We start from the raw sequence: 57671 nt of genomic DNA, 5'->3' as shown, positions 1-57671 counted from the left end.
GCCGAGTCGGTCAACACCATCTACGTGCAGCTCAACGAGGAGATCGGTCCGGAGCGCACGGTGGAGGCCGCGATCGACCTGGGGATCCCCGAGGACACCCCGGGCCTGGGCGCCGACCTCACCAACGTGCTGGGCACCGCCTCGCCGACCCTGGTGGAGATGACGAACGCCTACGCGACCCTCGCCGCGGAGGGCGAGCGCGCGCAGCCCTACCTGGTCGCCCGGGTCGTGGACCGCACCGGGGCCACCACCTTCGAGGCGGAACCCACGACCGAGGAGGGCGTCGACCGGGACGTCGCCGTCGACGTCACCGACGCGATGACCTACGTGATGACCCAGGGCTCGGGCGTGACCTCCGGCGACATCGGCCGGCCCAGCGCCGGAAAGTCGGGCACGAGCGAGAACAACGTCTCGGCGTGGTTCGACGGCTTCGTGCCGCAGCTCGCGGCCGGGGTGGTCATGTACAAGGGCGACGGCACCGTGCCGATGCAGGACGTCGCCGGCCTGGACCAGGTCACCGGCGGCACGTTCCCGGCGGAGATCTGGGGCGAGTTCATGCGGCTCGCGATGGAGGGCGAGGAGGTCCTCCCGTTCCCCGAGCGCGTCGGCGTGGGCGAGGTGCTGAACACCACCGAGGCGCCGACCGAGGTCGAGCCGACCACCCAGGAGCCCGCACCGACGACCACGGACGAGCCGACCGAGACGACCACGTCGGAGGAGCCCACGGAGACCACGACGGACGCGCCGACGCAGACCACGACCGAGCCGGTGCCGACGACGCCCGAGCCGACGACACCCGCGCCGACCACCCCGGAACCCACGACGCCCGCCCCGACCACGCCGGTGCCGCCGCCACCGCCGCCGACCACCGAACCGCCCGGTGAGGGTGGGGGCGCGCCGCCCGGTCAGGGTGGGGGCGGACCGCCCGGGGACGGCGCCGGGGGCGGTCAGCCGGGCGACGGCTGACGCAGCACCTACCCTGACCGCATGACGCCGCCGCCCCCCGAGCGCACCCGCGGCGACGTCCCGTACGTCGTGCCGTCCTGGGTCGACCCGGTCGTCGAGCGCGCCACCGCGGTGGTCGGCGGACCGGCGGGCAGGTATGCCGTGGTCGGCGCCCGCGGTCTCGTGGGCGCCGCGGTGAGCCTCGTCCTGATGGGCACCGCGGTGCTCGCCCTCGGCGTGTGGCAGAAGGGCCACTGCCTGATGAAGGGCTGGAGCACGCCCGACCAGTTCTGGCGGGCCTGCTACTCCGACCTGCCGGTCGTCCACGTCAGCTCGCCGCTGGCGCAGCGGGAGCTGCCGTGGGTGGGCGACGTCCCCTCCAACCAACCGCCCCTGTCCGGGATCGCCATGTGGCTGGCGGCGCAGATCTCGCCCGAGGGAGGGCAGGGCCTGGCGGCGCAGCAGTGGGTCTTCTCGCTGTGGGCGCTGGCCGCCGTGCTGCTCCTCTCCGCGGCGGTGACGGCGACCGTGGGGCTGCAGCCGGGCCGCCCGTGGCAGGCCGCCCACCTGGCCGTCAGCCCGGTGCTGGTCACCCTCGCCCTCGTCTCGACCGACCTCCTCGGGGTCGCGCTGACCATGCTGGGTCTGTTCGCGTGGCGACGGGACCGCGGCTGGGTCGCCGGCCTGCTGCTCGGGCTGGCGACGCTCGTGCGTCCCTTCCCGCTGGTCTTCGTGGCCGCCATCGTGCTCGTCGCCTGGCGGCGTCGGGACCTGCTGCCGGCCGGACGGCTCGTCGTCGGGGCGGTGCTGGGGGCGCTCGGGGTCGTGCTTCCGCTCGTGCTGGTCGAGCCGCAGGCCCTCGCCGGCGCGCAGCAGTGGTGGAGCCAGGGGGCCGGGTTCGGCGCGCTGCAGATGGTCCCCGCCCTGCACGGCCTGTCCGTGCCCGCCGAGCTGACCGTGACGGTGGCCGTCGCGGGCTGGGTCGGGGGGCTCGGACTGGCGGCCTGGGTGGTCAGCCGACCGTGGCGACGCGTGCTCGCGGTCCACCAGGTGGCCGCCCTGATCATGCTCGTGGTCGTGCTGACCGCGCCGTCCTTGTCGGTGCAGTCCGGCCTGTGGCTGCTGCCGTTCCTGGCCCTGTCGTCCCGGCCGTGGTGGGAGCACCTCGTCTGGGCGTTCCTCGAGACCCTCCACTTCGTCATGACGTGGCTGCACATCGCCTACTCCAGCGACCCGGGCCGCGGCCTCCCGGCGTCGACGTACTCCCTCGTCGTCGTGCTGCGCGTCGCCGCCTGGGCGTGGGTGCTGTGGCGGGTGGCGCACGAACGACCGCCCCGGAGGTCAGCCGTCCCGGCGCGTGCCCCGGTCCTCTCCGCGCCGGGCGGCTGACGTCCAGGACCGCGCGTGCCCCGGTCCCTGACGTCGGATCCGGTCAGCCCGAGCCGAGGGCCGCTCCGCCGAGCAGGCCGCCCGGCGCCGCGGGCAGGCTGACCTGGGACAGGGCCACGAGCGGGAGGAGCCGCTGCTCGACGAGGTCGCGCAGCGAGCGCACGTAGGTGGCCGAGAGGTGGTTGCTGTCCCGCCACACGACGACGCCGCCCACCACGGGCGAGCACGTCTCGGCCGGGCAGATCGCCTCGGTGAGGTCGACGAACGGCATCCCCGGCCGGATCCGCGCGAGCTCCTCGTGCCCGGTGCCGGAGCGGGCGAGGGCGTCGGCCCGGTCGAACGCGCAGGCGCTGGCGCGGTCGGGGTTCTCCACCAGGCACTCCGGGAGGTCGAACGGCGGGCGGGGCACGTCGCGGACGAGCACCGGCAGCACGTCGCGGGCGGCGAGCTGGTCGACCCGCCGGGCGAGGGCCTCCGCGACCGCCTCCGCCGGGGCGTCGTAGGAGGCCGAGGAGATGAGCACGACGTCCGGCTGCTCCGCGAGCAGCCGCTCGAGCACGTCCTGCTGGTAGGCGGTGCACTGCTCGTAGCCCTGGGGTGCCGCACCGCGGGCGAACTCGAGCCCGGCGGTCGGCGGGCAGGACGACTTGGCGAGCGTCACGACGCGCCAGCCGCGCTCCCGGCCGATCTCGTCGAGGGCGGTGACCCACATCCCGGCGTGGCTGTCCCCGAAGAGCGCGACCGTGACCGGACCGTCCGGGTCACCGGCCTCGCACACGCCGACCTGGCTCTCGGTCAGGCCCGGGAAGCACCCCTCGGGCACCATCAGCGGCCGGTCGGCCGGGACCTGCTCCACGGGCACGGCCAGCTGGCCCAGCACGTCCGGCACCGGCTCGGGCGTCGGCTCCGGCTCCGGGGGCGCGGCCACCGGTTCCTCGGTCGCCGCGGCGCCGTCCGCCGTCGACGACGACCCGTCGGGCCCGGCCGTCCCCGCCCCGCCGTCGGCCCCGACCCCGTCCCCGCCGGACCCCGCCCCGTCGTCCTCCCCCGCCCCACCGTCACCGGACGCCGGCGGCGCCACCGCGCCCCCCGCACCCAGCGTCCCCGCACCCACCGGCGCACGCAGCTCGTCGACGACCGCCGGGGTGCGCCAGGCGACCTGCTCCCCCGAGACCGTCGGCGGCGCGGCGACCATCAGCGTCAGGCCCAGCAGCACCCCGGCGAGGCTGCAGTTGACCCCCAGCCGCAGCGTCCGCCAGGTCGCCACGCCGGGACCCACCCGACGCTGGAGGAGGCGACCGTGGACGCGGACCGGCTCCTCGACATACCGGAAGGAGAGCCAGGCGGGGACCACCGAGACGAGCACCGCGACCAGGCCCCACTGCACCGGGAGCGAGACCGGGCCCCCCGCGCCGACGCCGACGATCGAGGCTGCGGCGGCGACGAAGGGCCAGTGCCACAGGTAGAGGCTGTAGCTGATCCGGCCCACCCACTGCATCCACCGCGCCCGCAGCGCGAGCTCCGGACCCCACGACCCGGCCCGGAAGCCGGAGACGAGCACCAGCGCGGCGCCGACGGTCGGCAGGAGCGCGGCGGTCCCGGGGAAGGGGGTGTGCTGGTCGATGACGAACAGCGAGGCCACCACCATCGCCAGCCCCAGCCACCCGAGCACGGCGGAGAGGAACCGCGGGATCGTCGGCCAGGCCAGCGCACCGAGCGCCACCACCGCACCGAGCATGAGCTCGTAGACCCGGGTCGGGGTGACGAAGTAGGCCTGCGCGGAGTAGCTCTGCGTCCACCACCAGGAGATCCCCAGCGAGCCCGCGAGCAGCAGCGCGGTGATCGTCCAGGACCCGGCGCGGAAGACGCCGGCCCGCCCGCGCGCGACGAGGAGGATCGCGAGCAGCAGCAGCGGCCAGAGGACGTAGAACTGCTCCTCGACCGCCAGCGACCAGTAGTGCTGGACCGGGCTCGGCGCGCGCGAGACGTCGAGGTAGTCGGTGGCGCCCGAGGCCATCCGCCAGTTGACGAGGTAGGCGGCGGCCGAGAGCACGTCGACCCCGGTGTCCCACCAGCGGGTCCGCGGCAGGAACAGCACGGTGAGCAGGGCGGTGCCCAGCAGCGCCGTGAGAGCGGCCGGCAGCAGGCGTCTGGCGCGGCGCGCGTAGAAGCGTCCGACGTCGATCCGGCCGCGCGCCCGGGCCTCCTCGAGCAGCAGCGCGGTCATGAGGAACCCGCTGACGACGAAGAAGACGTCGACCCCGACGAAGCCGCCCGGGACGAGGGGCACACCCGCGTGCCACAGCAGCACGCCGATCACCGCGATCGCGCGCATCCCCTCGATGTCGCGCCGGAAGTCCCGCGGGACCGGTGGCACCTTCAGCGCGTGCCGCGCCGCCCGCAGGGCGCGGAGCCCGGCGCGCGAGACCGGCACCTCGGGGGTGGTCGGGGTCACCAGGCACCCTCCGCGGGGGGCCGGGCCGGGGTATGCCGCAGCTCCCACCGTCCGTGGGCGCGCTCCACGAGCAGCGCCAGGGCGAGCGCGGTCAGACCGGCGGCCGCCCACCAGGGTGAGGGCGACCGTTCGGGCGCGGACGGGACGGTCGCGGGCGCGGAGAGCGTGAGGTGGTCCTGGCGCTCCGAGACGACGAGGGCGGCAGCCGTGTCCGCGGCCAGGGCGGCGAGGCGCGGGTCGTCGGCCCGGGCGGTCACGAGGAGCTCGGGCCGGCCGGGCGGGTGGTCGACCGCCAGCCGCACGGACGGCTCGCGCCCCATCTCGATCGCCTCCCGCACCCGGGGCAGGAGGTCCGCACGGGTGAGCTCCACGGCGCCGGCGGAGGCGGCGCGGTCGCTCGAGGCGCTGACGGTGGCGGTCGCGGCATAGCTGTCGGCGCGCAGCACGGACGCCCCGACCGTGACCACGAGCAGGAGGAGGACGAAGGTCAGCCACGGCAGGGCGGCCAGGCGGCCGCGTCGGACGGCGGTGCCCTGGCGGGAGGCGCGGCGGGAGGTGTGCTGGGGAGCGGGCGGTCGGCTGCTGCGGGTCGCCCACGCCGCCACCGGTCGGGTCAGCCGCGCGACGGACGACTCACCGGGGACGCGGTGCCTAGCCATCGCCGGACTCCGGCTGCTCTCCCCACCACCGGAGGAGCTCGGCGCGGATGGCGTCGTCGCCGACCCTGCCCTCGTCGAGACGGAAGGCGAGGAGGTGCTTGTAGGCGCGGCCCAGCAGCGGGCCGGGGGCGATGCCGAGGACCTCGGCGATCTGGTTGCCGTCGAGCTCGGGGCGGACCGCCTGCAGCTCCTCCTGGGCGCGCAGGGCGTCGACGCGTCGCTCGAGGTCGTCGTAGCTGGCGGCCAGCCGCGCGGCCTTGCGACGGTTGCGCGTCGTCGAGTCGGACCGGGTCAGCTTGTGCAGCCGGCCGAGGAGGGGCCCGGCGTCGGTGACGTAGCGGCGCACCGCCGAGTCGGTCCACTCCCCGGTGCCGTAGCCGTGGAAGCGGAGGTGCAGCTCGACCAGGCGGGAGACCGCCTTGACCGTGTCCTTGTCGAAGCGCAGCTCCCGCAGCCGGGTGCGGGTCATCCGGGCCCCCACCAGCTCGTGGTGGTGGAAGCTCACGCCGCCGCCCGGCTCGAAGCGCCGGGTGGCCGGCTTGCCGATGTCGTGCAGGAGCGCCGCGAGGCGGAGCACGAGGTCGGGACCGGGCACCTCGTCCTCACCGGTGGCCTCCGGCGGGTCCTCCAGCGCGATCGCCTGCTCCAGCACCGTGAGGCTGTGCTCGTAGACGTCCTTGTGCCGGTGGTGCTCGTCGACCTCCAGGCGCAGGGCGGGCAGCTCGGGCAGCACCACGTCGGCCAGACCGGTCTCGACCATCACCTCCAGGCCCGTCCGCGGGTCGTCGGAGAGGAGGATCTTGACCAGCTCCTCGCGCACCCGCTCGGCGGAGACGATCGAGAGGCGCGACGCCATACCGGACATGGCGGTGAGGACCTCCGGCGCCGGCACGAGGCGCAGCTGCGCCGCGAACCGCGCGGCGCGCATCATCCGCAGGGGGTCGTCGCTGAAGGAGACCTCGGGGGCGTGCGGGGTCCGCAGCTCGCGCTCGTGCAGGTCGCGCAGCCCGCCGTGGGGGTCGACGAAGACCAGGTCGGGCAGCCGCAGCGCCATCGCGTTGACGGTGAAGTCGCGGCGGACCAGGTCGTCCTCCAGGTTGTCGCCGAAGGCGACCACCGGCTTGCGCGACTCGGGGTCGTAGGCGTCGGCCCGGTAGGTCGTGACCTCCACCGTGAGGTCGTCCCGCCGGCCACCGATGGTCCCGAACGCCCGCCCGACGTCCCACGTGGTGTCGGCCCAGCCCTCGAGCACCGTCTCGATCTGCTCCGGCGACGCCGACGTGGTGAAGTCGAGGTCCGGGGAGGGCCGTCCCAGGAAGGCGTCCCGGACGGGTCCGCCGACGAGGGCCAGCTCGTGCCCGGACGCGCCGAAGCGCTCCCCCAGCTCGGTGAGCAGCGGGAGGGTCGGGGTCAGGTGTCGCAGGGCCTGGAGCAGGAGGGTGCCGTCGGGGGCGGTGGGAGTGGGCATCGGGTTCTAGGGTAGGGGACGCCGCTGGGGGCGGACGGCCTCCTCCGGGCCCGCCGGAGGAGCTCCTGTGCAGGTCACGGAACTCTGGTTACAGTGGGGCGATGACCGCCACCTCCCGACCCGCGTCGTCCTCGCGACGACTGCCGTCGGTGAGCGAGACGTCCGCGGGGGGAGTGGTCATCGACGTCCACGAGGGGCGGGCGAGGATCGCGATCATCGCCCGCCGCAACCGTTCCGGCAAGGTCGAGTGGTGCCTGCCCAAGGGCCACGTCGAGCCCGGGGAGACGCTCGTGCAGACCGCGGAGCGCGAGGTCGCCGAGGAGACGGGCATCGAGGGACGGGTGCTGATCACCCTGGGCACGATCGAGTACTGGTTCACCACGCCCTCCCACCGCATCCACAAGATGGTCCACCACTACCTCCTCGAGGCGACCGGTGGCCGGCTGACGATCGACAACGACCCGGACCAGGAGGCGATCGACGCCATCTGGGTCCCGCTGGACGAGGTGCACCGCAAGCTGACCTTCCCGAACGAGCGACGCATCGCCCGTGAGGCGTGGTCGCGCCTGACCCGGAGCGCCTGACCGCACCGTGCGCACCCCTGCCCGCCGACCTGCGTGGGCGGCCCGGACCCGGGCCGCGGCGTGCGCCGTCCTCGCCGCCGCTCTCGTCCTCGCGCCCGCCGCGGCGGGCGGGGCGGTCACCTCCGCCCCGCGGTATGCCGCGCACCCGCCGGTCCCCGGGCTGCGGGTCGTCCTCGACGACGTCGAGCCGACCGTGCCGCGGATCGGCGAGGAGGTCGTGCTGCGGGGCCGCGTCGTCAACGGGACGGGGACGCAGCAACGCGTCGGCCACGTCAGTGTCGAGGCGTCGTGGAGCCTGCTCACCACGCGCGGCGGGCTCGCCGAGTGGTTCACCGCGGAGGTCGGGTCGGGCACCGAGTGGCTGCTGGGGGTGGACGCCGTGGGCCCGGTGGTGGCGGCGGGCTCGGAGGTGCCGTTCACGGTGCGGGTGCCCGGGTCGACCCTCGGGGGCCTGACCGAGGACCGTGCCGTCCTGGGGCTGGAGATCCACGCCCACGACCAGGAGGACGGGCTCCCCGGCCTGGTCACGGCGGCGGCCTCGACCCTGCGGACCGTGCTCGCCGTCGACCGAGGCGAGGAGGTGGCGACGCCGCTGGGCGCGTCCTGGCTGGTCCCGCTGACCCTGCCGCCCGACCCCGACCTGACGGCCGACGACGACGAGCTGTGGCGGGCGGCCTGGGAGCGGGCCACGGGCGAGGGGTCGCCCGCGCGCACCTGGCTCGAGGCGTTCACGAGCCCGGGCGCGACCTGGGTGGTGGACCCCGCACTCCTGACCCCCGTCCGCCCCGACGCGCTCACGGCCGTGGGTCCGGAGGAGGGGGGGCCGACGGAGGGGGACGAGCCGGACGACGGACCGACGGAGGGGCAGCCCACCGAGGGGCAGCCCACCGAGGGGCAGCCGACCGAGGGGCAGCCGACCGAGGGTGAGCCGGCGGAGGGGACCACCGGCGACGAGGAGCCGGGCGGGGGGAGCACGGACGGGTCGAGGCAGACGTCAGCTCCCGACGGGGCCGCCGTGACCGGTGCGGGTGCCGCCCCCACCGTGGCACCGCCCCCGGAGGATGCCGACGGCGACGGCAGCACGAGCACCGCCTCCCCCACCACCCCCGGGCCCGGGTCGCCCCCGGAGGACCCGGCCTCCCCCACCGCGGAGCCGACCCCGCCCCTGCCCGTGCCCGTGTCCGCCGAGCAGGCCGTCCGGGACGGCGTGGGTGAGCTGACCGACCGCCTGCTGGGTCTCGACGAGGCGCAGCTGTGGTGGCTGCCCCCCACGGACCCCGACCTCGCGGCGCTGCTGTCCAGGACCGAGGACGACGGGACGCTGCGCGAGCTCCTGGGGACCACGCCGGGCGACCCGGGCCCTGCGACGGGGTCCGGCGCGCCGGACGAGCCCGGTGGGGACGGGGCGACGGACCTGGCCGAGGGGGTGGCGGAGCTGCTCGACCGCGGCCGGACCGACGTCGCCTGGCCGCTCCTGACCGGTGCTTCCGCCGGTGACCTGGAGCGGCTGCGCTCCGTCTGGGCGACCACCGGTTCGCCCCTGTCGGCCGTGGTGCTGCCGCGCGAGTCGGTCACCGGGTCCTCCCTGCCACCGGTCTCGAGCGCGGTCGTCCCGCTCGCGACGCCCTCGGGCCTGGACGTCGTCGCGACCGACTCCCGCGCCTCCGCGCTGCTCGCCGCCTCGGCGGAGGAGGGGGCGGCCCACGGCACCGGGGCCGCCGTGCAGCACCTGCTCGCGGACACGCTCACCGCCTATCAGCAGGACCCCGACCTCCCCCGGTCCCTCGTCATCGCGCCGCCGCGCGGGACGGTGCTCACCCCAGCGGTGCTCGAGGAGCTCGACGACGGGGTCCGCGACGCCCCCTGGCTCTCCCCCGCCCCCGTGGCCGCGGGGGGCGGGACCGGCGCAGGCGCCACGCCGCCCTCCACCCTCACTGGCGCGGGACCGGACGGGGGGCAGCTCGGTGAGTCCGCGGCATACCTGGACCCGGGCGTGAGCCCGCTCGACGATGCGGCGCTGCGCTCGCTCGCCACCCTGCGCGGACACCTGGACGGGCTTCGGGAGGTGCTGGTGGGGACGACGGCCGTCGACTCGTGGGACCGGGCGCTGACCCAGGCGTGGTCCACCCGCTGGCGCGGGGAGCCGGACGCCTGGGGCGAGTCCTGGCGCCCGGTGCGGGCCGCGAGCTCGCAGGCGCGGGCCGCCCTGCACGTGAACCCCGGGACCGTGAACTTCCTCGCCGACCAGGGCCTGATGCGCGTGACGATCGTCAACACGCTCCCCGTGGCCGTCCAGGACGTGCGTGTGCGGCTGGTGTCGAGCTCGAGCATCCTGCAGATCGTCGACCAGCCCGATCCGCTCACCATCGGGGGGGACAGCCGCGCCACCGTGACCTTCTCCGCCCGGGCCGTGACGCGCGGTGAGACGACGGTGACCGCCCAGCTCACCGCCCCGAACGGCACGTCCCTCGGTGACAACGCGCCGGTCGAGGTCCGGGTGCAGCCGACCGGCGTGTGGATCTACTGGGTCCTGGGCGGCGTCGCCGGGGTCGTCCTCGCGCTCGGCCTCGCCCGGTCCCTGCGCTCCACCCCCCGGGCCGTGCTGGCCGGCACGCACCGCCCGGGCGGGACGACCTCCGCGACGAGCACCTCGACGGGACCGGCATGAGCGGCGACGCCTCCTCCGCACGCTCCCTGGCCCGCTCCAGCCTGGTCATGGCCGGCGGCACCTTCACCTCACGCATCCTCGGCGTGGTCCGGATGGCCCTGCTCGCCTGGGTCCTGGGCACCCGCACCCCCGCGGCCAACGTCTGGCAGACGTCCAACACGCTGCCCAACACGATCTACCTGCTGCTCGCCGCCGGCGTGCTCAACGTCCTGCTGCTGCCGCAGCTGACCCGCGCGATGACGCGGGGCAAGGAGGGGAAGGAGTACAGCGACCGGCTCCTGACGCTCTCGGTCGTCGTCCTCACCGGCGGCACCGTCCTCTTCGTCCTCGCCGCCCCCCTGGTCACCAAGCTGGTCATGCTGGACTACCCGCGCGGGGACCCGATGCTGGAGCTGGCGATCCTCTTCGCCTACCTGTGCATCCCCCAGATGCTGTTCTACGGCCTGCACACGCTCCTCGGGCAGATCCTCGCGGCCCACCACCGCTTCGCCGCCTTCGCGTGGTCCCCCGCCCTCGCCAACATCGTCACCATCGCCGGCCTCCTGCTCTTCGCCCGGCTCTACCCCGACGTGCGGGGGCTGCCGGTCCAGGACTGGACCGGCGGCATGATCGCCGTCCTCGCCGGTTCGGCCACGCTCGGCATCGTCCTGCAGGCGCTCGTGCTCTTCCCGGCGGTGCGGGCGACCGGCTTCACCTGGCGCTTCCGCTGGGGCTTCCGCGGCGTCGGTCTGGGTACCGCGTCGGTGATGGCCGGCTGGGCGCTCGCCGACGTCGCGGTGTCCCAGACCGGCGTCATCACCGCCACCAACCTGCTCAACAGCGCGGTCCGCGACGTCCCGGACGCCCCCGGAAAGGCGTCCTACGACTACGCCTTCTCGATCTTCATCCTCCCCCACTCCCTCATCGCCCTGTCCCTGCTCACCGCGATCTACCCGGTCCTGTCCAGGGCCGCGGCGGTGCAGGACCTGCGGGCGATGGCTGCCGACGTGGCCCGGGGGCTGCGGCTGCTGGGGACCGCGATGGTCCCGATCAGCCTGGGCATGCTGCTGCTGGCGCCGCTGCTAGCCAGGGTCCTCTACCCCGGCACCACCCTGTCGGAGAGCCGCGCGATCGCCGCCATCCTCGTGGCGCTGGTCCTGGGGCTGGTGCCCTACGGCGTCTACCTCCTCTGCGCGCGCGTCTTCTACTCCTTCGAGGACGCACGCACGCCGTTCCTGTTCCAGGTCTCGATCACGACCACCCTGCTCGTCGTCGCGGTGCTGTGCCTCACCCAGCCCCCCGGCCGGGTCGCCGTCCTCCTGGCGCTCGGCCAGGCCCTGGGCCAGGGGGTCGCGGCCGGGCTCGGGCTGCGCACGGTGCGTCGCCGGCTCCCCGGCCTCGCCCTGCGCCCGGTCGCCGGCACCTTCCTCCGGGCGGCCGCTGCCGCCGCCGTCGCGCTGCTGCCCGCCTGGCTGCTGGTCCGCGTCCTCGACCGCCCCGGCTTCCTCGGCGCGGCCCTCACCCTCCTCCTGGCGGGGACCGTCTACCTCGCCCTGTATGCCGTGGTCGCCCACCTCCTCGGGGTCGAGGAGGTCGCCGCCGTGACCGGCCCGGTGCTGAGGCGCGTGCCGGGCCTGAGCCGTCTCGCCCCCGCCACCGGCCCGGTCCCCCCGCCCGCCCGGACTGACGGCCACGACGCACGGGAGGCCGTGGTCACCGGGATGCACGAGGCGGACGCACTAGGCTGGGACAACCCTCCGACGGGGGAAGACCGGAAGGACACGGACATGGAACGGCTCGAGGTGGGCACCCTCCTGGGGGAGCGCTATGCCCTCGACGAGCTGCTGGCACGCCGAGACGGGGGCACGCTCGACTACTGGGTGGCGCACGACACCACCCTGGGCCGGCTGGTGGCGGTCACGGTGCTGCCGGCGACCGGTCCGCACGAGCCGGTCGCCCAGGCCGTCGTCGACGGGGCCCGCCGGGTCGCCTCGGTCGACGACCCGCGCCTGGTGCGGGTGCTCGACGTCGGGACCGAGGACGGCCTGTGCTGGATCGTCGAGGAGGGCCTCAGCGAGGCCGAGTCGCTGGCCTCCCTGGTGTCCGACCAGCCGCTCCCCGCCGAGGAGGTCCGCCGCATCATCGGCGAGACGTCCGCCGGCCTTGAGTCCGCGCGCCGCCGCGGGCTGCACCACCTCTACCTCAACCCCCACTCCATCCTGCGCACCAGCGACGGCACCGTGAAGGTCTCCGGTGTCGGGATGGCCTCGGCCCTGGAGGGCACCGACGACGTCACCGCGGTCGAGGCGTCCCTCATCGACACGGCCGACCTGGTCTCTCTCCTCTACGCGGGCCTCACCGGGGAGTGGCCGGGTGAGGAGATGCCCGGCATCCGCCCCGCCCGGCGGCTCGCCGACGGTTCCGTGGCCGCCCCGTCCGAGGCCGTGGGAGGCGTGCCGGGTGACCTCGACGCCCTCTGCCGTCTCGTCCTGGGCCCCGACGCCGACCTCTCGCGCGCCCCGCACACACCGGGTGAGCTGGCCAGACAGCTCTCGCCGTGGGCCTCCGAGATGGTCCGTGCCGCTCGCCCGGGGTCCCTGCACCACGCTCGGCAGGGCGAACCCGGCGAGGCCACCACCGCGGCGATCAGCCGTGCCGCCGGCGCGGCGGCCGCGGCGACGGCCGCGCACCCCACGCGGGCCGACGAGTCCGACGTGACGTCCCTAGTGCCCAAGCCGTTCTACCGCTCGGGCGACGAGCCCGCGCGGGAGGGGTCGACGGCATACCGGCCTGCGGACCGCCACGCCGCGCAGGACGCGCGCCGCGGCACCGACCCGACCGGTCCCGGGGCGGGGATCCTCGCGGGTGCCGGGACGGTGGAGGCACCCCTGGACCCGGGCGCCCCGACCGAGGCGACCCGTCGGCCCTCGACCGCGGAGCTGCTCGGCGTGCGCAGCACCGGTGACCCCGTGGCCCCGTCCCGGGGCCCACGCCCGGCAGGTGCGCGGCCCGCCGGTGCGCCGATCAGACCGGGGGACCAGGACGAGCGCGGTCTGCGCGAGGAGCGGGGGACCGGGGGGCAGACGTTCGTCGTGCTGCTCGTCGTCCTCGGGATCCTGGGCCTGGCCGTCGTGCTCGGGTGGAGCGTGCTCCGCGGGCTCGGGGGCGACGAGGCGCAGACGCCCGCGGCGCCGACGGCGACCGCCCCGACGACCGACGCGGCAGGTCAGACGGCCCCCGTCGCGCAGGACCCCGCGGCGACCACCGCTGCTCCGGAGGACGAGGAGGCGGCGCCCGCCGCGCCCGCTCCCGCGGAGGGTGGGCTGCCCGTCCTGGGCATCACCTCCTTCGACCCGCAGGGCGACGGCGACGAGCGCAACGACCTCACCCCGCTGGCGGTGGACGGGGACCCCGAGACGCTGTGGACCTCCCACACCTACCTCTCCCCCGGGTGGGGCGGCCTGAAGTCGGGGACCGGGCTCATCCTCGACCTGGGCGAGGGGGCGCAGGTCAGCGGCGTCGACGTCACCCTCGGCGAGGGCGACATGGGAGCCCGATTGCTGCTCGCTGAGCGGCCCTCCCTCGACGGCGCCGTCGAGCTCGGCTCGGGCGACCCTGTCAGCGAGACCTGGACCGTCACGCCAGAGGCGCCGCAGACCGGTCGATACCTCATCCTGTGGTTCGACCGTGCCTACACCTCCCCCGCCGGCGAGATCGTCGGCGTGCGGGAGATCACGGTGCGCTGACCGGTGGTGGCGGGGGTGGACGCGCTCACCGACCTGGACGACGCCACGCTGCTGAGCAGGCACGCCGCCGGGGACCCCGACGCCTTCGGCGAGCTGTTCCGCCGCCACCGGGACCGGATGTGGGCGCTCGCGCTCCGCACCACCCGGGACCCCGAGATCGCGTCCGACGCGGTCCAGGACGCCTTCCTCAACGCCTTCCGCCGGGCCGGTTCCTTCCGGGGGGACTCCCAGGTCACCACCTGGCTGCACCGGATCACCGTCAATGCCAGCCTGGACCGGCTGCGCCGGGTGCGTCCCACCTCCGACCTCGCCGACCACGACCCCGTGGAGCCCCGGGACCGGCACCACAGCGTCGACGTGCGGCTCGACGTCCAGGCAGCGCTGGCGCAGATCCCCGAGGGTCAGCGCCTGGCCCTGACGCTCGTCGACATGCACGGCCTCAGCGTCGCGGAGGCTGCCTCGGTGCTGGGGGTCGCCGAGGGCACCGTCAAGTCGCGCTGCTCCCGCGGGCGGGAGGCGATGGCCGCGATCCTCGTCTCCCCCCACGGTCACGACGCCGAGGACCCACGATGAGCGTCGCGACAGGGGTCGCGTCTGCTGCGGGAACCCGCACGGGCTCCCGAGCGTCGTACCCGAGTGAGCCTGACCCGGCTCGCGACGTCCGGCACCGCGGTCCGGCCGGACCCCGCCACCATCCACAGTGCGAGCACCGTGAGGAGGTCACCCTGTGACGCCCAGCGACGACGGGCACCGATCCGCCCCCAGCCCGGGGACGGACGACGTCGACCCCACCGGCATCCGTGACCTCCTCCGCTCCCTGCCCGAGCCCGGCCCCATGCCGGAGGACCTGGTCCGCCGTATCGAGACCCGACTGGCGGTCGAGCTCGCCCACCGCCGGCCCGAGGCCCCCTTCGGGGACGAGCGCGGGACCCCGCACGGGGGCCGGGTCGTGGACCTGGGGGCCGAGCGCACCCGACGGCGCCCCGGCCGGACCGTCATCATCCTCGGCGCGGCGGCCGCCGGCCTGCTGGTGACCGCTGTCACCGTGAGCGACCTGCTGGGGTCCGGGGTCGTGGGCGGGGCGGATACCGCCGCCTTCGCCCCCGCCTCAGGATCCGCCGACGAGGAGGGATCGGACGCCGGTGGTGGGGCTGCCGACGAGGAGCAGGCGGACGCGCAGGAGGAACGTGCGGAGGCTGCTGGTGACGACTCCTCCGGGGGTGCCGGCGGTGCCGCGGACGAGGGTGGTGCCGGCGTCGCTGCTGACGGGGCCGTACCGGCCGACCCGCTCATCCTGCCCTCCCTGGGCCCGCTGGACGCCGACCAGCTGGCGCAGCGCGTGGACGACGCGATGACCGCCCCCGCGTCACCTGCTGAGTCCTCCGGTCTGACTGCGGCACAGGCGAAGTCGTGCTGGTCCGCCGTCGCCGACCAGGACGGGTGGGAGGAGTGGTATGCCGCTCCGGCCACCCTGGGCGAGCAGCCCGCGGTCGTGCTCTGGGCGCGGCAGGGCGACGGGGACGGTCACGCCTGGCTGATGCCCGGGGAGTGCGCGGTCAACCCCTCGGTCCAGCCTCTCGCGGACGCGGTCCTTCCCCGCTGACCACGGGTCCGGCAGGGAACACCACGGCCCTAGGATCGGTTGAGCGTAGGAACCACGCCACACCGCCCGGGTCTCCCCGTGCCCCGAGGAAGGACACAATGACCATCCAGCTCCCGTCGCAGACCGGCAGCCCCTCCCCGGACGCGGAGGGTGCGGTCCACGAGATCATCGTCGTCGGCTCCGGGCCGGCGGGGTACACGGCAGCCGTGTACGCCGCCCGTGCCAACCTCGCCCCCCTCGTCTTCGAGGGGTCGGTGACCGCAGGCGGTGCGTTGATGAACACCACCGAGGTGGAGAACTTCCCTGGGTTCGCCGAGGGCATCATGGGCCCCGAGCTGATGATGAACATGCGCGAGCAGGCCGAGCGCTTCGGCGCCACCCTCGTGCGCGACGACGTCGTGGCCATGGATCTCGCCGGCACCGTCAAGACGGTCACGGACGCGGAGGGCACCACCCACCGCGCGCGGGCGGTCATCCTCGCGATGGGCTCCGCCTACCGCGAGCTCGGTCTTCCCGAGGAGAAGGAGCTCAGCGGTCACGGCGTCTCCTGGTGCGCGACCTGCGACGGCGCCTTCTTCCGCGACCAGGACATCGTGGTCGTCGGCGGGGGCGACTCCGCGATGGAGGAGGCGACCTTCCTGAGCCGCTTCGGGAGCTCGGTGACGGTCATCCACCGCCGGGGCGAGCTGCGTGCGAGCAAGATCATGGCCGAGCGGGCGATGAACGACCCGAAGATCCGCTTCGTCTGGAACACCGAGGTCACCGCCCTGAACGGCCGGCCCAAGCTGGCCTCCATCACCCTGCGCGACACGCTCACCGGTGAGACCCGTGAGCACCCCACCACCGGCCTGTTCATCGCGATCGGCCATGACCCCCGCAACGAGCTCGTCCAGGGGCAGGTCGCGCTGGACCCGGAGGGCTACGTCCTCGTCCAGGGCCGCAGCACCGCGACCGACGTCCCCGGCGTCTTCGCCTGCGGTGACCTCGTGGACCACACCTACCGGCAGGCCATCACCGCCGCCGGCAGCGGCTGCGCCGCCGCGCTGGACGCCGAGCGCTACCTGTCGGCGCTGGACGACGAGCTGCCCACCGAGGTCGCCGTCGCCCTGTCGGCCCACTGACCTACCCTCGACCCAGATCCCGCGAACGGAAGGAACCACCCCCATGGCCATCACGCAGACCACCGACGCCACCTTCACCGAGGACGTGCTGCAGCACGACGGGCCGGTGCTCGTCGACTTCTGGGCGCCCTGGTGCGGACCCTGCAAGATGATCGCCCCCATCCTCGAGGAGCTGTCCGAGGAGTGGGGCGACAAGCTCAAGGTCGTCAAGCTCAACACCGATGACAACCCCGAGGTCACCCGCCAGTACGGCATCACCGGCATCCCGACCATGAACGTCTACTCCGGCGGCGAGGTCGTCAAGACCGTCGTCGGCGCGCTCCCCAAGAAGAAGCTGGCCTCCGAGATGGAGCAGTTCACCGCCTGAGACCGGCAGATCAGGGGCGCCGTGCCCCGCGTTATCCACAGCCGTCCACCGGGGTTGTCCACAACCCTGTGGACGGCTGTGGCGCGTCCTGGCCTCCGCTGTGACCTGGTTCCGTCGTGAGAGGATGTGGACCTCATGACTACCCCTCCACATCGCGCCCTGGGCTGGCCGGAGCACGGTGGGCTGCGTGTCGCCTCCGACGAGGATCTTCTCGAGGACCACGGCGGGCTGGGCTGGCCGGGCGCTCACCGTCCCCCGCTCTCCGTTCCCCGTGAAACATCCGTCCCGGGCAAGGGCGCTCGCGACGGCAAGGTTTCCCGTGAAACCTCCACCCCTGCCCCGGAATCCCGGGAGACGGCCCCTGTTCCACGTGAAACGCCCCTCCCCGCACCATCCGTCGGCTGGTCCGGGACCCGCGTCCTGACGGTCGCCAACCAGAAGGGGGGTGTCGGCAAGACGACCACGGCGGTCAACATCGCCGCAAGCATGGCCCGCGCCGGTCTGCGTGTCCTGGTCATCGACATGGACCCCCAGGGCAACGCCAGCACGGCGCTGAGCATCCCGCACCTCAGCGGGACCGCCGGCATCTACGACGTCCTCATCGACGGCGTGCCGATGTCCGACGTCGTGCGGGAGACGCCGCAGGTCCCCGGGCTGTGGTGCGTGCCGGCCACGATCGACCTGGCCGGTGCCGAGATCGAGCTCGTGCCCCTCGTCGCCCGGGAGAACAGGCTCCGACGCGCGCTGACCGCCTTCCTCGACTCCCGTGCCCCCGACGAGCAGTTCGACATGGTGCTCATCGACTGCCCACCCAGCCTCGGGCTGCTGACGGTCAACGCCTTCGTGGCCGCCCGCGAGGTCCTCATCCCGATCCAGTGCGAGTACTACGCGCTCGAGGGACTGAGCCAGCTGCTGAAGAACGTGGAGCTCATCCAGCAGCACCTCAACAGCGACCTGGAGGTGAGCACCATCCTGCTCACCATGTTCGACGCTCGTACCCGCCTCGCCTCGGACGTGGCCGACCAGGTCCGTGAGCACTTCGGCGAGAAGGTGCTGAGGGTGGTCATCCCGCGCTCGGTCCGGATCAGTGAGGCGCCCAGCCACGGGGAGACCGTCATCACCTACGACCCGGCCAGCTCCGGTGCCCTGTCCTACATGGAAGCGGCCGCGCAGATGCGGCAGCAGGAGGTTCTCGTATGAGCAGCGACCGGCGACGCGGTCTCGGCAAGGGGCTCGGTGCCCTCATCCCCTCGACACAGACGGGAGACCGACCCAGCGATGTCTTCTTCCCCCGGTCCAACGGTGACGGTTTCACGGGAAACGTCGTCGTGCAGGACCCTTCGCTGCCGGCCGCCCACGGCCCTGGCGACGCCGACCGACCCGAGCTCGCGCCCGTCCCCGGCGCCCGGTTCGGCGAGCTGGACATCGACTCGATCCGCCCCAACCCGCGGCAGCCGCGCCAGGTGTTCGACGAGGACGAGCTCGCCGAGCTGGTGACGAGCATCCGCGAGCTCGGGGTCCTCCAGCCCATCGTGGTCCGACCGGTACCACCGGAGGACGGCGGGGACGGCGATGCGCTCTACGAGCTGGTCATGGGCGAGAGACGGCTTCGAGCCTCGCGTGAGGCAGGCAGGGACACCATCCCGGCCATCGTCCGGCTCACCGAGGACGAGCACCTCCTGCGGGACGCCCTGCTGGAGAACCTCCACCGGGCCCAGCTCAACGCCTTGGAGGAGGCGGCGGCATACCAGCAGCTGCTCGAGGACTTCGGCTGCACCCACGAGGTCCTGGCGGCCCGGATCGGGCGGTCCCGACCCCAGATCTCCAACACTCTGCGCCTGCTCAAGCTCCCCCCGCTCGTCCAGCGACGGGTGGCCTCCGGCGTGCTCTCCGCGGGTCACGCGCGCGCCCTGCTCGGCCTCGAGGACGGTGCCGCCATGGAGCGGCTGGCGCAGCGCATCGTCGCCGAGGGGCTCTCCGTCCGGTCGGTGGAGGAGATCGTCGTGCTCGGAGGCGACTCCGAGCCCAGGGCCCGCCGCGGACGCAGCCGGAACGAACCCGCCCCCGAGCTGCAGCGCGTCGCCTCGGACCTCTCCCAGCGGCTGGACACCCGGGTGCAGGTGGTCATGGGCCGCCACAAGGGACGCCTGACCGTGGAGTTCGCCGACCAGGACGACCTGGACCGCATCGTCGCGGCGCTGACGACCGACTGACCCGCGAGCCGCCCCCCGCGCCCTCAGGACCCGCGTCTCGCCCCGCGGCCGCCAGGCCGCCGCGGGGTGCCGTTCCCGGTCCCGGGCCGTCGGCCCTTTCGGCCACCTCCGCGCGGCGGGTCCGCCGGCCGGACGATCTCCACGACCCGCACCGGCTCGCTCACCCGGCCCTCGCCCACCACGTGCACCGTCGCGGCGGTGACCCCCAGGTCCCGCAGCAGGGGCCAGGCCTCGTCGAGCTCACGCTGGGCGGCCTCGCCCTTGAGGGCGAGCAGCCGCCCACCCGGCTCCAGCAGCGGGAAGGACCAGCGCACCAGCCTGTCCAGGGAGGCCACCGCCCGGGCGGTGACGACGGGCGCCGTCAGCGAGACCTCGTCCGCCCGACCCCGGTGGACGCTCACCCGGTCGCCCAGGCCGAGCGTGTCCACCGCTCCCTCCAGCCACGTCGTCCGGCGGAGGAGCGGCTCGACGAGACGGACCCTCAGGTCGGGTCGGGCCACCGCGAGCGCTAGCCCGGGAAGCCCTGCGCCAGAACCGATGTCGATGAGGCTCGACCCGACCGGGAGGAGGCTCTCCATCACGGTGCAGTTCACCAGGTGGCGCTCCCACAGGCGGGGTGCCTCCCGGGGGCCGACGAGCCCGTGGGAGATGCCCGTGGTGGCGAGGAGATCGGCATACCTGCGGGCCAGCGGGAGCTGGTCGCCGAAGACGTCGGCGGCCTCCGCCGGCGGCGGAGGGGCGGCGGTGACCGGCTCGGGGATCTCGCTCATGCCCGCGCGCCTCGCCCCCCGCAGGTCAGGCCGAGGGCAGGATGACGACGTAGCGCGACGGCTCCGCGCCCTCGGACTCCGAGTGCAGCCCGGCGGCCAGGACCTCGTCGTGCACGACCTTGCGCTCGAACGCGGTCATCGGCTCGAGCTCGCGACGCTGCCCGGACTTCTTCACCTCGGCGATCGCGTGGCGGGCGCTGGTCACCAGCGTCGAGCGCCGGTCAGCGCGGTAGCCGGCGACGTCGAGCATCAGGCGGGTGCGCTCGCCGGTCTCCGCCTGGACGGCGAGTCGGGTGAGCTCCTGGAGGGCGTCCAGCACCTGGCCACCCGGCCCGACGAGCCGGCGCGGGGCGGCCCCGTCCTCGGAGTCGACGATCGCGATGGCCGCGCGGTCGCCCTCGATGTCCACCTCGAGATCCCCGGACAGGTCGGCGATGTCGAGCAGGGCCTCCAGGAAGTCGGCCGCGATCTCACCCTCGCGCACGAGCTGCTCGGTGCGTGCCGGGGCCTTGCCACCCCCCGGCGCCTCGGTCCCGGCGACGGCCTCCTCAGCCTCCGGGGCGTCCTCGTCCGGGTCGCCGGCGTCGCCACCCACGACGGCCTCGTCGTCAGGGTCGGCGTCGACTGCCGTGGTGGCGTCCCCCTCAAGGTCGAGGTCGGGGGCACCGGCGCCAACCGGCTCGGGGGCGTCGTCGCCCACGGCCTCCTCCGGGTCCTGGGGCTCGTGGGCGCTCGGCGGGGTCGTCTCCGACAGGTCGTCGACGCTCAGGTCCGTGGTCTCTGCGACGGTATCGACGTCGGTGCCGGCGTCGCTCTCGACGTCGGTGCCGGCGTCGCTCTCGATGTCGGTGGCGGTCTCGGTCCGGGTCTCGGGCGTGGTGCTCATGTGCGTGGTCTCCTCGGGGTCAGCGCTTCTTGGCGCGCTTCTTGCTCTTGGGCTGGACACGCTGGCCGCTCTGGCGGACCGTGTCGGTGTCCACGGCGTTGCGCTCGGCGATGAGGTTCGGGTTCTTCAGCTGGATCCCGACCGCCTCGCGACCCTTGCGGGCCATCCGGTCGCGGTACTTCTGCTCGGCCGGGGAGCCCGGCGCTGGCATGTTGCGGATGACGAAGAACTGCTGCCCCATCGTCCAGAAGTTGCTCACCGTCCAGTAGATCAGCAGCGCCACCGGGAAGTTCACCCCGGTGACCGCGAAGACGATCGGCAGGATGTAGATGAGGATCTGCTGCTGCCGCGCCATCGGGCTGTTCAACGCCTCGGGCGACATGTTCTGCCGCATCAGCTGGTGGCTGGTGATGAACTGGGTGATCGACATCACGATGATGAGGACCAACGACAGGATCTTGGCCGAGATGTCCTGGTCGTGCAGGAACGTCGAGGTCAGCCCCGCCCCGAAGATGTCGGAGCCGGCCATCTTGGCGGCCAGCTCCTGGGTGAACAGACCCAGTGGCTCCATCCGCGACTCGGCCACCGTCTCGGCCGTGTTGAGCAGCCGGAAGAGCGCGAAGAAGAAGGGCATCTGGATGAGGATCGGCAGGCACGCGCCGAACGGGTTGGCCCCGGCCTCCCGGTAGAGGCCGAACGTCTCCTCCTGGAACGCCTTCTGCGACGCCTGGTCCTTCTTCCCCTTGTACTTGGCCTGGATCTTGACCAGCTCCGGCTGCACCATCTGCAGGCGGCGCTGGCTCTTGATCTGGCGGATCATCAGCGGCGTCAGCAGCGCGCGCAGCGTGACGACCAGGCCGACGATGGCCAGCACCCAGGTCCACCCGCTCGTGTCCGGCAGGCCGGCACGGGTGAGCAGCCACTCGAACCCGACGAGGATCGCGGAGTCGAACCAGATGAAGGGGAAGAGGATCGCGTCGAAGAATCCCATGGGGTCCTCAGTGTCGGTGGTGAGGGTCGCTCACCGGGGTGGGGGCCGTCGCGACCGCAGGTCGCGGGAGGCCGGAGGTATGGCGTGGCTCGCCGACGGCGCGGGAGCACCGGGGCGGCACGTGGTCGACGCCGCCGCGGGCGAACGGGTTGCAGCGCAGGAGCCGGCGTGCGGTGAGCCAGCTGCCCCGAACGGGTCCGAACCGCTCCAGCGCGGTGACGGAGTACGCCGAGCACGAGGGGTAGTAGCGGCAGACCGGCCCGAGCAGCGGGGAGACGGTGCGCTGGTAGAGCTGGACGAGCCAGACGAGGGGCAGCGCGAGCACGGCGCGCCGCTCACCGGTGGGGACACCCCCACGGTGCACGTCCCGCATCTGGCCCTCGGCGGACCCGGTGGTCATCGGGCCGCCCCCACGCCGGCCCGGGCGAGGGCCAGCTCGAGCGCGGCGTCGAGCTGCGCGGAGGAGGCCTGCGCCGAGGACGGCTGGGCGCGTACGACGACGTCGGCCCCCGACGGCAGGGCCGCGAGACGGGACCTCAGCAGGTGCCGCAGCCGTCGCTGGACCCGGTGACGCACAACCGATCCGCCGACCGCCTTGGACACCACGAGACCCACGCGCGGCGGGCGCGTGGGTCGGTGGTCGTCAGGGGCGTCATCCGGGTGGATGCCGGTGGGCATCGCCACGTGGACGACGAGGAGGTCGGTCCCCGCACGGCGGCGTCGCCGCCCGTCCCCGCCGCGCAGCACGGCGCGGTAGTCGGCAGGTCGGGTCAGACGGTGCTGGCGCGGGAGCATCGAGAGGCGCCGGACGGCCCTCGGTCCGCTCAGGCGGACAGCTCGGAGCGGCCCTTGCGGCGACGCGCCGCCAGGATGGCGCGACCGGCACGCGTGCGCATGCGCAGGCGGAAGCCGTGCTTCTTGGCGCGGCGACGGTTGTTGGGCTGGAACGTGCGCTTGCTCATGGCTGGTGCTCCGGGGAACGGGGACGTCCGAGGACGTCCGTGGACAGGACGACGCCGCGTGCTGCGGTGCCGGCCCGGTGGTCTGGGGCGGTCGGTCCGGCCGCCAACGAAAGCCCACCGCGCGGACACGCGCGCCCGTGGGCAGGCGAAAGCGGCCGGTAGATCGGCCGAGTCCACGGTACGGGAGGGGGTCCGCACCGGTCAAACCCGCGACGTGGAGGCGCCGCCCGAGGGTCAACCTGACATGGTCGACCCGCGCCGCGCCGCCCGTTGCCGCGACACGCCGAGGATGCCAGAAATGATGACCGAGCCACTTGCGGACCGGGCGCAGGCCTTGTTAGCGTCACGCCTTCGGCTCCGCTGTCCACCCTCCGTCCACACCTGTGGACAACCTTGTGGACGGGTCGGACGTGCAGGGCATACTGGACCGACCCGAAGGATGGAACCTCCCGATGACGCAGCAGTCCCCGGTCGACCCGACCGCCGTGTGGCAGCGCGTCATCTCCTCCCTCCAGTCCGGGGACCTGCCCCCGCGCGACCGCGCCTTCCTTGCCCTGACCCGGTTCGTGGGCCTCCTGGACGGCACCGCGCTCCTCGCTGTGCCCTATCCCCACACCAAGGAGACCCTGGAGACGAGCCTGCGTCAGCCGATCGTGGACGCGCTCTCGGCCGAGCTCGGGCAGGAGGTGCGGCTGGCCATCACGGTCGACGAGGACCTGCGCCGCCAGGTCGAGGCCCAGGACGACCAGAGCAGCGCGCCCGCGGAGTCCGGCACGGCATACCCGCAGGAGATCGAGCACGCCCGGCCACCGGGCAGCCGGGGCTCCACGGTCCAGACGAGCGTCGAGGACGCCCGGCTCAACCCGAAGTACACCTTCGAGACCTTCGTCGCCGGCAGCTCCAACCGCTTCGCCCACGCCGCCTCGCTCGCGGTCGCCGAGTCGCCGGCCCGCGCCTACAACCCGCTCTTCATCTACGGCGAGTCCGGCCTGGGCAAGACCCACCTGCTGCACGCCATCGGCCACTACGCCCGCAACATGTACCCCGGCGTGCGGGTGCGCTACGTGAACTCCGAGGAGTTCACCAACGACTTCATCAACTCCATCCGCGAGGAGAAGGCCGGCGCCTTCCAGCAGCGCTACCGCAGCGTCGACTTCCTCCTCGTCGACGACATCCAGTTCCTGCAGGGCAAGGAACAGACGATCGAGGAGTTCTTCCACACCTTCAACACGCTGCACAACAGCGAGAAGCAGGTGGTCATCACCTCCGACCAGCCGCCGAAGAAGCTCTCGGGCTTCGCCGAGCGGCTGCGCAGCAGGTTCGAGTGGGGACTGCTCACCGACGTCCAGCCGCCCGACCTGGAGACCCGGATCGCGATCCTGCAGCGCAAGGCCGCCCAGGAGCGGATGCAGCTGCCCGACGACGTACTGGAGCTCATCGCCTCCAAGATCTCCTCCAACATCCGCGAGCTCGAGGGGGCGCTGATCCGGGTGACGGCCTTCGCGTCGTTGTCGAGCCGGCCCGCCGACGTCGCGCTGGCGGCGCACGTGCTCAAGGACATCATCCCGACCACCGAGTCGGCGGCGATCGGGGCGGCGACGATCATGGCCGAGGTGTCCACCTACTTCCAGATCTCCCTCGAGGAGCTCTGCGGGACCTCGCGCTCGCGGATGCTGGTCAACGCCCGCCAGGTGGCGATGTACCTGTGCCGCGAGCTCACCGACCTCTCGCTGCCCCAGATCGGTCGCGAGTTCGGCGGGCGCGACCACACCACGGTGATGCACGCCGAGCGCAAGATCCGCCAGCAGATGGGCGAGCGCCGTCAGCTCTACGACCAGATCACCGAGCTGACCGGCATCATCCGCAGGTCCAGCTCGCGCTGAGGTGCGCGGCGTCGGGGGACGACGCCCCGGTCCAGGGTTGTCCACACCTGTGGATAACCCTGTGAGTTGTTGCTCACCGTTCACCGTCGTCACATCTGCCCCGACCTCCCCCGACCGAGGCGCCCCCGCGGCCTGGTCGACGCCTGTGCACCACCCTGTGGACAGCTCCGGATCAACGCCGGTCAGCCTGGGGACGACGACGACGGACCGGGGTATGCCGTGTGGACGGGCCCCGTCCGTCCACAGCGGACAGCGGGCGTCCCCAGGCCGGCCCACCGCGTGTACACAGGGTGAACTCGCACCCGGCAGGGCCGCGGACCTGCGAGGACGACCCGCTCCGGGCCGCTCGTCCACACTGTCCACAGGCCCTACGACGACGACGAATCCCTTGACCAGGAGAATCTCGTCCCACGTCCCTGGGGTCGGACGGGCGCCGGGCCGGAGGAGGACACCGAACCGCCCGGACGCTGCGGCGCTATGCTGCACTTCCCGCGCGCTTCGTCAGGTGGACGTGTCGCGGCCGACAATCTGTCCCGGTGAGCCGAAAGGCCTTGTGTCGTGAAGTTCCGAGTCGAGCGCGATGTCCTCTCCGAGGCCGTGGCCTGGGTCGTCCGTGGTCTCAGCAGCCGTCCTCCCGTCCCGGTCCTGGCCGGCGTCCTCCTCACCGCTGACGAGCAGGGCACCCTCACCCTGTCCGCCTACGACTACGAGGTCTCGGCCACCGTGACCGTCGAGGCGGACGTCACCGAGGGGGGCCAGGTGCTCGTGCTCGGCCGGCTGCTGTCCGACATCGCCCGCAACCTGCCCTCCAAGCCGGTCGAGGTCTCGACCGAGGGCGCCAAGGTCCAGCTGACCTGCGGCTCCAGCCGGTTCTCGCTGATCCAGATGCCGGTCAGCGACTACCCGCAGCTGCCGACCCAGGCCGAGGCGAGCGGCAGCGTCGCCGGGGACGTCTTCACCCAGGCCGTGCACCAGGTCTCGGTGGCCGCGGACCGCGGCGACACCCTGCCCATCCTCACCGGGGTGCGGGTCGAGATCGACGGCGAGAAGGTCACCATGCTCGCCACGGACCGCTACCGGCTCGCGATGCGCGAGCTCACCTGGAGCCCGAACACCTCCGACGCGAGCCAGGTCAGCCTGATCCCGGCCCGGACGCTGTCCGAGACGGCGAAGGCCCTGGGTGCGTCGGCGTCGGTCAACGTCAGCTTCGGGGACGGGTCGCGCTCGGACGGCCTCGTCGGCTTCGAGGCAGGTCAGCGTCGCACCACCACCCGCCTGCTCGACGGCGAGTACCCCAAGGTGACCTCGATCTTCCCGAGCTCGGTCGACAGCGTCTCGGTCGTCGAGACCCAGGCCCTCGTCGAGGCCGTCCGTCGCGTGGCGCTGGTCGCCGAGCGCAACACCCCTGTCCGGCTGCGCTTCACCGACGGCCAGGTCGCCATCGAGGCGGGCACCGGTGACGACGCCCAGGGCAGCGAGGCCGTGGAGGCCACGCTCACCGGCCCGGAGATCGAGATCGCCTTCAACCCCCAGTTCCTGCTGGACGGTCTCGGCGTCCTCGGCGCCCCCTACGCCCGGATGGCCTTCACCCAGCCCTCCCGCCCCGCGGTCCTCTCCGGACAGGCTGAGGTCGACGGCGAGTCCGACGAGTCCTACCGTTACGTCCTGATGCCGGTGCGCTTCGCCGGCTGACCGGTGCCGGCCGCAGCTGCGCGGCACACCCCCTGGCACGGCACCCGAGACTCCCGAGGAGACGCGACAGCAATGAAGATCGGCATGATCGGCCTGGGCAAGATGGGCGGCAACATGCGCGCGCGGCTGCGCGCGGCGGGGCACGAGGTGGTCGGCTTCGACCTCGACGAGTCCCTGCGTGACGTCTCCTCCCTGGAGGAGCTGGTGGGCGCGCTGGAGGCTCCGCGGGTCGTCTGGGTGATGGTCCCGCACGGCAGGCCGACGCGCGCCACGGTCGAGCAGCTCGGCGACCTGCTCGAGGAGGGGGACCTCGTCATCGAGGGGGGCAACAGCAAGTTCACCGAGGACGTCGAGCTCGACGCGATCCTGAGCCCCAGGGGCATCGGGTATGTCGACTGCGGCGTCTCGGGCGGGATCTGGGGCCGGGAGAACGGCTACGGCCTGATGTGCGGCGGTCGGGCCGAGCACGTGGAGCTCGCGATGCCGATCTTCGACGCCCTCCGCCCGGAGGGGCCGCGGGAGGAAGGCTTCGTGCACGCCGGGGAGGTCGGCGCCGGCCACTACGCCAAGATGGTCCACAACGGCATCGAGTACGGCCTCATGCACGCCTACGCCGAGGGCTACGAGCTGCTCACCGCCAAGGACATCGTCACCGACGTCAAGGGCTGCTTCCAGGCGTGGAGCCGCGGCACCGTCGTCCGCTCCTGGCTGCTGGACCTCCTCGTCAAGGCGCTGGACGAGCGGCCGGGCCTGGAGAACGTCAGCGGTTACACGTCCGACTCCGGCGAGGGTCGCTGGACCGTCGAGGAGGCCATCGAGATGGCCGTGCCGATGCCGGTCATCAGCGCCGCCCTCTTCTCCCGCTTCGCCTCCCGCCAGGAGAACTCCCCCGCCATGCAGGCCGTCGCCGCGCTCCGCGGGCAGTTCGGGGGGCACGCCGTCAAGCTGCTCGACGACGCTGCCAGCAAGGACGAGGGCCAGGTCGAGGTGCACCGCGGGGCCGAGCCCAAGCACGACGACGGCGAGCGTCCCGGCGCGGACGAGACCGAGGCTGCGCCCGACGCCGCCGATGCCGACCAGGCCGGACCCAGCTCGGGCAGCGGTTCGACGGGCGGGCAGGCCGGTCCGACCTCGGGCTCCGGCGAGACCGGGGAGCACGCCGAGCGGTCCGGCACCGACGCCTGAGTCGGGGTCCCGCCGCGACGTCGTGCACCTGCGTCAGCTCTCGCTCACCGACTTCCGCAGCTACCCCTCCGCGGAGGTGGACCTCCTCCCGGGGGTGACCGTCCTGCTGGGCCGCAACGGCCAGGGCAAGACCAACCTCGTCGAGGCGGCCGGGTATGTCGCGTCGCTGGCCAGTCACCGCGTCGCCCAGGACGGACCGCTGGTGCGGGCGGGGGCCGAGACCGCGATCGTGCGCGCCACCGTGGTGCGTGACGGGCACGAGTCGTTGGTCGAGCTGGAGATCGTGCCCGGCCGGGCCAACAAGGCGCGCCTGAACCGCTCGCCCGTGACGCGCCAGCGCGAGGTGCTGGGCACCCTGCGGACCGTGCTCTTCGCCCCCGAGGACCTGGCGCTGGTCAAGGGCGACCCCGCCGAGCGCCGCCGCTTCCTCGACGACCTCCTCGTGGCCCGGCAACCGCGCTGGGCGGCCGTCCGGTCCGACTACGACCGCGCGCTGCGGCAGCGCAACGCGCTCCTGCGCTCGGCCGCGCACCTGTGGCGTGACCCCCGACGCGCGGGCGCGCCCCGCCCCGGCTCCGGCCCCCGGCTCTCCCCCGGCGAGTCGCTCGAGGACGCCCGTTCCTCGGCGCTGGCGACCCTCGCCGTCTTCGACGACCAGCTGGCGAGCATCGCCGGTGCGCTGGTCTACGCGAGGCTGCGGCTGCTGCGCGACCTGCGGCCCTACCTCCACGAGGCCTACCGCACGATCAGCGGCGGCGGCGGCGGTGACGGCGGTGGCGACGACGATGACGACGGGACGGTCGGGGCGGACGCGGCATACCGCTCCAGCCTCGCGGAGCCGACGGCTGCCGCGCTCGCCGCCGGCGACGTCCCCGACCAGGAGGACCTCGTCCGGGCGGTGCACGAGAGCCTGGCCCAGGTGCGGACCCAGGAGCAGGAGCGCGGGGTGAGCCTCGTCGGTCCGCACCGCGACGACCTGGTGCTCACGCTGGGCGAGCTGCCGGCCAAGGGCTACGCCAGCCACGGTGAGTCGTGGAGCCTCGCGCTCGCCCTGCGGCTGGCCGCCTTCCAGCTGCTGCGGCACGACCTGGGGACCGACCCCGTGCTCGTGCTCGACGACGTGTTCGCCGAGCTGGACACCGGTCGTCGTGAGCGCCTGGCCGAGCTGGTCGTCGACTGCGAGCAGGTGCTGGTGACGGCCGCGGTGGTCCAGGACGTGCCCGAGCGGCTCCTCTCCGGCCAGATCCTCGACGTCACCCTGGGGGCGGTGGCCGCGCGGTGAGCACCGACGACCCTCCGACCGACCCGCAGCTCGACCCGCCCGTCACCCCGCCCGACCCGCCAGCCGATCCGCCCGACCCGCTCGACGCCGCGCACGACGCCCTGGCCCGGGCCCGGCGCAGCGCCCGCCGGCGCGGGCTCCGTCCCGGGGCCCCTGCCGGGGCAGGTCGTCGCCGCGCGGTCGGTGAGGCGCCCCGTGAGTCCCGGGACGACCGCGACCCGCACCTCGTCGGCGCCGAGATCGACCGGCTCGTCTCGACCCGGGGCTGGGACAGCGACGTCCAGGTCGGTGCCGTCGTCGGCCGGTGGCCGGCCATCGTCGGGGAGCAGGTGGCGGCCAACGTCGAGGTGGTCGCCTTCGAGGGCTCGGTGCTCACCGTGCGCGCCCTCTCGACGGCGTGGGCCACGCAGATGCGGCTGCTCACCTCCACCGTGCTGGGCCGCATCGAGACCGAGGTGGGGGTCGGGGTGGTGACCGAGATCGTGGTCCGCTCACCGGGCGGACCGTCCTGGCGGAAAGGACCGCTCTCGTCGGGCGGACGGGGGCCGCGCGACACCTACGGGTGAGCCCCGAAGAAACGCGCGCAGAGCCTCCGAGCACCCCGTCGGCATGGTGGGGATGGAACACCTGGCCCCGGGCCGGTCAGATCGGCCGCCACGGGCCGGATCGGGCCTGTGGAATGCGGGATTATCGATCCCGCGACGGTAGGATGGGCAAGGTTGCCCTCTTTCTCCCCACCCTAGGAGCGACGCGTGCCGACGACCGGTCCGACCGTCCCTGACGAGCCTGCCATGCCCGAGCTCCCGGACACGACCCCGCAGGAGGGCGAACCGCCGTCCCTGGCCACCGCCTCCGCCTACGACGCGTCCGCCATCCAGGTCCTCGAGGGGCTCGAGGCGGTGCGCAAGCGCCCCGGGATGTACATCGGGTCCACGGGCGAGCGCGGCCTGCACCACCTGGTCTGGGAGATCGTCGACAACTCCGTCGACGAGGCCCTCGCGGGCTACGCCGACCGCATCGACGTCACGATCCTGCCCGACGGGGCGGTGCGCGTCCGCGACGACGGCCGCGGCATCCCTACGGACATCCACCCGATCGAGAAGGTGCCGGCGGTCGAGCTGGTGCTGACCCAGCTGCACGCGGGAGGCAAGTTCGGCGGCGCCGGCTACAAGGTGTCCGGCGGACTGCACGGCGTCGGGTCCTCGGTGGTCAACGCCCTGTCCTCGCGTCTCGACGTGGAGGTGCGGCAGCGGGGCAGCGTCTTCACGCAGACCTACCACCTCGGTGTGCCGCAGGCGCCGCTCGCCGAGCGCGAGGCGCAGACCGAGGAGGAGCGGCAGACGGGGACGACCATCACCTTCTGGCCCAGCGCCGACATCTTCGACAGCGTCCTCTTCGACTACGACACGATCCGCGCCCGCTTCCAGCAGACGGCCTTCCTCAACAAGGGCCTGACCATCGCGCTCACCGACGAGCGACCGAGGGAGCCCGCCCCCGAGGACGCGCTCGACGACTTCGGGGACGAGGACGACGGCACCCCTGCCGAGACCGACAGCCCCTCCCCGGGCGGGACCAAGGCACGGTCGGTCACCTACCGCTACGACAACGGCCTGCTCGACTACGTGATGCATCTCAACAGGAGCAAGCGCACCGAGCCGGTGCACGACGAGGTCATCGCCTTCGAGACGCGCGACGACGAGCGGATGATGTCGCTCGAGGTCGCGATGCAGTGGACCAGCGCCTACACGGAGTCGGTGCACACCTACGCCAACGCGGTCAACACCCACGAGGGCGGCACCCACGAGGAAGGCTTCCGGGCGGCGCTCACCCGCCTGGTCAACGACTTCGCCAAGGAGCACAAGCTGCTCAAGGAGAAGGACCCCAACCTCACCGGTGAGGACGTCCGCGAGGGGCTGACCGCGGTCATCTCGATCAAGCTCGGCGAGCCGCAGTTCGAGGGACAGACCAAGACCAAGCTCGGCAACTCCGAGGTCAGGGGCTTCGTGCAGACCGCGATGACCGACCAGTTCGGGCACTGGCTGGAGGCGCACCCCCGCGAGGGGAAGCAGATCATCGGCAAGGCGGTCCAGGCGGCGACGGCCCGGCTCGCGGCCCGCAAGGCCCGCGACGCCACCCGCCGCAAGGGGCTGCTGGAGTCCGGCGGCCTGCCGGGCAAGCTCAAGGACTGCCAGTCCAACGACCCGGTGGTCTCCGAGGTCTTCATCGTCGAGGGTGACTCCGCCGGCGGTTCGGCGATCCGCGGCCGCAACCCGTTCAACCAGGCGATCCTGCCGATCCGGGGCAAGATCCTCAACGTCGAGAAGGCCCGGATCGACAAGATCCTGGCCAACCAGGAGGTCAAGTCGCTGATCAGCGGCTTCGGCACCGGCATCGGCGAGGACTTCGACATCGCCAAGGCGCGCTACCACAAGATCGTGCTGATGGCCGACGCCGACGTGGACGGCATGCACATCCGGACGCTGCTGCTGACGCTGCTGTTCCGCTTCATGCGCCCCCTCATCGAGGCCGGTTACGTCTACCTGGCCCAGCCCCCGCTCTACCGGATCAAGTGGACCAACGCCGAGCACGAGTTCGCGTTCACCGACCGTGAGCGCGACGCCCTCGTCCAGGCCGGGCTCGCCCGCAACCGCCGGCTGCCCAAGGACTCGGGCATGCAGCGCTACAAGGGCCTGGGCGAGATGAACTACCAGGAGCTGTGGGAGACCACGATGAACCCGGACACCCGGGTGCTGCTGCGGGTCTCCCTCGACGACGCGGCCGCCGCCGACGAGATCTTCTCCGTGCTCATGGGCGAGGACGTCGAGTCACGGCGCTCCTTCATCCAGCGCAACGCCCGCGACGTCCGCTTCCTGGACATCTGACGGGACGGGCCCTTCGGCCCGACCGACGACATACCGAAGAACCCCGAGACCAAGGTGAGCTGTGGCTGACGACGAGACCCCGGACCTGCCCGAGGACGAGCAGGGGAGCGACAACCCCGACCCGACCACGGCGCCGGTCGACCGCTCCCCCGGCGAGACGGACAAGATCGAGGTCGTCGACCTCAACGCCGAGATGCAGAAGAGCTACATCGAGTACGCGATGAGCGTCATCGTCGCGCGCGCCCTGCCGGACGTGCGCGACGGCCTCAAGCCGGTGCACCGGCGCGTCCTCTACGCGATGTACGACGGCGGCTACCGGCCGGACCGCGGCTTCAACAAGTGCGCGCGCGTCGTCGGCGACGTCATGGGCAACTACCACCCGCACGGCGACAGCGCCATCTACGACGCGATGGTGCGGCTGGTCCAGGACTGGTCGCTGCGCTACCCGCTCATCGAGGGTCAGGGCAACTTCGGCACCCCCGGGGACGACCCGGCCGCGGCGCCGCGCTACACCGAGTGCCGGATGGCGCCGCTGGCCATGGAGATGGTGCGCGACATCCGCGAGGACACCGTCGACATGGGCGACAACTACGACGGCAAGAACAAGGAGCCGCTGGTCCTGCCGGCGCGGTTCCCCAACCTGCTCGTCAACGGCTCCGCCGGCATCGCCGTCGGCATGGCCACCCAGATCCCGCCGCACAACCTGCGCGAGGTCGCCGCCGGCGCCCAGTTCCTGCTGCAGAACCCGGAGATCAGCCGCGAGGACCTGCTCGAGCGGCTCATCGAGATCATCCCCGGGCCGGACTTCCCCACCGGCGCGCTCATCATGGGCCGCAAGGGGATCGACGACGCCTACCGCACCGGGCGCGGCTCGATCATCATGCGGGCCGTCGTCGAGGTCGAGGAGATCCAGGGGCGGACCTGCCTCGTCGTCTCCGAGCTGCCCTACCAGGTCAACCCGGACAGCCTCGCCCGCAAGATGGCCGAGCTGGTCAACGACGGCAAGCTCACCGGGATCGCGGACCTGCGCGACGAGACCTCCGGGCGGACGGGCCAGCGGCTGGTCATCGTGCTCAAGCGCGACGCCGTCGCCAAGGTCGTCCTCAACAACCTCTACAAGCACACCCAGCTGCAGCAGTCCTTCGGGGCCAACATGCTGGCGCTGGTCGACGGGGTGCCGCGCACGCTGCCGCTGTCGGCGTTCATCCGGCACTGGGTGGACCACCAGATCGAGGTCATCGTCCGGCGCACCCGCTACCGGCTGGACGAGGCCGAGCGCCGGATCCACGTGCTGCGCGGCCTGCTCGCGGCGCTGGACCAGCTCGACGAGGTGATCGCGCTCATCCGCCGCAGCCCCTCGGCCGACGCCGCCCGCCAGGGTCTCGTCGAGCTGCTCGGGATCGACGACGTCCAGGCCCGGGCGATCCTCGACATGCAGCTGCGCCAGCTGGCCGCCCTCGAGCGGCAGCGGATCATCGACCAGCACGACGAGCTGGCGGCCCAGATCGAGGACCTCACCGACATCCTGGCCCGGCCCGAGCGCCAGCGCTCGATCGTCTCCACCGAGCTGGCCGAGATCGTCGACAAGTTCGGCGACGAGCGGCGCACGCGGATCGTGCCCTTCGACGGCGACATGTCGATGGAGGACCTCATCACCGAGGAGGACGTGGTCGTCACGATCACCCGGGGCGGCTACGTCAAGCGCACGCCGGTGCGGGAGTACCGGGCCCAGAACCGGGGCGGCAAGGGCCGCCGTGGCGCCGCCCTGCGCGCGGACGACGTCGTGGAGCACTTCTTCGTCACCAGCACCCACCGGTGGATGCTCTTCTTCACCAACCAGGGGCGGGTCTACCGGGCCAAGGCCTACGAGTTCCCCGAGGGCGGCCCGACCGGCAAGGGCCAGCACGTCGCCAACCTGATGGCGTTCCAGCCCGACGAGCGGATCCGCTCGGTGCTCCCCCTGCGCGACTACCAGCAGGCGCCCTACCTGCTGCTGGCCACCCGCAACGGGCTGGTGAAGAAGAGCCGGCTCGCCGACTACGACTCGCCCCGCTCCGGCGGGCTGATCGCGATCAACCTGCGCGACGGGGACGAGCTGGTCGGTGCGCAGCTGGCGTTCGCCGAGGACGACGTGCTGCTGGTCTCCCGCGGCGGGCAGTCGGTGCGGTTCACCGCGACCGACTCGGCGCTGCGCCCGATGGGCCGCGCGACCTCGGGTGTCACCGGCATGAAGTTCCGCCGGGACGACGACCTCCTGTCCATGTCCGTGGTGCCCGAGGGCGAGGAACCTTTCGTCTTCGTCGTCTTCGAGACGGGTATGGCGAAGCGCACCCCGGTCTCGGCCTACCGGGTGCAGGGTCGGGGCGGCCTGGGCATCAAGGTGGCAAAGACGAACGGCAAGGGTGGTGACCTCGTCGGCGCGCTGACCGTGGACGAGGGCGACGAGGTGATGGTGGTCATGGAGCGCGGCAACGTGGTGCGCTCGCCCATCGACCAGGTGCGCCAGACCGGCCGCGACACCGCCGGTGTGATCTTCGCGACCCCCGGCCGCAACGACTCGATCGTGGCCGTGGCCCGCAACCCCGAGGCCACCGAGGAGGCGGAGGAGGAGCTCGCCGGGGCCCAGGAGACCGCCGAGGAGGACGTGGCGGTCGACGACGCGAGCGTGGTCGATGGCGTACCGTCGGAGGAACCGACCGGGGACGACCCGGACGGCGCCCCCCACGAGTCCGGCACGGGAGACGATGAATGAGCACCACGGGTAGCCAGGCCGGCGCATCGACCTCCGGCGACGAGACCCAGGTCCACGCCCGCGTGAGGCCAGGGTCCGACGCACCCTCGGCGGACGAGCGCTCGACGGCCGCCAAGATGCGCGACGGCGCCCTGGCCCGCACGGCCCAGGGCCGCGACCTCGCGGCCCGCAAGGCGCGCGCGCTCCAGGGCGCCTCCGCCGGGCTGGCGTCCGGCTCCGCGGCGGGAGCCACCGCCGGGCGTGCGTCGACGGCCCGGACGGGTGGCGGGTCCGCCGCACGCAGCGGTGCCCCCCGGACGGCGGCACCGCGCCGCGGCGGACCTCGTCGCGTCCGGCTCACGGCCCAGCGGATCGACCCGTGGTCGGTGCTGAAGATCAGCTTCCTGGTCTCGGTGGCCCTCGGCATCGCCGGGGTGGTCATGGTCGCCGTGCTGTGGACCGTGCTGTCCGGGATGAACGTCTTCTCGACCGTCAGCGACTTCTTCACCCAGGTGACCAGCGGCGAGACCGGCGGTGCGTCGTTCGACCTGATGGACTACCTCGGCATCGGCCGGGTCATCTCGCTGGCGGCGGTGGTGGGCGTGCTCAACGTCTTCCTGCTCACCGCGCTGGCGACGCTGACCGCCTTCCTCTACAACATCTGCGCGGCCCTCGTGGGCGGCGCCCAGGTGACTCTCTCCGACGAGTGACCCGTCCGGGTGCGCCCGCACCCGAGGCCTCAGCTGCCCAGGCGCGGGAACGGCTCGAGGGAGAAGACCACCTCGACCGGCACGTCGAAGTAGCGGGCGATGCTCAGCGCGAGGAGGAGCGAGGGGCTGTACTCACCCCGCTCGAGGTAGCCCACGGTCTGGTAGTGCACCCCGAGGGCCTCCGCCAGCTCCCGCCGGCTGACCCCCCGCTCCAGGCGGAGCATGGCGATCCGGTTGTGGATGGCTCCCGTCTCCTCCGGCCGGGGCGTCACGCGCTCAGTAGCCCTTGTTGAGGACCCGCTCGCGCGCGGCCGCGACGACGCTGCCCGACTGCCGTCGCGCCATCCGCCGCAGCAGCACCGGGGCCACGATCATCCCGACGACGGCCCAGGCGGCGAGGACCGCGAGGGTGACGCCGGCACGCCATACCCCGCCGATCTCGACCACCGCCGCGCTCTCCGGCAGCAGCACCCAGCGGAAGGCGAGGCCGATCCAGTAGAGCGGGCTGGCCTGCGCCACCCACTGGAGCCAGGTCGGCATCGCGGTGACGGGGAAGAAGAGGCTGGAGAGGGCGGCCAGGCCGTAGATCGCGATCATCGACCACGCGAGCCCCATCATCGTGCGGAAGACCGACCCGAGCACGGCGCCCCAGGGCAGCATCGCCGCCACGGCGAGGAGGTAGACGAGCAGCAGCAGGAGCCAGCGGCCGAGGTCGGTCGGCATCGTGCCCGGGAGGAGGATCGAGGCGCCCACGACCATCGGGATCACCGGGACGAGCGCGTCCAGGGGGGTGACGAGGAGCTTGGCGATCAGGTGCCCGCTCATGCCGTGGGGCACCGCCTTGGCGCGCAGGAGGGTGCCGTCCTCGCGCTCGGTCTGCAGCTCGCCGGCCACCCCCATGACCGCCGCGGCGACCGCACCGAAGGCGAGGAAGCCGCTGAGCAGGTATCCCCCGGCGGCGACCTGCCCGCCGGAGAAGTCGACGTCGCGGACGAGGAGGAGGACTCCCAGGACGATGACGACGGTCACGACGCTGCCCAGGCCCGCCGCGGTCGTGTACTTGCGCCGCAGCGTCGTCCCGGCCTGACGCCAGGCGGCCCGCAGCACGGCGCCCGGCACGCCCCGGCCGGTCACCGGGTCACCTCCTGCAGGCTGCGCAGGGAGCCGAGGTCGTCGCCGGCCTCGGCCCGCCGCACGATGTCGAGGTAGACGTCCTCCAGGGACGCCGCGCGCACCTCGACCACCTGGACCTCGCCGCGGCGCGCGGTCAGCACCTCGGTCAGGTATGCCGTGGGGTCCGGCTCGGCGTGCACGCTCACCTCCCCGGTGGTCAGGTCGCGCAGCCGCACCTCGCTGGACCGGGACAACTGCAGGCGCAGCTCGTCGGGGCTGCCGTCGGCGACGATCGCGCCCCCGGCGAGGATGAGGAGCCGGTCGGCCACCTTCTCAGCCTCCGCCAGGTCGTGGGTCGTCAGCAGGATGGTCGTGTCGAGGTCGGCGAGGTCGGCGACAAGGTCGTGCACGTCCCGGCGGCCGGCCGGGTCCAGCCCGGTCGTCGGCTCGTCGAGGAAGAGCAGCTCGGGGCGGCCCACCAGACCGATGGCGACGTCGAGCCGGCGACGCTGCCCCCCGGAGAGCCGGTCGATGCGCTGCCGGTGGTGGTCGGCCAGGCCCACCCGCTCGAGCAGCTCCTCGGTGTCCCACGGGCGCTGCACCTCGGGCGTGGCGTAGGGGGCGTAGTAGGCGCCCATGACCTCCAGCAGCTCGGCGACGCGCCAGGTGCCGTGGTCGCGCCAGCTCTGGAGGACGACCCCCACCCGGGCCCGCCAGGCCTCCGGCGCGTGCGCCGGGTCGACGCCGAGCACCTCCACCTCGCCGGCGCCGGGGCGGCGGAAGCCCTCGAGGATCTCCACCGTGGTCGTCTTGCCGGCCCCGTTGGGGCCGAGCAGCGCGACGACCTGTCCCCGCGGGATGTCGAGGTCGACCGCGTCGAGCACCACCTTCGCCCCGTAGGCCATCGACAACCCCCGGCAGCGGACGACCGTCTCCCCGTACGTAGTCACGCGAGCACGGTAGCAGGACTGCTACATACCGTGGGAGAGTTGCTCAGCGCTCTGGCGGTCCGCCCCGCAGATTTGGGCGGTGTCGAGCCGGTGGGGTAATCTCGATCCTCGCGTGCGTCAGCACGTGGAGGGCCTATAGCTCAGACGGTTAGAGCGCTTCCCTGATAAGGAAGAGGTCACAGGTTCAAGTCCTGTTAGGCCCACCCACCCGCTCGATCACGTCAACCGATCCTGGGAGATGACCATGAGGCGATTCCTCCTCCTGGCGGCGGCCGCGGCCGGCCTGGCCGTCCTGAAGAAGATGCAGGACTCCCAGGCGGAGCGCGACCTGTGGGCCGAGGCCACCGACGACGTGACCGACCCGGGCCAGTAGGTCCGGCAAACTGAACACCCCGCCCGGTCCATCCGGGCACCACGGGGGCGTGGCGCAATTGGTAGCGCACCTGCTTTGCAAGCAGGGGGTTAGGGGTTCGAGTCCCCTCGCCTCCACCCAGGTCAGAGGCCCTTCCCGGGTTCCGGGAAGGGCCTCTTTCGTGCCCGTACCCCAGGGAAGTACTGCAGCAGATGTGCTGCGCAACGCTGTGACCTGCAGGTATGCGGTGGGCAGGGGGTTCTCGCGCACGTGGACGTCAGGTCGGTGGGGCCTCTCAGCTCAGCCGACACCCTCCGGTGTCGAGCACTCCGCGCTGGGCCCCCGGACTTGCGCACGCGGCGTTTACTGCGTAAACATACGTTGTAAGCATTCCGTGAGAAGAGAGAAGTCGTCATGAACAACGCGCTGGACCAGCTGTGGACCACCCTGGTCGTGTACGTCCCGAAGGTCGTCCTGTTCCTGCTCATCATCGTGGTGGGGTGGTTGGTGGCCAAGGCGATCGGCAAGGCCGTCGACAAGGTGCTCGAGCGAGTCGGGTTCGACCGAGCGGTCGAGCGCGGCGGCGTGAAGAAGGCCCTGGCAGGGTCGAAGTACGACGCCTCCTCGATCGTGGGCAAGCTCGTGTACTACACCCTCCTGCTGTTCGTGCTGCAGATGGCGTTCGGGGTCTTCGGGCCCAACCCCATCAGTGAGCTGCTCACCCGGGTGATCGCCTTCCTGCCCAGCGTCATCGTCGCCATCGTCATCATCGTCATCGCGGCCGCGATCGCCGCGGCGGTCAAGGAGCTCATCTCCAACACCCTCGGCGGGCTGTCCTACGGCAACATCCTGGCCAACGTGGCCGCCGTGTTCGTCCTGGGCCTGGGCGTGATCGCGGCCCTCAACCAGGTGGGCATCGCCACCACCGTGACGCTGCCCGTCCTGATCACCGTGCTCGCGACCGTCGGCGGCATCCTCGTCGTCGGGGTCGGCGGTGGCCTGATCAAGCCGATGCAGACCCGGTGGGAGCGCTACCTGGACACCATGGCCACCGAGTCGGAGAACATCAAGGCCGAGGCGGCCAAGGCCCCCTCGCTGAAGGAGCAGGCGCAGCAGGCCAAGGCGAAGGTCGAGGCGGCTGACGCCGGCACCCGTACCGGCCACGGCGCGAGCCCGGCCGACGTGCCGTTCGACCGCGACAAGCACTGAGCCACGGCCAACCCCGAGCTGGGTCGCCACCGGGCACCGCGTCGTGCCAGGTTGCTGGCCAGCCACCGGCAGCGTAAGTTTACGTTGTAAACATCCTCAAGAAGACCGGAGAATCCCCATGATCACCGAAGAGCAAGTTCGCCACCTCCTCGACGACGGCGTCGTCCTGGACGAGTCCAGCAGCAAGGTCGGCAAGGTCGGCCAGGTCTTCCTGGACGACCAGAGCGGCGACCCCGAGTGGGTCACTGTCAGCACCGGGTGGTTCGGCACCAGCGAGACGTTCGTCCCGCTGCAGGCCGCCACCGTCCAGGGCAACGAGGTCCGCGTGCCCTACGCCACGGAGTTCATCAAGAACGCCCCCCGGGTGAACGTCGACGACCACCTCAGCGAGGACCAGGAGGCCGAGCTCTACCGCTACTACGGCATCGACGGCGCCGGCGGCGACGCGTCCGGCCGCCAGGAGAGCGTCGCCCGGGCTGGTGACGTGGACATGAACGTCGGGCACGACACGTCAGGCCCGAACACCGACGAGGCGATGACCCGCTCGGAGGAGCATCTGGACGTCCACACCGAGAGGGTGGAGGCCGGTCGGGCCCGGCTGCGCAAGTACGTCGTGACCGAGAACGTGAGCACCACCGTCCCGGTGCAGCGCGAGGAGGTGCGCCTGGAGCGCGAGCCCATCACCGAGGCCAACCGCGGCCAGGCCATGGCCGGTGGTGAGCTGACCGAGGAGGAGCACGAGGTGGTCCTGTCCGAGGAGCGCGTCGTGGTGGACAAGGAAACCGTCCCGGTCGAGCGCGTCGCCCTGGGCAAGGAGACCGTCACCGAGCAGGTGCAGGTCACCGAGGACGTCCGCAAGGAGCAGATCGAGGCCGACCTCGGCGAGGGCCGCACCGACCGCGCCTGACCACCCCCGCAGCCCCTCACGGCCCCGCCGCCCGACCCGGCGGCGGGGCCGTGACGGGCCCGGCACCAACCAGAGAAATGGACGACCCTAGATGAGCACCAGCACGGGCGAGAACCGCCCCACCACGAGCACCAGCCCCGACCCGACCCCGGGCACCACCCACCGAGACACCGACCGCACCACGATCACCGAGGCGGACCGTCGCATCGTCCAGGAACGGGAGGAGGAGGCCTACGGCGGCATGAAGGTCGGCGCGGGCTTCTTCGGGTGGCTGACCGCCGTCGGCACCACCGTGCTCCTCGCGGCGCTGGTCGCAGCGGCAGGCAGCGCGATCGGCTTCGCCACCGACACCACCGTCGAGGACGCGGCTGCCGACGCCGGTGACAACGCGCAGGCCGTCGGGATCGGCAGCGCCGTCCTCCTGCTGCTCGTCCTCTTCGTCGCCTACCTCGCCGGCGGCTACGTGGCCGGCCGGATGGCCCGCTTCGACGGGCTGAAGCAGGGACTGGCCGTCTGGCTCTGGGCGATCCTGATCGCCGTGGTCGTGACCGTGCTCGGTCTGGTCGCCGGTGACCGGTTCAACGTCCTCTCCCAGCTCGACGCCCTGCCCGCCATCCCGGTCAGCGCCGAGGACGCCACCACCACCGGCATCCTCGCGCTGCTCGCCGTCGCCGTCACCACCCTCGTCGGCGCCGTCCTGGGTGGCCTGACCGGCATGCGCTTCCACCGCAACGTCGACAGGGCCGGCCTGGGCGAGCACCGCTGAGACCTCGGGACCACCACCGCTGAGACCCGGCCGCCCGGCCGCTCCGCCGCGTGGGAGCCTCGCTGAGGGAGCGAGGCTGCCGCGCGGCGCACTGCCCGGCCGGGGCCGAGCACGAGCGCGCGAAGGGATGGGGTTACCGTGGTCCTCGTCTACGCAGTCGACACGCGAGGGGGCCTCCAAGTGGCCGGACCCAGGAGCACCGCGACGCGCACCCGGTTGAGCCGGGACCTCATCGTGGACTCGGCGCTGCGTTTCATCGACACCCACGGCGCCCAGGGACTGACCATGCGCAAGCTGGGGGCAGAGCTGGGTGTGGAGGCGATGGCCCTGTACCGCCATGTCTCAGGTCGCGAGGACCTTCTGGAGGCCGTCGTCGACCATCTCCTGGAAGGGATGCTCCCCAGCCTCGACGACGACCTCACCAGCACGTGGCAGGGCTACCTGCAGACACTGGCGCACCAGGTGCGCGAAGTGGCCAGCGAACACCCCCACGCCTTCCCCCTCGTCGCCACCCGGCACCCCGCCGCTCCCTGGCTGCGCCCACCCCTGCGCCGGCTCGACATCGTCGAGCACTTCCTGGCCACCTTGGGTAGCAAGGGCTTCTCCGACGAGCAGACCGTCGAGGCCTACCAGGCGTTCAGCTCCTTCCTGCTCGGTCATCTCCTGCTGGAATCGGCGCAGCAAGGCGCCGAGACCGGCCCGGTCGAAGAACCCCTCGACGAGGGCAACGCCGACATCCCCGGCAACGACGCCGACCTCGACCTCACGCAGATGCCCACCATCACCCGGCTGCGGCCTCTGCTGAGCCAGGACAAGAGCGCCCAGGAGTTCGAGATCGCCCTGGAGACCCTCATCGACAGGTTCGAGATGTCCCTGAGCCAGTGAGACCGGCGCGGCACTGATTCAACTCAGCTGTCCGCGCGGCAGACGCGAAGCCTGGAGGTGGCCCTGCGCAGCGACGGCGGTCGCGACCCGGCGGGCGGCCTCGACGAAGGGCGCGGGTGCGGCCTCAGCCGCTGCTACCACCGCCTCGGGCAGGCCCGTGCGCAGCTGCTCCACGCGATCCACGGCTTCGGTCGCGCGCAGACCCAGGGAGAGGCCGACCGCCGCCCAGTCCTCGACGGTCACGTCGCGGACGAGCCAGGTGCGCCCCACCTTCATCGAGCTCCGCACCGCCTCGCCCCTCTTCAGGTACGGCGCATAGGACGCGACGTCGTAGAGGGGTGCCAGGGCCACCCGTGGCCCGCGCAGGAGCAGGGAGTAGTTCTTCGCGTGGGCGTCGGTCCCGCCCACCAGGACGTTGAAGGCGAAGGCGTCGAAGAACGCCGACCGCACGGCATCGCGGTCCGCGAGGGTCAGCGTCGACAGGAGCGAGGCGACGTTCTTGACGCTGGGGCCGCCGTCGGACTGGTACTTCTTGGTCGGTGGGTATCTCATGGCCTGCAGCAGGTCTTCCTGATGGAGGCGCAACCACATCCCGTCCTGTCCGCGACCGCGGTCGTAGCGGGTGGAGACCAGCGTCTTGGCCCCGCCGACGTCGACCAGGTCCACCCGGGCGACGCGCAGGCCCAGCAGACCCGCGGCACGCAGGCAGACGAACTGGTTGACGTGCAGGTCCTCGAAGCGGGTGCCGGCGCGGGTCGGCTTGAAGATGTGCGTCGTCGGCGTCGCGTCCTGGGGAACACCCCACCCGCCGTCGTCGAGGCGGTGCAGCGCCACCTTGTTCTGCGCTCCCGCCAGGCTCCATCGTCCGGAACCGGCACCGACGTCCCAGCCGTGGTCCCCCACCGTCAGGCGCAGAAGAAGACCCGAGAGCTCGTCTACGGTGAGCCGGCGGACGTCGCCCGTGCGCCGAGCTGCATCCGGTGGGTCGACGTCGACGGGAAGCACCTGCACGGCCCCCGCGGCATCGCGCCCGACGTGCCGAAGCAGGGCAAACGGGTTGCGCGCTGACACCTCAAACCTACGAGCCCACTCCTCCCGCACGGCGAGGTTGTCCGGGAGGAGCCCCTCGAGCCAGGCGGCGACGACACGGTTCGAGTGCCGCGACCCACTCAGCGGCATCGACAGCGAGAGCGGCGTGGGGTTGGCACGGGCGGTGTAGGAACTGTCGTAGGCAAAGGCAAACGCCCCACCAGGGGTCTGCGCCAGCTGTCCGGCAAGGACGCCGTCGAGGTAGACGTTCAGGAACGCCGTCATGAGCCGTCCTCGAAGAGACCGGCAAACGGGTCATCGTCCGTGGCCTCGGCCACGGGGGTGGTGACCAGGTCGACCGCGAGTCCGAGCGCGGCAAGGACGTCGAGCACCTTGCCCATCTCGGCGGAGGGACCCTTCCCCGCTTCCACGCGGGAGAGCCACTGGCGGGAGACCCCCGCCCGGTCCGCGAGAGCCTGCTGAGTGAGCCCGGCCTCCCGGCGTGCTCGGCGCACCGCCGCACCGACGTCTCGGACCGTCCTAAGCATGCGACCCACCTCCCAACCGTAGATGTCACAGATCTGTGACATCTCGGAATATCACAGTACCGCGACATGTGCATTTGTCGTCGAACCGCGACATCTTCGTTGTCGCACAGGGGGCCACAGCCGGTCTAGCCAACCGAGCCGCCCAGCCGTCCGCCGAGCTCGCGCAGTGCCTCGCGCGTGGCCTGCGACGAGACCTGGGAGTAGACCTCCATGGTCATCGAGATCCGGCTGTGCCGGAGCACCGCCATCGCCACCCGTGGGTGCACGTCGAGCGCGACGAGCAGGCTCGCGCAGGTCCGCCTCGTCGCGTGCACGGGGATAATCGGGACGCCGGCCTTGCCTGCCCGGGTCTTGAACGCCGTATGGAAGTTGCGCGGGTCGAGCGGGTCGCCGAGGCGGGTCGTGAAGACGAGGCCGCAGTCGCCCCACATGTCGCCGGCGGCCACCCGTCGCCGTTCCTCCTCGGCCCGGTGCTGCTCGAGGGCCCGCACCGCGATGTCCGGCAGGGGCAGCGGCGCGTCCGAGGAGGGGGTCTTTGTCCGCCGCCGGAGCAGCTGGCCGTCGACCCGCTGGACCTGCCAGGCGATGTAGGCCTCGCCCTGCTCCAGGTCGACGTCCTCCCACGCCAGGCCGAGCACCTCCCCGCGCCGCAGCCCGAGTACGAGGAGCAGCACGTAGGCCGCATACATCGCGTCCCCGGCGTCACGTGCGGACTCGAGGAAGCGCCGCGCGTCGTCGACCGACCACACGGCTGATCGCTTCGCCCGGGGCACGGGCACGCGTACGAGCGCGGCCACGTTGCGGAACACAAGCTCCTCCCGCATCGCCTGGGTCAGCGCCCCGCGGAGCACCCGCCACGCCTGATGGACCGTCCACTCCGACGCGACCTCGTGGCAGCACTGCCCACGCGCGCAGCACTGCGGCTCCGGCCGGGCGGCGTCCTTGCCCTGAAAGCAGCACTGGCAGCGCACCCTCAGTTCGTTGACCCAGGTCTGGACGTCGCGGACCGCCAGCTTCTCGAGGCTGCGGTCCCCCAGGTCGGGGACGATGTAGAGCCGGGTGAACATCTCGTAGTTGCTCGCGGTGGCCGGCGAGAGCCCGGGCCGAACGGTCTCCGTCAGCCACTGCTCGAGGAAGTCGCGCAGCTTGGGCGAGACCGGGACGACCGGGCCACGCCTTGCCCGCTCGTGCAGGCGCAGCCACTTCTCGTGGACCTCGGCCCTGGTCTTCCCGTAGACGGACTTGCGCTGGCGCCGGCCCGCTGGGGTGGTGATCCACACGTGCGCGGCGAAGCCGTTCCGGTACGGGTAGATCGAGCCCTCGCCGTTCGCCCGCCGGCTCACGGCCAGTCCGCCTCTGCCTCAGCGGCCCGCATGGCGACGTACTCGTCGACCCACGCCGGCAGGATGCGGCGCGACCCACCGTCCTTCAGCGAGCGCAGGTCGCCGCTGATGCACATCATCCGCACCTTGGTCGGTCCGTAGCCGAGCATCTCCGCGACCTCGGCCACGGTGTACCACCGCCGCTGGATCGGGCCGACCGGCGCCTTGCGCCGCTGCTCCGGACTCCCGCTTGCCATCGTTGACATGTCCACTCCCTTCGTCAGGGACCAACCTCCAGTAGGCCAGATCCCGTGCGGACCAGACAGGCACTCGACCGTCCCTGTGGATAACCCACCCGGACGACGAACCTGCCTACCCCCCATAAGCGGACTAGACCCCCCTCCGGGACTCACTTTCTTCAAACTTTTTTCCGAGCAGGTCCGCGACCGACCGACACCCAGCAGCAGCAGATGGAGGACACACCTGGTGCACTCGGCGAAACTCGTGAACCCCTGAGGCTCGCTCGGCCGCATTTGGTATACGTGATGACGTTGCACAAGCTCGCCGCGGGCAGCGGGTACAAGTACCTGACGAAGCAGGTCGCGGCCCACGACGCCACCGAGAAGCGGCAGGTCGGCCTCGCCTCCTACTACGAGGAGAAGGGTGAGACGCCGGGTCGCTGGCTGGGCACCGGCCTGGCCGGGTTGGATCTGACCGAGGGTGACGTGGTGACCGAGGAGCAGATGAAGCTGCTGTTCGGGCAGGGCCGCCACCCCCGCTCCGACGAACCCGAGGCCGCCGCGCGCAGGTGGGGCCAGCTGGGCCGGGCGTTTCCGACGTTCGACGCCACGACGCTGCGGCAGGTGACGGCGCGGGCGTTCAGCGAGCACAACACCAGCCGCGGGCTGGCGTGGAACGCCTCCATCCCGGCGGAGGAGCGGGCTGCAATCAGGACGCAGGTCGCCCGGGAGGCGTTCGAGCAGCGGCACGGCCGGGCACCCGTGGACGAGGCCGAGCTGACGAGGTTCGTGGCGAAGGCGTCGCGGCCGGCGCAGGTGCCGGTGGCCGGGTTCGACCTGACGTTCTCGCCGGTGAAGTCGGTCTCGGCCCTGTGGGCCCTGGCCCCGACCGACGTCGCCCAGCAGGTGGAGGCCGCGCACCAGGACGCGGTCCGCGCCACGCTGGCGCTGCTGGAGCGTGAGGTCGCGTTCACGAGGGTGGGCAAGGGCGGGATCCGTCAGGTCCCCGTGGTGGGGTTGGTGGCGGCGGCGTTCGACCACCGCGACTCGCGCACCGGGGACCCGGATCTGCACACCCACGTCGTAGTCTCGAACAAGGTGCAGTCCCTGCCGGAGGAGGGCGGGCGGTGGTTGACGTTGGACGGGCGGATGCTGTTCAAGGCCAAGGTGATGGCCTCCGAGCACTACAACACCCACCTGGAGGCCGGGCTCGTGGACCGCCTCGGGGTCAGGTTCGTCGACCGCCCGGGGATGGAGGGCAAGCGTCCGGTGCGGGAGATCGACGGTGTCACCCCGGCCCTGCTCAGTGCCTGGTCATCGCGGCGGCAGGTGATCGAGGCCCGGCAGCGCGAGCTCGCCTCGGCCTTCCGTGCCGACCACAGCCGGGCACCGACCACGATTGAGTCGTTGGCGCTGGCGCAGCAGGCGAACCTGGAGACGCGACCGGACAAGCACGAACCCCGCTCCGAGGCCGACCAACGCCAGACCTGGCGCGCGCAGGCCACCACCGTGCTAGCCCACGACGGACGCAGCCCGGAGGAGATGGTCGCATCGGCGGTGGGGGCGGGGTGGGGACGCAACCGGGGACGCGGCCCAGAGACGGGTATCTCTGCAGGTCATCGGGTGGGGACGCTGCCGGGACACCTCCGGCAGCGGCGGGGTGGGGACGTGCGTCCCCAGGTGGTCGCCGCGCGTGTCGTGAAGGTGTTGGAGGGGTCGCGGGCGACGTGGCAGGTGTGGCATGTGCGTGCCGAGGCGCTACGCCAGCTCCGGACCGCGCAGGTGCCGCTGGCGCGGCTCGAGGAGCACGGGCGGGAGGTCGAGCGTTGGGTCCTGCAGGGGTTCTCGGTGCCGGTCGGAGTACCGCCGCAGTTGGGCGAACCTGAGGTGCTGCGCCGCCCGGACGGGCAGTCTGCGCACACGGTGCACGGCGGCCAGGCCTACACCTCGAAGGCGATCCTGGCCGCCGAGGAGGAGCTGCTCGCGCTGGGCCTCCGGCGCGACGGCCGACAGGCCAACCTGGTCCTCGTGGAGGACGTCCTGGCTGCCCAGAGTGGAGATGGGCCGAGCCTGGATCGGTCGCAAGCGACGATGGTCCGCACCCTTGCCATGAGCGGGTGCCGGGTGCAGGTCGCCCTCGCCCCGGCAGGGGCGGGCAAGACCGCTGCGCTGCGCGTGCTGGCCCGGGCCTGGGAGGCCTCCGGCGGCACGGTCCTGGGTCTGGCCCCGACCGCGGTCGCGGCCGAGGAGCTGGGAAGCGCCACAGGCATCGGCGCCGACACCCTCGCTAAGTACCTCCACCAGACCAGCACAGCTGGCCACTCGGCCGCCGACCACGGAGGTGACGCAATCCACGGTGTGGGGCCGGGGACGTTGGTGCTGATCGACGAGGCCGGGATGGCCGGCACCCGCGACCTGGTGGCCGTGGTCCGGCAGGTCGTCGACGTCGGAGGCAGTGTCCGGCTGGTCGGGGACGACCAGCAGCTGGCCGCCGTCGCGGCCGGCGGGATCTTTCGAGACTTGGCCGAGCAGGGGCACGCGCACGGCTCCACCGTCACCCTCACCGAGCTGCACCGGTTCACCGACCCGGCCGAAGGCGCGGCCACCCTTGCGATCCGCGACGGCGACCCCGCCGTCCTGGACCACTACCACGACCACGGCCGGGTCCACGCCGGTGACACCGGGGAGGTGGTCGAGGCGGCGTACGCCGCCTGGAATGCGGACCAGCAGGTCGGGCTGTCCAGCCTGCTGCTGGCCGCGACCCGGGACACCGTCTGTGAGCTGAACCAGCGCGCCCGGCAGGACCGCCTCGACAGCACCGGACAACCGCCCGGACGTGAGGTGACGCTGGGCGACGGCACCCGCGCCAGTGCCGGGGACACGATCATCACCCGCCGCAACGACCGAACCCTGCGCGACCGGGACGGCTCCTGGGTCAAGAACGGCGACCGATGGCACGTCGTCGAAGTCCATCCTCACGGCGCCGTCCTGGTCGAGCGCCACCGTGTCGGGCGTGTCAGCAGGCCGGCTCACGTCACCCTGCCGGCCGGGTACGTGGCCGAGCACGTCCAGCTGGGGTATGCCAGCACCATCCACGGAGCCCAGGGCGCGACCGTCGACACCTCCCACACCGTCCTGACCGGCACGGAGACCCGTCAGGCGCTGTACGTAGCGCTCTCCCGCGGCCGCCAGACCAACCACCTCTACCTCGCCACGCCTCCCGCCTCGCTGGACGGTGTCGGGCCCGAGGTGCAGGACACGGCGATGGAGCCGCGGCAGGTGCTCACCGACATCCTCGCCCGGGACGGCCGTGCGCTGTCCGCCACGACCGTCGAGAGCGGCGACGCGGCTCAGCTGCTGCGCCAAGCGGTGCTGGCCTACCAGGACGCGCTACCGGTCCTGGCCCAGCAGCACCTCGGACGCGAGCGCATGGCGGACCTGGACGACGCGCTCGAGCGGTGGCTACCGGGTCTCATAGAGCAGCCGGCCTACCCGCACCTGCGCGGCCAGCTCGCGCTGCGCTGGGTCGACGGAACCGCACCTCTGGCCGTGATCGAGGAGGCCACCTGGTACCGCGGCAGGCAGAGCCTGCTCGAGGCCGACGACCCTGCCGCCGCCCTCTCCTGGCGCGTCAGCGGCACCACCCCACCATCTCACCGGAACGCCCCCCTGCCCTGGCTCCCCGACGTCCCGCTGGCGCTTCGAGAGGCACCAGATGTGCGTGACTACCTTGACCGCCTGACCGAGCGCGTCGAAGATCTCAAGCAACGGGTTGCCGGCGAGGCGCAGCAGTCAGCAGCGCCCGACCGCGTCTCCTGGCGGCGCGCACTACCGCGGCACGCTCACGACCGCCTGATCGGCGACCTCGCGGTCTGGCGAGCCGCCCATGGCATCCCACCCACCGACGCCGACCCCACCGGGCCGCCCATGAAAGAGCCCGAAGCAGCGAGGCACCAAGCCAGGCTGGCCCGGCGACTGACCGCGCCATCTCCGGTTGTCCGCAGGCCCACGCCAAATGCTGCGGGTGAGCGCCTCCGAGCCAGCCAGCGACGCGCAGAACATCACACTTTCGAGGGTCCTTCGCGCGAGGTTCCGGGCCCCACCCGATGACCGATCCGCAGCGGACGGCGTCCCCTAAGCACCGCCGTGGTCGATACATTGCTGTACCGCCGATGACCGGACGTCTGTACAGACGTCGGGATAGGCCTCGATGCCCAGGCGTTGCCTTCTGTGGCTAGTGGCTACGCACACCTTCATGGCGGCAGGGATATCAAGCCACAATAGTCGGGCGCACCCGCGTGCGATTAGGCGGCCCCAGAATGCCTATAGAGTGACACACCGAACGAAGGTCAACATCTTCGTCCCCTGCACCGGAGCAAATGATGTCGAAGAGGTCCACCCTCGCTTTGGCGACGGTACTACCTGCGCAGCGCTGACGGAGCTCTAGGGGAGGTGGAAAGATGGACGTGCCGCTGTTCCCGCCAAGGTCCCAGCCGTGAGCGAGACACTCGGACCGCCACACGGTTTTTGGTGGAAACTCAGAGCCGAACTCAACCACACCGGTGGCCCACCCCTTCACCACTATCTAGACCTCGCTTCTCTGGTCCCGCTCCTGCTTGTCGCGCTCAAGCAAATCGAGATCAATGGAAGCCTCATAGCCCGCGTGTAGGGCGTTAACGATCACCATTATCAGCAGGGCAATATAGACCCCCAGACCCGCGACTCCGGCGTTGACCAGTTGCTCGACCGACGATTCAGCAGGCAACGCACCCAGGAGAATCACCATGATGGCCGCCACTACGGACGCCCAAACTCCAACCAGTGTGTGGGCAACCGCCGCATGAACCTCACGCCGGGCCCACGATTCCGACGAAGGGCGCTTCGATGCTCGGTTCTCCAACTCTCGACGCCAGCCAGCGAGAAGAGAAAATACTGCCATTAGCACGCCGGCAATCAGAGCGAACCCACCGATTAGGTTGGCCACCGAAGACGACAGGTTCCAAGTCGCGACGTAGGACCAAACGCCCGCTGCGAAAGGCACTAAGTAAAGCGCCACCGCAGTCCAAGTGGGACGCCCACCCGAACCGGTTCGCTGGTTTCGAAGCGCGTCAATGTGCGCCCGAAACGTTGTGATGGGGAGCATCGCGCGAGCCTCCTACCTAACTCTAGTCCGTGAGACCGTCGAAGATATCAGTCCCCTCCGACAGATGGCCCTTGAGCCGGTTCAGCGCTGTCTTCAGCCAGTCCTCATCGCTGCGCTGCAAATCCGTTCTGTCGTAAGTAAACACGTCGCGCGCATTATCCGGCGTTAGAAGTCGAGAATCGCCGTTTTTCTCTGTCACCCGGATACCGCCGGCGTCGAAGTGTGCGCCAGCATCGGCAAGTTGGTCCACGTCCAGCCCGGCGATTTTGGTCAGCTTCGCGACGTACCCCTGTCTGTCATAATTGTCTTCCAGGAACTTCGAGGCCATCTTTCCCAGGCGGGTCTTAACAGCGTTCGTAGTCACGTTCTGGGTCATCTTTCGCAACACGGGAACCCGGGCACCCGGCTTGGTGGGGTGGTGCTCAGTCAATTCTATCTCCACCTTGTCGGCCTTTGAGATCAGCTCACTCAAACGCTGGGCGTCTCCGAGCTGGTAGGCCTTCAAGTTGATCCAGTCGTTCGGCTTGGAGGGGGCGGTCGCCTCCTCATACATAGTCCACGACAACCATTTCATTAGAATGTTTACTGGGCAGCGCGTTCCATGGGTTTCGACCACCGCGCGAGCCTTCGTTCCGTCCGCCGGCATGAGGAGTAGGGCACGAAAACGACCCGACGGAGCACTGCCCTTTAGGTCAATTTCCGAATCGCCGACCGCTCTCGGAAATTCCCCAATGAAGCCGTAATCGAGAACTATGGACACCTTCCTATCGTCAGTGTTCGATTCAACCTTATTGATTCGCATCTGGCTGTAAAGAGTGGTGCTATCAAGGTTTTGCAGGTCAGGCCGTTCCCAAACTGCCGGAGAGCCGGTGTTGGGCAGTCCGGCGAGACGCTCTCCAACTAGTTGCGTGGCTGCGTCGAGGATGTATGACCCCGCCGATTTCTCTGGATCCGACCCCAAGGGGTTTGCGAAATTGAGCATGTCCCTACCGCGGGCATTCTTTACCATGCTCAACTCGAAAACTCTCAGTCCATATCGCGACATTGCGACCCTCCGTCAGAAGTGCGTGATTGGCGAGCGTACGTGAGCCACACTAACCGCAGGCGATAAGCTTCCCAGGAGCAGGACATGGTCTACCGGCAGTGATGGACACCGTGGGCCCAAACCCGTCACGACCACTGGCCGCTTCGTCGCGTCCGGCGTAGCCCTCGACCGCCTAGACCCGCTGCGGCCACGACCTGGCGTAGGCCAGCATGCGGTTGTGCCCCTCGCAGTCGTCGAGGGCCTGCTGCCCACGATCACCTCACCGGCGGTCATCCCTCGATCGTGACGCTGCGCTTGTGCGGGTTCATCCCGATCGCGAGCCGCGGTGACCGCTCGTCCATGCTGTGCTCCCTTGCTCGCGCCAACAACGGTGTGTCGAGCTGGGAGGTCATCTCTACGTACGGCTGGGCATACCCCTCTTGAGGCTCTCGCAGGCCTGGGGGTGACCGGGACGAGGCAAGCCAATTGTGAGCCTTACGCCAGGGGCGTGGGCAGCCAGAAAGAACACGACCGCCCCGGTCACCTGAGACCGAGCCTGACCGGGCCCGATCCTGCCGTGAATGAAGCACGTAGCCGCGTGGAGGACGGCTACGTGCTCTCGTCCGACATACATGATGGCAAGTGCTCCGGTGGTCGTGACTCGTCGTCTGACTGGCGCCCTGCTGGATTGCCCTTGCAAAGATCGGTCCGGCCGCCGGAGCGCCTCACCTAGGTGTACTGACCGGACAGGTTGGTCGAGTCGGTGTGACGACACGGTCTGAGCTGACGTGAAGGGAGGACCTTCCCGCGGTTGAGTGGAACTGCTGAAGGTTCACTCACCAGAAAGGTCCTCCCGATGTCCCACGCTAATGCAGCGCTGACTCCGCGGCACCGTCTCAAGGTCGCCCGGCTTGTCGTCGAGGACGGCTACCCGATCAGCGAGGTCGCGGCTCGTTTCCAGTGCTCCTGGCCCACCGTGAAGCGGTGGGTGGACCGGTACCGGGACGGCGACCGCGAGATGCAGGACCTCTCCTCGCGGCCGCGCACGATGCCGACCAAGACCCGGCCGCAGGTGACCAAGCGGCTGGTGAGCCTGCGACTGCGGCTGCGGGAGGGACCGGTCCAGCTCGCCGCGCGCTGTGGGGTCGCGCCCTCGACCGCCCACCAGATCCTGGTGCGGTGCCGGTTGAACCGGCTGGCCCACGTGGACCGGGCCACCGGGGAGCCGGTGCGTCGCTACGAGCACCCCCACCCGGGGTCGATGATCCACGTCGACGTCAAGAAGCTGGGCAACATCCCCGACGGCGGTGGCTGGCGCTACGTCGGACGGGCCCAGGGCGACAAGAACCGCGCCGGCACCCCGGGCAAGGCCAGGAACGCCCACCACAACCCCAAGATGGGCCACGCATTCGTCCACACCGTCACCGACGACCACTCCCGCGTCGGGTACGCCGAGGTCCACGACGACGAGACCGCCGCCACCGCGGCCGCCGTCCTACGCCGGGCGGTCGCCTGGTTGGGCACGCGCGGCGTCCCCGTCGAGCGGGTCCTGTCCGATAACGGGTCCGCCTACCGCTCGCACCTGTGGCGTGAGACCTGCGCCGAGCTCGGCATCACGCCCAAGCACACCCGCCCGTACCGCCCGCAGACCAACGGCAAGATCGAACGCTTCCACCGCACCCTGGCCGACGGATGGGCCTACGCCCGGCACTACACCAGCGAGACCGATCGCCGCGCAGCCCTACCCGCCTGGCTCCACGCCTACAATCACCACCGGCCCCACTCAGCCTGCGGGAACCAGCCACCCTTCAGCCGATTGACCAACGTCCCCGGTCAGTACACCTAGGGCACCGCCCGGGCGGGTCATGACCTAAGACGAGCCTAGCAAGCCGTCACTTGCTGCGGACGAGGCGGAGCACGGGGCGCTCGTCAGCAACGCCGAGTAGGAAGCGGACCTGCGCTGGGCTGATCCTCAGAGATTCGGCGAGCACGGGAATGGGCGCACCGTGATCGCCGGCCAATTCTGCGGCCTTCTTCAGCAGCGTAGGAACCTCTCCCGGATACGCGCTTGTTGGGTCGGCCAAGGGGTCGGCGATTGTGGATAGGCGCTGGTAGGCCCGCCGTGCCGACGACTCTGTTGTGCGACCGCGCTCGACCATTCTGCGGACGAGTGAGTGCGGTGAGACGCCCCAGGTCCGGCCCAGTCGGTCGAGAGCGGCAAGGTCGAGCCGCTGCGGCAGCGCCGCGTCCATGGCTGCCGCGGGAGTAAGAAACGCGGCGGCGAACTCGTCGGCCTCCTTCTCGATGGCCGCGCTGTGCTCCCCGGAGTCGTTGTGCAGAAGCAGGTGCCCGAGCTCGTGGGCGATCGAGAACCGGTGCCTGAACACGTTCTCGGTCCTGCGCGGGGTCGTAATGATGATCGGGCGGTCGACGATGACGACCGAGAAGGCATCGACGGCGTCGATCTCGGCCAGCGGGCGCACGGCCACGACGATGCCGTGTGACTCGGCCAAGGCGACCAGGTGCTTCACCGGACCGTCGGGCAGACCCCAATGTAGGCGCAATAGGGCAGCAGCCTCGGAGGGAGAGCCCCCTGGCTTGATCCCGGGTAGATCTACCTCGGGAAGCTTGACGTGGCGTTCGAGCGCGAATGTTAGCTCCCACAGCAGCGTCGCGGACGCCAGCGCCTTTTGCCGATCGCTCACGCGGGCCGATCGAAGACTCCGAAAGTGAGCGTGGACGGTGTCCATGCGTGCTAGCGGACGACCCACGCCGAAGAATCTTGGACTCACGTCCAGTGCCTTCGCTAAGCGCTCAAGTACATCGGCGCGGGGGGAGTTGACCCCGGCCTCGTACTGCCCAATGGCTGCGGCGGACACGCCCACCTTCGCGGCCAGATCCGTCTTCGTCACGGACTGCAGAACTCGCGCTTGGGTCAGACGCGCGGGCTCGAAGCGGCCGTAGGTCTGCCCCGAGCCGGACAGATCGAACAGGCTCGGGGTGTCATCGCGCATCCGGATCGGTGCCCTCCTGCTTTCGGGGCTCGACGACGGGTTCGATCGGACTGCCTTCGCTGAACGACTCGACGCCGGGCACCGCAGCGGCCGCGACAAGCTCCGGCTCCCAGATGATTTCATGCCCGTGAAGCCGGACCTTGCCTACGGCATCGAGGTCGGCGACTGCCCATTCGATCGACTGCAACAGTCGAGGTGTCGATCGGACCATGACGAGCACCACTGGCATTGTGTTGCAGACGGCCTCGAGCATGGCCTCGGTCTCGGCTGTGTCCACATCGCCCTCGTTCCACTCCGCCTCGTAGGGAAAGGTGGGCTGGAACAGCATCGTCGGAGGCGGCGGTGCGCCGAAACCCGACTGGCGGGTCGGACTCGACGCGAACTTGCTCACAGCATCTGGGTTGTCCGGGACGCGCCAAACGTAGATCAAGCAACCGTGGACCACCGCGACCTTGTGCCCACCGGGGCTCAGCGTGTGCGATTGGAAGCCGTGCTTCGTCAGCGCGTCGTGGGCTTCGTCTAGTAGATCGCGCCACTGACTCCCGAATCCCATTCCGTAGCGAGACCTCGACACCAAGTGCGCCTCGGCGAACCGACCGTGCACCGACCGCACAACCTCGACGAGCTCGTCACGGACGCCGGGTGCGTTGGCGCCGAGGGCCTCGGCGGGTGATCCTGGAACCACCATGTACCTCCTGAATCCGCGTCCGGAACCGGGGAATCGGCCAGGACTGTGACTTCAGTATGGCACACGATTCGCGCATGACGGCTTCAGTCGCGCGCGAGAGCAGATCCGCGGTTCCCATCCGCTTCTGCCACGCCTGGTTCGTTCACAGTGGACAGCACGTGACCGACTCGGCGCGGGGGGAGGTTCAGAGGAGTCCGAAAGCAGTCGTCCCCACGGCCGCCGCAGAGGCGAGAACAAGGAGTACCCACGACCAGAGCTGAAGCCTCACGCGGTTGTACAGCTCAGCCTCCGCGGGCGACTCTGCAAGGAGCTGTCGAAGTACGCTTTGCGACTTCGCCCACCGGATGGGGTTCCTGCTCGGCCGGTACTCCGTGCGGAAGCCGTCCACAGTATTGAAGCTCTTCGTCCCCTCCGGGTCGAGTTCCTTCAGCCGACTCAGGTTGACGTAGGCCTGCATGAGGGTGCCGCCGAAGGCGGACAGCGACGCGAACAACGGGACGAGGTGCCACATGACGCCATGGTCCTACTTAGGTCCGACATACTGGTCAGCTCCTATCGCACGAACTCCGCACATCCGCTCTTGCCGCACCCGGAACTGCCGCCGGAGTTGCCGAACGTACTCTCGGGCCGCGAGGCGAATGCCTCTTCCCGTCCGCCGTCCAGGGCCGCGAGGCGGATGCCTCATCCCGTCCGCCGTCCAGTGGGAAGATGACGACCCGGCAGCCCAGCACGCCGGGTCCGCTAGGGGGTGCCCTGGGTGCGTTCCCGGACAGCGGGGACATCATGACCTACAACAGCCGCCAGGGCTCCCGCGCCTTCTCTCTGGAGGCCGGAGCGAGGATTCCTCGCTGCCGGAGCTTGGTGCCGGCCCATCGGATGTCGTACTGCCACGTGTAGAAGAGGTCGCCTGCCGCGCGCAGGTCGTCCTCGTGTCTCTGCCACACCGTCTTGCAGACATCAAGTAGGTCTGCCGAGCCGCCATGTTCCCGTAGGGCCTCGACGATCCACGGCTCTAAGACTGATTTGTCAGACATGGAGCGAGCTTCGCAGCTCCCTGGGAGAGAAGCTACTGCGACGCTCCCCCCAGGATGGCAAGGAGACAGTCCTTCCGGTGGGGAGAGTCGGGCGGGTGGTTCAATCAAGCTATGCGCATCTTCTTCACTGGGGGTAGCGGCAAGGCTGGCAGGCACGTCGCGACCTACTTGGCCGAGCGCGGTCATCAGGTCACCAACGCCGACCTCGTGCCCTTGAGGCATCCGGCCGTAGCCGACCTGAGGGTCGACCTCACCGACACCGGCGAGACGTACTCGGCGTTGTCAGGGCTGGCAAGGATGGAGGAGCTGGAGCTGGCGAAGAAGCCTGCCTATGACGCCGTTGTGCACTTCGCCGCGGTGCCGGCGATCCTGATCGCGTCCGACGCAAGCACCTACGCGACGAACGTGCTGAGTACGTACAACGTGCTCGAGGCCGCGACACGGTTGGGTGTCCGCAAGATCGTGTTCGCATCCTCGGAGACCACCTACGGGATCTGCTTCGCTCAGGGCGAGCGGCGACCGCAGTACGTGCCGGTGGACGAAGACCACCCGACCGTGCCGGAGGACTCCTACGCCATGTCCAAGGTGGCCAACGAGGTAACGGCGCGCTCCTTCCAGGCTCGCACCGGTGCCGACGTCTACGGCCTGCGGATCAACAACGTCATCGAGCCGGACGAGTACGCCGAGAGGTTCCCGGGCTTCCTGGCCGATCCGTCGCCGAGGCGTCGCAACATATTCGCCTACATCGACACTCGAGACCTCAGCCAGCTGGTGCAGCGCTGCCTGGAGGTCGATGGGCTCGGCTACGAGGTCTTCAACGTCGCCAACGCGGACATGTCCGTCGCCCTGACGGCCCAGGAGGTCCGGGACCGCTTCTACGGCGGGGTCAAGCTGAATCGTCAGATGGGGCGTGACGAGACTTTCTACTCCATTGACAAGGCCCGCGAGCTCCTCGGATACGCCCCGCAGCACTCTTGGCGCGACGTCTTGCCCGCTCCTCAGGCAGAGGTCTGACGTAGGGCACCGACCGCTGTTCGCCGCCAGATGCATACGCGGCGAAAAGACGCGCTGGGTCGATCATCCCTCGCGGCAAGTGCGGTCCCTTCCGATCGCGCGGAGATTGTGCGCGCACTGCACACCTCCAGCTTGCTTCCCGAGCGAAGGACCGCGCCAGCACGGCTTCGGCGATCGGGCAACGAAGGCGCGGGCGGTGAGTCGTTACCAGACGTCCAGAGCGCCGATGAAGTTCAGTACCGCGGCGCCGGCGAGGGTGGCCAGCACCAGCACGACGCTTCCGTTCGCAACCTGGGCGTTGGCACCTTTAACGATCTGCGCCCTCCCGGCGAGAAGCAGCAGGACAAACACGAGCGCGAGAAGACCGGCGAAGATATTGGAGTCCACAGCGCGAACCTACGGCCGAGCGGACAGCTGGACCGAAATGTGTGCCGAAACACGCCGCACGCGACACTGCAGGGCGGCGCGGAGCTGTTCAGCGCAGCTTCTCATCGCTGATCCAGACGTCGACGGTGTCGACACCGCGCACGATGGGGCCTGCGGAAAGTCCGTGCCGCCCAGCCGGGCGACAGCGGGGAGGTGCACGTCGTCGTTGAAGCGCTCGAGGTCCTCGCGGGTATCCCAAAGTTGCATGACCTGCCAGCCTGCCCTCTGCCGCGCCGTGCCGCCAGCGAAGAAGGCCAGACGAACGAACGCCATGGACATACGCCAACCAGTCTTGGGCAGTCCCTCAGCGGCAGATGAGGATGCGGCATGATGACCCGGTGATTGAGGACAGCTCCCTGACATCGGGTGGTAAGGGTTGGCCGCGCTCCCTGGAGCGTAGTGCTACGGCCGTAGGTCTAGGTGGGGTCGCCGCTTTCCAAGTTGCACTTGCCGCTGGCGCCCCTTGGGGTCGCGCCAGTTACGGCGGCGCTCACGGCGGTGTGCTGCCAAACCGCCTTAGGGTCGTGAGCGCTGGAGCGGCCCTGTTCTATTCGGGGCTCTCTATTGCGGTCGCGAACCGTCACACTTCGGTGAACGTGCGCCGCCAGGTGCTCACTGGCGTCAGTGCGCTCATGGGGGTCGGCGCCATCATGAACGGCATCTCGCCGTCTTGGCCGGAGCGGACCATTTGGACACCTACTACTGCTGTGCTGGCGGCGTTAGCCTGGCGAGCTCGCAGGGACTCCTAAGGACGGTCGCCCTCCCCGCGGCATAGGAAGACGTTTAGCGCTGGGGGTCTGGACGTGGTGACGTCCTCCTGATGCGCTTGTCGGGCTT

The 57671-nt window shown here is 71.3% G+C and carries 50 protein-coding genes and 2 tRNA genes (1 of these 52 running past the window's edge); 29 read left to right on the top strand and 23 right to left on the bottom strand.

The genetic code is table 11. The features are described from left to right. A protein-coding gene (locus tag D4B81_RS06960) for a transglycosylase domain-containing protein (protein ID WP_122261722.1) crosses the window boundary here: on the top strand, positions 1–966 show its 3' end. Its footprint begins 1350 nt before the window's first position; 966 of the gene's 2316 nt are visible here — the last part of the coding sequence; its start codon lies off the left edge, out of view; its stop codon occupies positions 964–966. A 21-nt stretch (positions 967–987) separates the two neighbouring features. Then, positions 988–2334 (top strand): glycosyltransferase 87 family protein, encoded by a 1347-nt coding sequence (locus D4B81_RS06955; RefSeq protein WP_122261721.1) that lies wholly within the window; start codon positions 988–990, stop codon positions 2332–2334. Between the two features lie 43 nt (positions 2335–2377). On the opposite strand, the gene D4B81_RS06950 is transcribed toward D4B81_RS06955, so the two are convergent. Genes D4B81_RS06950 through D4B81_RS06940 form a run of 3 tightly spaced genes read right to left on the bottom strand, consistent with a single transcriptional unit; the run spans position 2378 to position 6916 of the window. After that, on the bottom strand, positions 2378–4789 hold the full coding sequence (locus D4B81_RS06950; RefSeq protein ID WP_122261720.1) for an acyltransferase family protein: 2412 nt from the start codon (positions 4787–4789) through the stop codon (positions 2378–2380). After that, complete coding sequence (locus tag D4B81_RS06945) at positions 4786–5448, bottom strand: hypothetical protein (protein WP_122261719.1); 663 nt, start codon at positions 5446–5448, stop codon at positions 4786–4788. The genes D4B81_RS06950 and D4B81_RS06945 overlap by 4 nt, the downstream gene beginning before the upstream one ends. Next, positions 5441–6916 carry a CCA tRNA nucleotidyltransferase gene (locus D4B81_RS06940; RefSeq protein ID WP_122261718.1) on the bottom strand — a complete coding sequence of 492 codons (1476 nt, stop codon included), beginning with the start codon at positions 6914–6916 and terminating at the stop codon, positions 5441–5443. The genes D4B81_RS06945 and D4B81_RS06940 overlap by 8 nt, the downstream gene beginning before the upstream one ends. Positions 6917–7017: 101 nt before the next feature. Between D4B81_RS06940 and D4B81_RS06935 the strand changes: the two genes are divergently transcribed. The 9 genes from D4B81_RS06935 to D4B81_RS06895 all read left to right on the top strand — a co-directional run bounded on the left by D4B81_RS06935 (position 7018) and on the right by D4B81_RS06895 (position 19197). After that, complete coding sequence (locus tag D4B81_RS06935) at positions 7018–7500, top strand: NUDIX hydrolase (RefSeq protein ID WP_122261717.1); 483 nt, start codon at positions 7018–7020, stop codon at positions 7498–7500. Positions 7501–7507: 7 nt separating this feature from the next. Next, positions 7508–10168 (top strand): DUF6049 family protein, encoded by a 2661-nt coding sequence (locus D4B81_RS06930; protein WP_122261716.1) that lies wholly within the window; start codon positions 7508–7510, stop codon positions 10166–10168. Beyond that, on the top strand, positions 10165–13893 hold the full coding sequence (gene murJ, locus D4B81_RS06925; protein WP_122261715.1) for a murein biosynthesis integral membrane protein MurJ: 3729 nt from the start codon (positions 10165–10167) through the stop codon (positions 13891–13893). Before D4B81_RS06930 ends, murJ begins: the two co-directional genes overlap by 4 nt. Before the next feature lie 15 nt (positions 13894–13908). Further along, the gene (gene sigM, locus D4B81_RS06920; protein ID WP_237565867.1) at positions 13909–14466 is read left to right on the top strand and encodes an RNA polymerase sigma factor SigM; all 558 of its coding nucleotides are present in this window, start codon (positions 13909–13911) and stop codon (positions 14464–14466) included. A gap of 154 nt (positions 14467–14620) precedes the next feature. After that, positions 14621–15496, top strand: a complete 876-nt coding sequence (locus tag D4B81_RS06915) for a hypothetical protein (protein WP_122261713.1) — start codon at positions 14621–14623, stop codon at positions 15494–15496. A 98-nt stretch (positions 15497–15594) separates the two neighbouring features. Then, entirely contained in the window at positions 15595–16617 is a 1023-nt protein-coding gene (gene trxB, locus D4B81_RS06910; RefSeq protein WP_122261712.1) for a thioredoxin-disulfide reductase, read from the top strand. 43 nt (positions 16618–16660) lie between these two features. After that, the gene (trxA, locus tag D4B81_RS06905) at positions 16661–16984 is read left to right on the top strand and encodes a thioredoxin (protein WP_097189387.1); all 324 of its coding nucleotides are present in this window, start codon (positions 16661–16663) and stop codon (positions 16982–16984) included. 135 nt (positions 16985–17119) lie between these two features. After that, positions 17120–18184, top strand: a complete 1065-nt coding sequence (locus D4B81_RS06900) for a ParA family protein (RefSeq protein WP_272914061.1) — start codon at positions 17120–17122, stop codon at positions 18182–18184. Continuing rightward, positions 18181–19197, top strand: a complete 1017-nt coding sequence (locus tag D4B81_RS06895; RefSeq protein ID WP_122261711.1) for a ParB/RepB/Spo0J family partition protein — start codon at positions 18181–18183, stop codon at positions 19195–19197. The genes D4B81_RS06900 and D4B81_RS06895 overlap by 4 nt, the downstream gene beginning before the upstream one ends. 23 nt (positions 19198–19220) lie before the next feature. On the opposite strand, the gene rsmG is transcribed toward D4B81_RS06895, so the two are convergent. The 6 genes from rsmG to rpmH are packed head-to-tail and all read right to left on the bottom strand — an operon-like array spanning position 19221 to position 22806. After that, entirely contained in the window at positions 19221–19967 is a 747-nt protein-coding gene (gene rsmG, locus D4B81_RS06890; protein WP_122261710.1) for a 16S rRNA (guanine(527)-N(7))-methyltransferase RsmG, read from the bottom strand. A 25-nt stretch (positions 19968–19992) separates the two neighbouring features. Next, positions 19993–20853: a R3H domain-containing nucleic acid-binding protein gene (locus tag D4B81_RS06885; protein ID WP_122261709.1), complete on the bottom strand. Its 861-nt coding sequence runs from the start codon at positions 20851–20853 to the stop codon at positions 19993–19995. Between the two features lie 19 nt (positions 20854–20872). Then, positions 20873–21844, bottom strand: coding sequence for a membrane protein insertase YidC (gene yidC / locus D4B81_RS06880; RefSeq protein WP_122261708.1), 972 nt, complete (start codon positions 21842–21844; stop codon positions 20873–20875). Between the two features lie 7 nt (positions 21845–21851). Next, positions 21852–22244 carry a membrane protein insertion efficiency factor YidD gene (gene yidD / locus D4B81_RS06875; RefSeq protein WP_237565866.1) on the bottom strand — a complete coding sequence of 131 codons (393 nt, stop codon included), beginning with the start codon at positions 22242–22244 and terminating at the stop codon, positions 21852–21854. Beyond that, positions 22241–22639, bottom strand: coding sequence for a ribonuclease P protein component (gene rnpA / locus D4B81_RS06870; protein ID WP_122261707.1), 399 nt, complete (start codon positions 22637–22639; stop codon positions 22241–22243). Before rnpA ends, yidD begins: the two co-directional genes overlap by 4 nt. 29 nt (positions 22640–22668) lie before the next feature. Beyond that, complete coding sequence (gene rpmH / locus D4B81_RS06865; protein ID WP_092667578.1) at positions 22669–22806, bottom strand: 50S ribosomal protein L34; 138 nt, start codon at positions 22804–22806, stop codon at positions 22669–22671. A 452-nt stretch (positions 22807–23258) separates the two neighbouring features. Here rpmH and dnaA point away from each other — a divergent pair, with 452 nt between their 5' ends. From dnaA to D4B81_RS06825, 8 genes are all read left to right on the top strand, one after another. Further along, the gene (dnaA, locus tag D4B81_RS06860) at positions 23259–24689 is read left to right on the top strand and encodes a chromosomal replication initiator protein DnaA (protein ID WP_122261706.1); all 1431 of its coding nucleotides are present in this window, start codon (positions 23259–23261) and stop codon (positions 24687–24689) included. A gap of 558 nt (positions 24690–25247) precedes the next feature. Continuing rightward, positions 25248–26381, top strand: coding sequence for a DNA polymerase III subunit beta (gene dnaN, locus D4B81_RS06855; RefSeq protein WP_097189379.1), 1134 nt, complete (start codon positions 25248–25250; stop codon positions 26379–26381). A 72-nt stretch (positions 26382–26453) separates the two neighbouring features. Next, positions 26454–27566 carry a phosphogluconate dehydrogenase (NAD(+)-dependent, decarboxylating) gene (gnd, locus tag D4B81_RS06850; RefSeq protein WP_122261705.1) on the top strand — a complete coding sequence of 371 codons (1113 nt, stop codon included), beginning with the start codon at positions 26454–26456 and terminating at the stop codon, positions 27564–27566. 22 nt (positions 27567–27588) lie between these two features. Continuing rightward, entirely contained in the window at positions 27589–28848 is a 1260-nt protein-coding gene (locus D4B81_RS06845) for a DNA replication/repair protein RecF (protein ID WP_122261704.1), read from the top strand. Further along, positions 28845–29414 (top strand): DciA family protein, encoded by a 570-nt coding sequence (locus D4B81_RS06840; protein WP_122261703.1) that lies wholly within the window; start codon positions 28845–28847, stop codon positions 29412–29414. Before D4B81_RS06845 ends, D4B81_RS06840 begins: the two co-directional genes overlap by 4 nt. 225 nt (positions 29415–29639) lie before the next feature. Then, entirely contained in the window at positions 29640–31730 is a 2091-nt protein-coding gene (gyrB, locus tag D4B81_RS06835; RefSeq protein WP_122261885.1) for a DNA topoisomerase (ATP-hydrolyzing) subunit B, read from the top strand. 61 nt (positions 31731–31791) lie between these two features. Next, positions 31792–34482, top strand: coding sequence for a DNA gyrase subunit A (gene gyrA / locus D4B81_RS06830; protein ID WP_122261702.1), 2691 nt, complete (start codon positions 31792–31794; stop codon positions 34480–34482). After that, a complete protein-coding gene (locus tag D4B81_RS06825) occupies positions 34479–35171 on the top strand; it encodes a DUF3566 domain-containing protein (protein WP_237565865.1) in 693 nt (230 codons plus the stop codon). Before gyrA ends, D4B81_RS06825 begins: the two co-directional genes overlap by 4 nt. 29 nt (positions 35172–35200) lie before the next feature. Here D4B81_RS06825 and D4B81_RS06820 read toward each other — a convergent pair whose 3' ends face one another. From D4B81_RS06820 to D4B81_RS06810, 3 genes are read right to left on the bottom strand one after another with little or no spacing between them, the layout of a single operon-like run. Further along, positions 35201–35443 (bottom strand): helix-turn-helix transcriptional regulator, encoded by a 243-nt coding sequence (locus D4B81_RS06820; protein WP_122261701.1) that lies wholly within the window; start codon positions 35441–35443, stop codon positions 35201–35203. A 4-nt stretch (positions 35444–35447) separates the two neighbouring features. Then, positions 35448–36305 (bottom strand): ABC transporter permease, encoded by an 858-nt coding sequence (locus D4B81_RS06815; RefSeq protein WP_161965024.1) that lies wholly within the window; start codon positions 36303–36305, stop codon positions 35448–35450. Beyond that, positions 36302–37234 (bottom strand): ABC transporter ATP-binding protein, encoded by a 933-nt coding sequence (locus D4B81_RS06810; protein WP_237565864.1) that lies wholly within the window; start codon positions 37232–37234, stop codon positions 36302–36304. Before D4B81_RS06810 ends, D4B81_RS06815 begins: the two co-directional genes overlap by 4 nt. 129 nt (positions 37235–37363) lie before the next feature. On the opposite strand from D4B81_RS06810, the gene D4B81_RS06805 reads away from it, so the two are divergent. From D4B81_RS06805 to D4B81_RS06780, 7 genes are all read left to right on the top strand, one after another. Then, positions 37364–37437 (top strand) — tRNA-Ile (locus tag D4B81_RS06805). 41 nt (positions 37438–37478) lie between these two features. Then, a complete protein-coding gene (locus D4B81_RS18745; protein WP_220388172.1) occupies positions 37479–37607 on the top strand; it encodes a DLW-39 family protein in 129 nt (42 codons plus the stop codon). Between the two features lie 43 nt (positions 37608–37650). Continuing rightward, a tRNA-Ala gene (locus tag D4B81_RS06800) sits at positions 37651–37723 on the top strand. A 277-nt stretch (positions 37724–38000) separates the two neighbouring features. Further along, the gene (locus tag D4B81_RS06795) at positions 38001–38795 is read left to right on the top strand and encodes a mechanosensitive ion channel family protein (protein ID WP_122261699.1); all 795 of its coding nucleotides are present in this window, start codon (positions 38001–38003) and stop codon (positions 38793–38795) included. Between the two features lie 118 nt (positions 38796–38913). Continuing rightward, complete coding sequence (locus D4B81_RS06790; RefSeq protein ID WP_122261698.1) at positions 38914–39702, top strand: YsnF/AvaK domain-containing protein; 789 nt, start codon at positions 38914–38916, stop codon at positions 39700–39702. 91 nt (positions 39703–39793) lie between these two features. Further along, the gene (locus D4B81_RS06785) at positions 39794–40468 is read left to right on the top strand and encodes a hypothetical protein (RefSeq protein ID WP_122261697.1); all 675 of its coding nucleotides are present in this window, start codon (positions 39794–39796) and stop codon (positions 40466–40468) included. Positions 40469–40648: 180 nt separating this feature from the next. After that, the gene (locus tag D4B81_RS06780; RefSeq protein ID WP_237565863.1) at positions 40649–41353 is read left to right on the top strand and encodes a TetR/AcrR family transcriptional regulator; all 705 of its coding nucleotides are present in this window, start codon (positions 40649–40651) and stop codon (positions 41351–41353) included. An 18-nt stretch (positions 41354–41371) separates the two neighbouring features. Here the strand turns inward: D4B81_RS06780 and D4B81_RS06775 are convergent, their stop codons facing one another. The 4 genes from D4B81_RS06775 to D4B81_RS06760 form a co-directional block, all read right to left on the bottom strand. Continuing rightward, a complete protein-coding gene (locus tag D4B81_RS06775) occupies positions 41372–42667 on the bottom strand; it encodes a HipA domain-containing protein (protein ID WP_122261695.1) in 1296 nt (431 codons plus the stop codon). After that, on the bottom strand, positions 42664–42930 hold the full coding sequence (locus tag D4B81_RS06770) for a helix-turn-helix domain-containing protein (RefSeq protein ID WP_122261883.1): 267 nt from the start codon (positions 42928–42930) through the stop codon (positions 42664–42666). Before D4B81_RS06770 ends, D4B81_RS06775 begins: the two co-directional genes overlap by 4 nt. A gap of 125 nt (positions 42931–43055) precedes the next feature. Next, complete coding sequence (locus tag D4B81_RS06765; protein ID WP_122261694.1) at positions 43056–44273, bottom strand: tyrosine-type recombinase/integrase; 1218 nt, start codon at positions 44271–44273, stop codon at positions 43056–43058. Beyond that, a complete protein-coding gene (locus tag D4B81_RS06760) occupies positions 44270–44518 on the bottom strand; it encodes a helix-turn-helix domain-containing protein (protein ID WP_237565862.1) in 249 nt (82 codons plus the stop codon). Before D4B81_RS06760 ends, D4B81_RS06765 begins: the two co-directional genes overlap by 4 nt. Positions 44519–44797: 279 nt before the next feature. Between D4B81_RS06760 and mobF the strand changes: the two genes are divergently transcribed. Next, complete coding sequence (gene mobF / locus D4B81_RS06755; protein ID WP_161965023.1) at positions 44798–48601, top strand: MobF family relaxase; 3804 nt, start codon at positions 44798–44800, stop codon at positions 48599–48601. Between the two features lie 475 nt (positions 48602–49076). On the opposite strand, the gene D4B81_RS18040 is transcribed toward mobF, so the two are convergent. The 3 genes from D4B81_RS18040 to D4B81_RS19135 form a co-directional block, all read right to left on the bottom strand. After that, the gene (locus D4B81_RS18040; RefSeq protein WP_161965022.1) at positions 49077–49634 is read right to left on the bottom strand and encodes a hypothetical protein; all 558 of its coding nucleotides are present in this window, start codon (positions 49632–49634) and stop codon (positions 49077–49079) included. A gap of 22 nt (positions 49635–49656) precedes the next feature. Further along, positions 49657–50649 (bottom strand): hypothetical protein, encoded by a 993-nt coding sequence (locus tag D4B81_RS18035; protein WP_161965021.1) that lies wholly within the window; start codon positions 50647–50649, stop codon positions 49657–49659. Between the two features lie 299 nt (positions 50650–50948). Then, positions 50949–51071, bottom strand: coding sequence for a hypothetical protein (locus tag D4B81_RS19135; RefSeq protein ID WP_272914060.1), 123 nt, complete (start codon positions 51069–51071; stop codon positions 50949–50951). 443 nt (positions 51072–51514) lie between these two features. On the opposite strand from D4B81_RS19135, the gene D4B81_RS06740 reads away from it, so the two are divergent. Next, the gene (locus D4B81_RS06740; RefSeq protein WP_122261690.1) at positions 51515–52504 is read left to right on the top strand and encodes an IS481 family transposase; all 990 of its coding nucleotides are present in this window, start codon (positions 51515–51517) and stop codon (positions 52502–52504) included. A gap of 46 nt (positions 52505–52550) precedes the next feature. Here the strand turns inward: D4B81_RS06740 and D4B81_RS06735 are convergent, their stop codons facing one another. From D4B81_RS06735 to D4B81_RS06725, 3 genes are all read right to left on the bottom strand, one after another. Next, positions 52551–53672: a helix-turn-helix domain-containing protein gene (locus D4B81_RS06735; protein WP_122261689.1), complete on the bottom strand. Its 1122-nt coding sequence runs from the start codon at positions 53670–53672 to the stop codon at positions 52551–52553. Continuing rightward, positions 53662–54360 carry a hypothetical protein gene (locus tag D4B81_RS06730; protein ID WP_202613607.1) on the bottom strand — a complete coding sequence of 233 codons (699 nt, stop codon included), beginning with the start codon at positions 54358–54360 and terminating at the stop codon, positions 53662–53664. The genes D4B81_RS06735 and D4B81_RS06730 overlap by 11 nt, the downstream gene beginning before the upstream one ends. 184 nt (positions 54361–54544) lie before the next feature. Next, positions 54545–54871, bottom strand: coding sequence for a hypothetical protein (locus D4B81_RS06725; RefSeq protein WP_122261688.1), 327 nt, complete (start codon positions 54869–54871; stop codon positions 54545–54547). A gap of 634 nt (positions 54872–55505) precedes the next feature. Here D4B81_RS06725 and D4B81_RS06715 point away from each other — a divergent pair. After that, on the top strand, positions 55506–56408 hold the full coding sequence (locus D4B81_RS06715; protein ID WP_122261686.1) for an NAD-dependent epimerase/dehydratase family protein: 903 nt from the start codon (positions 55506–55508) through the stop codon (positions 56406–56408). 204 nt (positions 56409–56612) lie between these two features. Here the strand turns inward: D4B81_RS06715 and D4B81_RS06710 are convergent, their stop codons facing one another. Beyond that, positions 56613–56795 carry a hypothetical protein gene (locus tag D4B81_RS06710; RefSeq protein ID WP_122261685.1) on the bottom strand — a complete coding sequence of 61 codons (183 nt, stop codon included), beginning with the start codon at positions 56793–56795 and terminating at the stop codon, positions 56613–56615. Positions 56796–57671: the final 876 nt, after the last annotated feature.

This window comes from Ornithinimicrobium cerasi (genome assembly GCF_003702705.1).
GTDB lineage: Bacteria > Actinomycetota > Actinomycetes > Actinomycetales > Dermatophilaceae > Ornithinicoccus > Ornithinicoccus cerasi.
The sequence above is the reverse complement of the archived record's forward strand: the minus strand, read 5'-3'. Positions and strand labels throughout refer to the sequence as shown.

What these genes read in the sequence shown, in the direction of transcription:
- D4B81_RS06955 (WP_122261721.1), top strand. Translation starts at nt 988, where the DNA reads ATGACGCCGCCGCCCCCCGAGCGCACCCGCGGCGACGTCCCGTACGTC.
- D4B81_RS06945 (WP_122261719.1), bottom strand. Translation starts at nt 5,448, where the DNA reads ATGGCTAGGCACCGCGTCCCCGGTGAGTCGTCCGTCGCGCGGCTGACC.
- D4B81_RS06940 (WP_122261718.1), bottom strand. Translation starts at nt 6,916, where the DNA reads ATGCCCACTCCCACCGCCCCCGACGGCACCCTCCTGCTCCAGGCCCTG.
- D4B81_RS06935 (WP_122261717.1), top strand. Translation starts at nt 7,018, where the DNA reads ATGACCGCCACCTCCCGACCCGCGTCGTCCTCGCGACGACTGCCGTCG.
- murJ (WP_122261715.1), top strand. Translation starts at nt 10,165, where the DNA reads ATGAGCGGCGACGCCTCCTCCGCACGCTCCCTGGCCCGCTCCAGCCTG.
- trxB (WP_122261712.1), top strand. Translation starts at nt 15,595, where the DNA reads ATGACCATCCAGCTCCCGTCGCAGACCGGCAGCCCCTCCCCGGACGCG.
- trxA (WP_097189387.1), top strand. Translation starts at nt 16,661, where the DNA reads ATGGCCATCACGCAGACCACCGACGCCACCTTCACCGAGGACGTGCTG.
- D4B81_RS06900 (WP_272914061.1), top strand. Translation starts at nt 17,120, where the DNA reads ATGACTACCCCTCCACATCGCGCCCTGGGCTGGCCGGAGCACGGTGGG.
- D4B81_RS06895 (WP_122261711.1), top strand. Translation starts at nt 18,181, where the DNA reads ATGAGCAGCGACCGGCGACGCGGTCTCGGCAAGGGGCTCGGTGCCCTC.
- rsmG (WP_122261710.1), bottom strand. Translation starts at nt 19,967, where the DNA reads ATGAGCGAGATCCCCGAGCCGGTCACCGCCGCCCCTCCGCCGCCGGCG.
- D4B81_RS06885 (WP_122261709.1), bottom strand. Translation starts at nt 20,853, where the DNA reads ATGAGCACCACGCCCGAGACCCGGACCGAGACCGCCACCGACATCGAG.
- yidC (WP_122261708.1), bottom strand. Translation starts at nt 21,844, where the DNA reads ATGGGATTCTTCGACGCGATCCTCTTCCCCTTCATCTGGTTCGACTCC.
- yidD (WP_237565866.1), bottom strand. Translation starts at nt 22,244, where the DNA reads ATGACCACCGGGTCCGCCGAGGGCCAGATGCGGGACGTGCACCGTGGG.
- rnpA (WP_122261707.1), bottom strand. Translation starts at nt 22,639, where the DNA reads ATGCTCCCGCGCCAGCACCGTCTGACCCGACCTGCCGACTACCGCGCC.
- rpmH (WP_092667578.1), bottom strand. Translation starts at nt 22,806, where the DNA reads ATGAGCAAGCGCACGTTCCAGCCCAACAACCGTCGCCGCGCCAAGAAG.
- dnaA (WP_122261706.1), top strand. Translation starts at nt 23,259, where the DNA reads ATGACGCAGCAGTCCCCGGTCGACCCGACCGCCGTGTGGCAGCGCGTC.
- gnd (WP_122261705.1), top strand. Translation starts at nt 26,454, where the DNA reads ATGAAGATCGGCATGATCGGCCTGGGCAAGATGGGCGGCAACATGCGC.
- gyrB (WP_122261885.1), top strand. Translation starts at nt 29,640, where the DNA reads ATGCCCGAGCTCCCGGACACGACCCCGCAGGAGGGCGAACCGCCGTCC.
- D4B81_RS06825 (WP_237565865.1), top strand. Translation starts at nt 34,479, where the DNA reads ATGAGCACCACGGGTAGCCAGGCCGGCGCATCGACCTCCGGCGACGAG.
- D4B81_RS18745 (WP_220388172.1), top strand. Translation starts at nt 37,479, where the DNA reads ATGAGGCGATTCCTCCTCCTGGCGGCGGCCGCGGCCGGCCTGGCCGTC.
- D4B81_RS06795 (WP_122261699.1), top strand. Translation starts at nt 38,001, where the DNA reads ATGAACAACGCGCTGGACCAGCTGTGGACCACCCTGGTCGTGTACGTC.
- D4B81_RS06790 (WP_122261698.1), top strand. Translation starts at nt 38,914, where the DNA reads ATGATCACCGAAGAGCAAGTTCGCCACCTCCTCGACGACGGCGTCGTC.
- D4B81_RS06785 (WP_122261697.1), top strand. Translation starts at nt 39,794, where the DNA reads ATGAGCACCAGCACGGGCGAGAACCGCCCCACCACGAGCACCAGCCCC.
- D4B81_RS06775 (WP_122261695.1), bottom strand. Translation starts at nt 42,667, where the DNA reads ATGACGGCGTTCCTGAACGTCTACCTCGACGGCGTCCTTGCCGGACAG.
- D4B81_RS06770 (WP_122261883.1), bottom strand. Translation starts at nt 42,930, where the DNA reads ATGCTTAGGACGGTCCGAGACGTCGGTGCGGCGGTGCGCCGAGCACGC.
- D4B81_RS06760 (WP_237565862.1), bottom strand. Translation starts at nt 44,518, where the DNA reads ATGTCAACGATGGCAAGCGGGAGTCCGGAGCAGCGGCGCAAGGCGCCG.
- mobF (WP_161965023.1), top strand. Translation starts at nt 44,798, where the DNA reads ATGACGTTGCACAAGCTCGCCGCGGGCAGCGGGTACAAGTACCTGACG.
- D4B81_RS18040 (WP_161965022.1), bottom strand. Translation starts at nt 49,634, where the DNA reads ATGCTCCCCATCACAACGTTTCGGGCGCACATTGACGCGCTTCGAAAC.
- D4B81_RS19135 (WP_272914060.1), bottom strand. Translation starts at nt 51,071, where the DNA reads ATGACCTCCCAGCTCGACACACCGTTGTTGGCGCGAGCAAGGGAGCAC.
- D4B81_RS06740 (WP_122261690.1), top strand. Translation starts at nt 51,515, where the DNA reads ATGTCCCACGCTAATGCAGCGCTGACTCCGCGGCACCGTCTCAAGGTC.
- D4B81_RS06735 (WP_122261689.1), bottom strand. Translation starts at nt 53,672, where the DNA reads ATGCGCGATGACACCCCGAGCCTGTTCGATCTGTCCGGCTCGGGGCAG.
- D4B81_RS06730 (WP_202613607.1), bottom strand. Translation starts at nt 54,360, where the DNA reads ATGGTGGTTCCAGGATCACCCGCCGAGGCCCTCGGCGCCAACGCACCC.
- D4B81_RS06725 (WP_122261688.1), bottom strand. Translation starts at nt 54,871, where the DNA reads ATGTGGCACCTCGTCCCGTTGTTCGCGTCGCTGTCCGCCTTCGGCGGC.
- D4B81_RS06715 (WP_122261686.1), top strand. Translation starts at nt 55,506, where the DNA reads ATGCGCATCTTCTTCACTGGGGGTAGCGGCAAGGCTGGCAGGCACGTC.